This is a genomic window from Cognatundibacterium oligocarboniphilum (assembly GCF_013377855.1).
In the GTDB taxonomy this organism is placed as follows: Bacteria; Pseudomonadota; Gammaproteobacteria; order Burkholderiales; family Burkholderiaceae_D; genus Undibacterium; species Undibacterium oligocarboniphilum.
Genome location: NZ_JABXYJ010000003.1, coordinates 57,672 through 115,342 on the forward strand (window position 1 = coordinate 57,672; position 57,671 = coordinate 115,342).

Below are 57,671 nucleotides of genomic sequence, written 5' to 3' on the forward strand. Positions count from 1 at the left end.
GCCACCGGATAATCACGGTGTGCGCAGCACCTCCACGCTGGTCTCTGAACAGTTTTCCATGCCGGCTGCGATGCAATGGAAAGGGGTCGCCGACCTGATCGCGCACGGTGTCAGCAGTCTGCCTGCCAGCGCCGTAACGACGATGATCATTGCGGCTGTATTTGCCGTTATTTTTGAAATCGCCGGAATAAAGAGCAAAGGCCGCTTCCCGCTCTCATCTGTATCGATCGGCCTCGGCGTGGTTTTGCCGACCGATGCCTGCATCATGATGTGGCTCGGTGCATTCGGATTCTGGCTCATGGAAAAACGCCATCCGGTTCCCGGCAGCAGTGGTAACCGCTTCTGGGTAGACGGATGCGAAGCAATATCCGCCGGTTTGATTGCCGGTTCTGCCCTGATCGGTATCGGCAATGCGATTCTCAATGTGCTGATTTGATTCAGCAGCCCGACAACACCGCACCGTTATTGAGCCCCGTCACCATGCGGGGTTTGTTGTTCTGAATTCATTGAAAGATCAGGAATTCTCTGCATTTGCTGGTTGATGAAAGCATCAAACGCCTGCAACAGGGGCCGGAATTTTTGTTCGTTCTGTTCAATCCGCATCAGTGCATAGGCGCAGGCTTCGAGACTGGAGAGCTGATCAGGCTGATGCGCCCGACGTATCCGGTAATGCGAAGCGGGCATGTGTTCCAGGCTGATACGGGGCAAGCACTGCAGAGCTGGGTTCAGATACAGCATCTTGCGACTTTTTCGCCAGGTAGCGTCGAGCACAACCAGGCGTATGCCGGTGAGTTCCGCAGGCAGCGGACGGGCTGCTGCATCCCACGGCATCAGGTCTGGCGCCTGATTCTGGCTGGTATCCGGATACAGCAATACCGGCTGACGCTGTGAGGGGCAATGTTGCTGATGATGCGGGTGATCACTGCTGTTCGCCCCATACAAAGCCTGCTCCAGCAGATCCGGCGCAAACTGTTCGCCACAGATGATCCGCGAATGATCGAGACATAAATGCAGCAGGCGCACACTCCCCTTGGCATGATGCACTTCCAGCGGATGCTGCAATATCAATACATCAGTCTGGTTCGCAACGCGCTGAATGCAGGCGCAGATACACGCTGCCTGAGCGCGGTCACAACGTTCACAGACAAGCCTCCGGTGATATGCCGGACCAGCATCAGAAGCACGAGCAGTATCGTGCTGATTCATACGAAATCCGGCACAAATAGCATATCGGTCTGTTTCACCTGATTAATCCGGCACCTGCCATAAGTGATCCAATGCGGCAGCCAGTTCCGGATAGCGAAAGGCAAAGCCGCGCGCCAGCGCCTGCGCCGGACGCACGCGTTGCCCGCCCGTCAGCAATAAGGCCCGTTCTCCCAGCATCAGGCGGAGCACTGCCGCGGGCATCTTCAGCCATGCAGTACGGTGCAACTGGTGCGCTAATGCCGCAGTCCATCCGGCGTTCTGAACCGGATTGGGCGCGACCATATTAAACCGGCCAGCGGCACTGGCATCCATCAGCAAGCTATAGAGCAGCGCAATATAATCGTCGATATGAATCCAGCTCATCCACTGTCTGCCATCACCGATTTGCATACCCAACCCCAACTGGAAAGGAAGGCGCATTTTCTGTAATACGCCGCCTGCCGCATCCAGGACTAAGCCTGTCCGCAGCAGACAAAGCCGTATTCCCATTGCTGCTGCCGGTAGTGCAGCGCCCTCCCATTCAACGCACAGCAATGCGCCGAAGTCCTGCCCGGCTGAGGAGGACTCATCCTGCCAGTCATCACCATGGTCGCCGTAGTATCCGATCGCCGAGCCGCTCAGCAAAACAGCGGGTTTGTGATGTGCATCCGCGATACGGCGCAGCAGTGCCGTTGTCAGCCCTATCCGGCTGTTTCGCAATATTTTTTGACGCGAAGCAGTCCAGCGCCGGTCGGCAATCGGCTCACCCGCCAGATTGATCACGGCATCAAACACGGTATCGGCGCGGTATTCGTCGAGCCCACACATCGGTATCACGTCCGCGCCGCAGAGTACCTTCACCACGCTGGAATGCTGTCTGCTCAGCACTGTCAGTGTATGTCCCTGCGCCGTCAGGAAGGCGCATAAGCGGCGGCCAATCAGACCCGTCCCGCCAGTGATCAGAATACGCATCATTTTCCTTTCGCTTTTACGACAAAAACAAGTTCAAGCTGACTGAACTCAGCGCAGCTCTTCGAGTATTTTTAAGCCTTCGTCAAAATTCCAGATACGCCGGATTTCAATCACATCATACTGCGCCGCAATAGCAGGTGGAAACGCCGCATATCTGGCATTAATCCGCACGATATTCCGCACCGCCTGATCCAGATCGGCCCTGCCGCTGGAACGGTGGATGGTGATTTCCTCGACGCTGCCATCGCTGCGGATCGCAACCGTCACCAGCGGATCGCCACGAGCCTTGTCTTTGGAAGTCTGTGAGTAATTCAGATTACCATTGCGCTCTACTTTCTGTTTCCAGCTGTCGACATACATGCGAAGCTGCACATCTTTTTCAGAGCTGCCGAAAACACTGTGACGGCGCGGCTTTTCCTCGGTGCTGTTGCGCGGCAGCGGCGGAGTGCCGCCCAGTAAATCCAGCCCGCGCGCCTGTTCTCTGGCGCGGTTCGCCAGATCACTGCTGTACAGATTGCGTGGCAATAAAGCCAGCGATTTATGATCGTCAGATCCTTCCTGCCCCTGCCCGGCGGTACTTGCGCTACCAGCACTACCGGCAGTACCGGCATCGCGGTTCACAAAGACAGCCCGGCCTTGCTGCGCCGTACCGGAAACTCCGCCCGGTACATTCTGGACAACCTGTCCAGGCTGAGCATCGCTGCTGCCGCGCTGTGTCAATACAGCGGCGGCTTCCTGTTCGTGCTGCTGGATGGCCTGCCGGATGGCACGCTGCCGGGCGACTTCTGCCTGTTGCTGTGCCTGCTCTGCCTGCTGTTGCAGTTGTTCTTGTTCGCGACGACGTGATTCGGCCACACGCTGCTGTTCTGCTTCTTCCTCTCGTTGCTGCGCGAGTTGCCGGTTGGTACGCAATGTCTGCACCCGTTCGCGACGCTGCTGTTCCCGCTCTGCCGATTCCGCCTGCAATTGTTGCTGCAAGCGTGCGTCGTCCAACCGGACCGGATTTGCCGACTGCGCCGCCGCCAGTGCTGTGGCATTGGCGCGCAATGCTTCCTGCATCAGCCGGTGTTGTTCAGCTTCCTGTTCCAGTTGCTGCGTCATGGCCTGCGCCCGCGCTGCATCTGCCACGCGGCGGCGGGCATCGTCATCGATTTCCTGCAAGGTCTGTTTCGCCTCTGCAGATAATCCGGCTTTCTGTGGAGTCAGCTCTTCGGGTCGCACCAGCCGTTCAGTTTCTCTGCGCTGCCGCTGGGCCGCGTCTAGTGCGAACCGGATAACGGGTTCCGCAATCGCCATGGCATCTGCCATCGGTTCCGATACCGGTTTGGCGTCAGCTTCCGGCTCCGGAGTCTGCTGCGCCATGGAAGCACTGACCGGATCGGCAAACTGCCTGGGCGCCAGCGCCGCATCGGCAATTTTTTTAACATCGTCCGGATTCGGCACGGCCACCACAAAGCTGTCATTGAAAATACTGTCCTGCGCGATGATATCCGGCACTGCCGTTGCCTCATGCCTGCGCTGATGGACGAGAGGTTTTACAGAGCCAGCCTTTGATCTGATGCTCGCAACCGGTTGTTTTTTCTTGTGCTGCAGTGGCGCAGAAGGTGCCGGACGGGCGCGGGCTGCCGGAGCAATAAGTTCGATCGCATTGGCAGGAGCGGATATCGTCACAACCGGTCTGACTGGCGGGGACAGCGGCGCTGGTACTGAAACGGACTCATGCAACGGCGTCGACATTGATGCCGGTATTGGCACGGACGACGGCCCGGCGGATGTCGCCGCCAGCTGCGCCGCAGGTGCAGGTGCAGGTGCAGGTGCAGGTGCAGGTGCAGGTGCCAGTGTAATCTGCAGCGCCTGATCAGCTTCGGTGCTGCGCCGTTTGCTCCAGGGTTTTTCGATGCCCGGCAATCCCAGCCCCGGCAGACCAAACTGCAACGACAAAATCAGCCCATGTACCAATAACGAAATCAGCAGGCCGGCAGTCAGACGTTTTTTAATCGCAGGCGGTAATCGGGAGGCGGTAGTCACTGGAAACAAATTCATGCCACTGGCTGAGGTTGAGCAAGGTTGTGGGAGAAATATCCTGCGCTCAATAACAGGCACAGTCGTCACCGGCGTTACTTTACCATTGAGAAGCAAAATTTCCTGCGCATTTTTGTACTTGCTCAGTACTGCTTCAGTGCGCCAAGCCCTGCCCGGATTATGCCGATTTCATCGCAAAAACCCGGCGGATGCCACAAGACCATCCAACCCGGTTTCGATTATGCTGTGATCATGGCGCAGTTCCGGTATTTTCAGCTTTTCCAGTCTTTCCTGTATTTCTCGTATTTCTGAAAAGGACAACATGATGCACGATACGATGTCGATTATTGACTCTCACACCGGCGGTGAACCGACCCGGATAGTGATCTCTGGCGGCCCTGATCTGGGCGATGGCCCGCTTTCGGCACGGCTGACCTTGTTCCGTGAAAAATTTGACCGCTACCGCAGTGCGATTGTCTGCGAACCGCGCGGCTCGGATGTGCTGGTCGGGGCGCTGATCTGCGAACCATCGGACCCTGCTTGTGTTGCCGGCGTCATTTTTTTTAATAATGTTGATTATCTGGGCATGTGCGGTCACGGTATGATCGGACTGGTCACCACACTGGCGCATCAGGGGAAAATCAGTCCCGGCAGGCATCGCATTGAAACGCCGGTCGGCGTGGTCGAGACCGAACTGCATGCCGATCGCTCGGTCACGGTGCATAACGTCCCGGCTTATCGTTACCAGGCAGCGGTCGCTGTTGATGTTCCCGGTATCGGCACCGTCAGCGGCGATATTGCCTGGGGCGGAAACTGGTTTTTCCTGATCAGCGACCACGGACAAAATCTGGCGCTGACACAAGTCGAATCGTTAACGCATTACTGCTGGCAGGTGCGACAGGCATTGGAACTGCAAGGCATCACCGGCGAAAACGGCGCGCTGATCGATCACATCGAACTGTTCGGGCCACCGGTTTCCGGGAAAAATCACAACCGGAATTTTGTACTGTGCCCCGGCAAGGCATACGACCGTTCCCCTTGCGGCACCGGCACCAGCGCCAAACTCGCCTGTCTGGCGGCAGACAACAAGCTGGCGCCAGGTCAGATCTGGCGTCAGGAAAGTATCATCGGCAGCGTATTTGAAGCTTCCTACGAAGCGCATGCCGATGGCCGGCGCATTCTGCCTGCATTGCGCGGCACAGCGCACGTGACGGCGGAAGCCAAATTACTGCTGCATGCTGATGATCCGTTCCGCTGGGGCATCCGTAGCGAATCACTTCAGGCCGACTGACACAGATCGCGGTAATCGCTGGGCGTCATGCCAACCGTCGCTTTAAATACCCGGGAAAAAGCGCTGTGATCCTGATAGCCGCAGGCCAGCGCGATAACAGTGATGCTGTCGCGGCTGTCAGTCAGCAAAGCCGAAGCCGCATCGAGCCTGATTTTGACCATCATCTGTCGCGGCGTTAGAGAAAAGATTTTATGAAAATTCCGCTCCAGCTGCGCGACCGATAATCCGGTCAGCGTCACCAGTTCCGTCATGCTGACAGGGCGGGAAAAATGTTGCCGGATATGCTGCACTGCCACGGCAATACGGGCATAGACCGGATGCTCCTGATCGGGTGCTGCCAGATCGCGGGAAATACCGGTCATGCCGATGATCTGCTGGCTGCGGTCCCGCAAAGGAAATTTCTGCGTCAGACACCAGCCCCGGGAACGATCGGGATACAGATGCAGTTCCAGCTGATCGCGCAGCTCGCGCCTGCCCTGCAACACGATCGCATCCTGCGCCGCATAACTGGCAGCCAGCGCCGCCGGAAACACATCGGCAGCACGGCAACCAAGCAGTTCGGCCTTGCTGCGCCGTCCGCAACGACGTACCAGCGTATGATTGACCACCAGGTAACGGCCATCTTTGTCTTTGACAAAAAAAACGATATCCGGCATCACGTCAAACAGGTTTTCGGCAAAAAACGGGTCATCAAGACTGAAGGCGATTTGCTCTCGGGGCGTCATGGCAAAGCAGGTGGAACCGGATTCCGGCACAAAATTTATCACACTAATATATTAATATGAAAATCAATACCAGAATCCGCCTGAATCGCCTAAAAATACCCTGTAATGCGGTTTTTTCTTACAGTAACGGTGTTTCTTGAACGGCAAAACCGGTAATGATGTCGCTTTAAGATATGAGAGTAGCGAATTTAAAGTTTGTTCCAATCGATTTTAACAAGGTAAAATTCGAAGAAATAGGGATTAGTCTCATATAAATTAAATCAATATCACCAGCATCCGTTTTAAAAGGAACCCCATGTCCGCCATTCCGAATGAGCAAGCACCGCAGGCACCGAAACAACGTGCCGCCAATATTGCTTATGATGCGATAGAAAACATGATCGTGACCCTGCAGCTGAAACCGGGAGCACCGATTATCGAAGCGGAATTGCTGGAAAAAACCGGGCTGGGCCGCACACCGATGCGCGAAGCGCTGATGCGCATGTCCTCCAATGGTCTGATCCGGCCGATGCCGCGCCGCGGACTGGTGGTAAGCCAGATAGAGGCAGCCGAACACCTGCAGTTGATCGAAACCCGGCGGGTACTGGAAAACCTGATCGTCACCAGCGCCGCGCAACGGGCAGATGCAATCCAGAAACAGGAGATCATGCAATCGGCAGAAAAAATGCTGGCGGCCGCAAAGCGGCACGACCTGCATGCGTTCATGGAAGCCGATCAGAGCTTTGACCACACCCTGCATACAGCCTGCGGCAATGCTTCTGCGGTGGCGGCGGTGGTGCCGCTGGTGATTCAGTGCCGCCGTTTCTGGTATGCCTATCAGCATGAAGGTGATATTGAAGAGGGTGCGCGCTGCCATCTGCTGGTCGCCAAGGCGGTCGCGCGCGGTCACGTGGAGCAGGCGCTGAAGTCGTCGAATGGTCTGATGGATTACCTGGAATCATTCACCCGCAAAGCGATCCCCTCTGCGGCATCAGGCAACTGACGTCGCCGAGCGTGGCAGTCGTCTGACATTCGGCAATGCCTCGCTCTCCAGCCAGCGCCTGAAACGCACCATCTGATGCGTGGCGCGCCGGTGCGCAGTGCGGTTTTTCAGCAAGATCATCATTCCCGCCTCGCTGACCGCCCAGATTTGTCCATGCGGCAGATAAGCATACGACGCACCGATCACCCGCAGCTCCTGCTGACCGAGTTCCGGTACCAGCAATGCCTGTAAATCCTGTTCCGGAATCCAGATCTGTTCCTGTTCCAGATAAAAACGCAGGTGATGGCCATCGAAACTGTAATAACAGCCGTTCCACGACTCCAGCACATCGCGCTCCGCACGACGCCGGATCGCAGGAATCAGGCTGATCAATTCTGGACTGAACAAGTGCGCCCATAACCAGGCGCTGACCAGCAGGCTCATCGGCGCTGCGCGCGGATTGAGCGCGGAAAAATAACGCCATGCCATCCATGTCACAGCCGCACAGAACAACAATCGTACAAAGAAACTGATCAGCGCAGACATATCATACTTTCAGGCCCAGTCCGGTGGGCGCTTTTCGATGAATGCCTGCACGCCCTCCTGTGCAGATGCCTCCATCAGGTTACAGGCCATGGTCTGTCCAGCTAGCTGATAGGCGGCTTCGATGCCCATTTCCGCCTGTTTGTAAAACAGCTGCTTGCCGATCCGGATAGCCGCTGCTGGTTTAGCCAGGATAGTTTCGCATAGCGCAGAGATCGTGTCGTCGAGTTGCGCTTCCGGTACGACGCGGTTCACCAACCCGCGCTGCAACGCGGTCTGTGCATCAATGAATTCACCGGTCAGCAGCATTTCCATCGCCTGCTTGCGCGAGAGATTGCGCGACAGGGCAACTGCCGGGGTGGAGCAGAACAGGCCGACATTGACTCCGGAAACGGCAAAGCGGGCATGGTCGGCAGCCACCGCCAGATCGCACATGGCAACCAGCTGGCAACCCGCCGCTGTCGCCAGACCGTGCACCCGTGCGATCACCGGCTGCGGCAATTTCTGGATCGCCAGCATCAGCTTGCTGCACTGGGTAAATAAATTCTGGTAATACTTCATGTCAGGACTGGCCTGCATTTCCTTCAGGTCGTGTCCCGCGCAAAACGCTTTTCCGGCGGCTGCCAGAACCACGACCCGTACCGCGGGATCGGCAGCGATTGCCCTGAACTGTCCGCTGAGTTCTTCCAGCACCTGTTCCGACAACACATTGAAACGCTCGCCGCGATTGAGCGTCAGTGTGGTCACACCGGCCTGGTCACTGCGCAAAACGCAAGGCAATGCAGTATCGCTGCTGCGCATGATTTATTCTTCCCCTTCGTCGGTTTCCATTCCGGACTGCACGCTCTTGCCCTGCCCCAGCAACACCGGCGGCACATAGGTTGCCAGCAGATGTTCCCGGCTGGCCGGCGTTTCCAGACTGATGCGCCCCAATGCGCCGCTGCGGTAATCAATCAGCAAAGTATGCGCCGCTTTTTCAAAATCCCAGTCGCCACCCTTGAGCCGGAAACCACGCTTTTTCGCAATGCCTTCCACTACGGCGACAGCATCCATCTCCGTCAGATCAAAACCGTAACGCGCCGCCAGCGACTGCGGGTAATGCGCGATCAGCCGCTCGGCCAGAAAGACCGCGATTTCCTCTTCGATCAAGGCGTTAATACCGATGGCGTGACTGGCAGCCAGCATCAGGCCATCAGTCGGATGTTCGATCTTGGGCCACAACATGCCGGGTGTATCCGTCAGGATCATATTCTTGCCCAGATACAGCCGCTGCTGGGTCTTGGTCACGGCAGGTTCGTCGCCTACATTGGCAACCCGTTTTTTCAGCAGGGCATTCATCAACGTCGATTTACCGACGTTCGGAATCCCCATGATCATCATACGCAAGGGCTTGGTCGGTACGCCGCGATGCGGTGCGATTTTGAGCGCCAGTGCCGGAATACGCGCCACATCGGCGGGCTTTTTGCAGCTCAGCGCCACTGCGTGGACATTTTTCTGGCTGTTGTAGTAATCGAGCCAGAGCCGGGTCGCGTTCGGATCGGCGAGATCGGTTTTGTTCAGGATTTTGAGGCAAGGACGCTGACGGAAAGTGCGCAACTGCTCAACCATGGGATTGCAACTGGCTTGCGGAATGCGGGCATCCAGCACCTCAATCACCAGATCGGTGTTTTCCATGGTTTCCGCCGCTTTCTTGCGGGCGGCGTTCATGTGGCCGGGGAACCATTGTATGGACATGCTTATTCTTCTTTTTACTTAATCAAAGTGATATTGTACGGAACTCTGCGCAGCGGGGGCAGAAGTTTATCCTTTGCACCTGTTTTTTCAGAAATCAGGGGGATAGACCGTTTTTTGCGTCCGGCGCACCAGATGCATTTGTCCGTTTTTCCTGAGCGCTGCCGGAAAACAGGTGGAGAGCGGCCGGAACCGGTGCCTGCGTGATCCGCCCGCTCTCCGTGGCGGCAGGCTGTATCCTGTTGCGCTCGCAGGTTACTCCAGATCCGCCAGCACCTTAAGGTGCGCCGTGACGCTGCGCGCCAGTGCCGACAGGTTGTAACCGCCTTCGAGACAGCTGACGATACGGCCCTGCGCATAGTCTCTGGCCACCGACATGATCTGCCGGGTCAGCCATGCATAATCCGCTTCCACCAGCCCGAGCTGCCCCATATCGTCTTCGCGGTGCGCATCAAATCCGGCCGAAACAAACAGCATCTGCGGACGGAACGCCTGCAACGCCGGCAGCCACTGCTGCGTCACCAGCTCACGGATCACATCGCCATAGCTGTGCGCAGGCACCGGCACATTCACCATGTTGCCGGCCTTTTGTTCCGTACCTGAATACGGATAATACGGATGCTGGAAAAAGCTGACCATCAGCACACGCTCATCGTTACGGAAAATATCTTCCGTGCCGTTGCCGTGATGGACGTCAAAATCAATAATCGCCACACGCTGCAGACCACGCACCTCCAGCGCATGCTTCGCCGCCACCGCCACATTATTGAACATGCAAAAACCCATCGACTCTTTGCGGGTAGCATGATGCCCCGGCGGGCGGACAGCACAAAACGCATTTTCGATCTCGGCATCAATCACCGCGTCGGTCGCCGCAATCGCCGCTCCGGCAGCCCGCAGGGATGCCTGCCAGGTATGGGCATTAAGTGAAGTATCGGCATCCAGAGGGAAATGCTGGTATTCGGAACGTTCGGTCGGGCAGTTTTCGCGGATGCGGTAAATGGCGTCGGCGGAATGCACGCGCGCCAGATCCGTTTCCTGCGCCAGCGGCGCATCGCGGTGATCCAGCAAGGTGCTGATGCGGCTGGCAATCAACTGGTCCTCAATCGCCTGCAGACGTTCGGGAGACTCGGGATGCCAGGCGCCCATTTCATGACGCTTGCAATCGGCATGGGTGTAATACGCGGTAGTCATGTCTCATATTGATTTTGATTTTCCTCCCAGTGTCACTCTATTTGCAGGCTTTTGCAAATGCGCTTTTTTCACTGGTGCAGGGATTGCAACAATCTGCGGCAATTCCGATTACACTGTGCGCTGCTTCTGACGCGAGGAAAAGATGTTTGTCAATATTCACAAAGTAGCGACACAGGTCAACGAAATCATCATCGGTAAGCAATTGCAGGTCCGGCAGGCCCTGGTCTGCCTGCTGGCAGGCGGCCATCTGCTGATTGAAGACCTGCCCGGTGTCGGTAAGACCACACTGGCGCATGCGCTGGCGATTTCGCTGGGGCTGAAGTTTAACCGCCTGCAGTTCACCAGCGATCTGCTGCCAGCCGATGTGGCTGGCATTTCAATTTTTGACCGGGAAAAAAATCAATTCGTATTCCATCCCGGCCCGGTCTTTGCACAAGTATTGCTGGCCGATGAAATTAACCGCGCCACCCCCAAAACCCAGTCCGCCCTGTTGGAAGCGATGGAGGAAAAACAGGTTTCGGTGGAGGGGCAGACCCGTAATCTGCCGACACCGTTTTTCGTGATTGCGACTCAGAATCCTTCCCATCAGGTGGGCACATTTCCGTTACCGGAATCGCAGCTGGACCGTTTTCTGATGTGTCTGTTGCTGGGCTACCCGGATCCGGCGGCAGAACGCGCCCTGCTCGCAGGCGACGACCGTCGGCAATTGCTGGCCAGACTGCATCCGGTCATGCAGGTAACAGAATTACTGGAAGCACAGCAGGAACTGAAGCAGATTCATGTCTCTGCTTCACTGCTGGATTATGTGCAGGCACTGGCGCAGGCGACCCGCAACGGCGATGTATTCGCCGAAGGGATGAGTCCGCGGGCTTCACTCGCGCTGCTGCAGGCCGCCCGCGCCTGGGCGGCGCTGGAAGGCCGCAATCATGTTTTACCCGAAGATGTGCAGGCAGTGCTGATTCCGGTCGTGGCACACCGGCTGCGGCCGTTAAAGTCGGTCAGCGGCAAAGCCAGCGCCAGCAGTGACTTGTTGCTGCAGCTGATGAAACAAATTCCGGTATAAGAGCAACATCATGTCCTCCGCTTTGCCACCGCTTCAGCCGCCGTCCCCGCACTTGCTGGCGCGCTGGCGTCAACAATGGCGCAAGATGGTTTTTCTGGAAAAAATGCCGGAAAGCGGTGAAGTGCTGCTGACGCAAAGGCGGGTATTCACCTTGCCGAGCAAAGCAGGCTGGATGTTTTTACTGCTGCTCCTGATCCTGTTCATCAGCGCCACCAACTACAACCTGAACCTGGGTTTCGCCCTGACTTTCGTGTTGGCGGCGAGCGCCATCGTGAATGTATTTCTGAGTTTTCGCAATCTGGCTTACCTGCATCTGGCCAGCGGGCCGGTCACATCGGTATTCGCCGGGGAAGAAGCACAATTGACCATTTATCTTATCAATCGCCGCGCCCACCAGCGTTTTGCGATCTGGGCCGGCTGGCAAAACCAGCCTGAGACAGCCAGGGCAGCCGATATCGCGCCCCACAGCCAGACTGCATTGCAACTGCATTTCCATACCAGCCAGCGCGGCTGGCAACAGGTGCCGCGCATAGCGCTGCATACCTGGTTTCCGCTGGGTTTATTGCGTGCCTGGAGCACCTGGCTGCCGGATGCCAGGGCACTGGTTTATCCTGAACCGGAAGCGCTGGCGCCACCATTGCCGATGATCAGCAAGGCAGGTAATGAAGTCAACGAACAGTCAGGCACGGAAGATTTCTCCGGTGTGCGGGCCTATCAGCCCGGCGACCCCTTAAAACATCTGGCATGGAAGCATATCGCCCGCGTTGATCCGGCCGCCGGCGGGCAACTGGTCAGCAAACAGTTTTCCGGCGGGATGGGTTCTGAAGTCATGCTTGATTTCAGCCGTCTGCCGCATCACATGGATCCGGAGCTGAAATTATCGCGGATGACGCGCTGGGTCATCGATGCCGATCTGAGCGGTATTGCTTACGGGTTTCAGCTGGGTACCGATCATCTCGCTCCGTCGCAAGGGCCAGCACACCGGGAAGCCTGCCTGCGCGCACTGGCCCTGTATCAGCTTCCCGACGCATGAACAGACAAAACCGTATGCGCCTGCCACGCTTTTCCTTCCCTGTCCTGAGCCGCGATAAAGCCGATACCCTGCTGCTGCTCGCCGCCTGCATCAGCATCCTGCTACCGCATTTCCAGCATGTCAGCTGGTGGGTGACCGCCAGTTGCACCGCCTTGCTGGGTTGGCGCACCTGGCTGACCCTGCAAGGTCTGCGTCTGCCGCCGTCCTGGGTGCTGCTGCCGGTGTCGGCACTGACCATGCTCGGGGTATATCTGCAATATCATTCTTTCTTCGGACGCGAAGTCGGCGTCACCATGCTGATGCTGCTGCTGACCAGCAAGCTGTTGGAAATGCATGCCAGACGGGATTTATTTGTGGTTCTGTTTCTGAGTTTTTTCCTGATGCTGACCAGTTATTTTTATCAGCAAAACATTGGCAGCGCCTTCCAAAGTCTGACTGGTCTCAGCCTTTTATTGACAGCACAGCTGTCATTTCAATATACAGGTCTTTACCCGTCCCTCTGGCAACGATTCAAACTCAGTCTCAGCATTCTGGGGCTGGCGATTCCGCTGACACTGGCAGCGTTCTTCCTGCTTCCAAGGGTACAGGGGCCGTTGTGGGGTTTGCCGGGAGATGCGCACAGCGGCCGTTCAGGCTTGTCGGAGAGCATGGCGCCGGGCGGCATCAGCGAGATGGTACTGTCTGAAGACATCGTTTTCCGCGTGCAATTCGGCGGTACAATTCCCAACAAATCCCTGCTGTACTGGCGTGGCATCGTGATGGATCAGTTTGACGGCAAAACCTGGACGCATAGTCCCGGTTCGCAACCGCTGACCTATTCACCGGCGAGTTATTCCGGCCCGGCCATCGCACAAACGATTCTGCTCGAACCACAGCGCCAGCGCTGGCTGTTTGCACTGGACCTGCCTGCCAGCCTGCCGCCACCGCAGACCGGTCTGACAGCCAGTCTGAATCCGCAGATGGAATTACGCAACAGCGAGAGCATCAGCCAGCGTTTGCGCTATGAAATCACGTCTTATCCGCAATATCGTTACCAGACTGCCCTGACCGCTGAAGAACGGGAGCAGGCTCTGCAACTGCCTTCAGGATTCAATCCGCGAACCGCCAATTTTGCAAGCACACTGCGTCAGCGTTACGTGGAAGATGCCGATCTGATCAATGCGATCTTGCAATTTTTCCGTCAGCAAGCATTCAGTTACACGCTGGAACCACCATTACTCGGCAGGCAGACGATTGATGATTTTTTGTTTGAAAGCCGTGCCGGGTTCTGCGAGCACTACGCCAGCACCTTTACCAACATCATGCGCTTTGCCGGAATCCCGGCCCGCATCGTCACCGGCTACCAGGGTGGCAATATCAATACTGTGGACGGCTATTTTGAAGTCAGACAGTCCGATGCCCATGCCTGGAGCGAAGTCTGGCTTAAAGAACGGGGCTGGGTACGGGTAGATCCTACCGCCGCAGTCGCGCCCGAACGCGTCATGCAAAACCTGGACCGTGCGATTCCGAAACGCGGTTTCGCAGGATTGATGAACTTCGCCTTGTCCGGTAATTCCTGGAGCCAGAATCTACGTATGCGATGGGATGCGGTAAATAACTCCTGGAACCAGTGGGTACTGAACTACAACCACCAGACACAGCTCAACCTGTTCAAATCATTTGGTCTGAAAGAAGTAGACTGGGCGCAACTCAGTCTGATTTTTTTTATCGCCGGCAGCCTGATTCTGGCGCTGATTGCACTACCTTTAATGTGGCACAGCACGCCTCAGCCGCCATTGGATAGAGTATACTTTTTATTTTGTAAAAAAATGGCAAGAAAACAGCTGCCAAAAATGCCGGAAGAAGGGCCCCTGCACTATCTGCAAAGATTGCGCCAAAAACTTCCTGCCAAAGAATTTCAGGCAACCGAGCAATTCCTGAATCTGTATATGGCTGCCAAATACGGAAAACACGATTTTTCTGAATTCAATCTGATCAGCCGGCTGAAGAAATTATTAGCCGCCTGCCCATAACTATCATTTTTCTTCGTCATTCAGCATGACTGCACCATTCCAGCATTTGAAATCCGCTTCCTCACAGCTTGCCAGACTGACCTGCTCGCTACTTTTAACACTGTTGCTCTTACCCGGCCTGACTATTGCCGCCAGCAGTCAGAAAAAAGCTAAAAAACCCCCTGCACAGGAAACCATGCAAACGGACAATGTGCATTTTGCGCAATGGAAAGAAGTCGCCCTGTTTATCCGGCAAATGGAAGTCCAGCATCAATTCGATACCGGACAACTGGAAACCCTGTTTGAACAGGTGCGCTATGTGGATACAGCACGACAGCTGGTGAAGCCGGCTCCGGCCGGCAAACCCAAAAACTGGAAAGCCTATCGCGCCCGCTTTATCGAACCTTACCGGATCGAAGCAGGTGTCGCGTTCTGGAATCAATATGCCGACACACTGGAGCGCGCGCAGCGGCAGTATGGCGTTCCCCCGGAAATCATTGTCGGTCTGATCGGTGTCGAAACAATTTTCGGCAAGCATACCGGAAAATTCCGCGTCATGGATACACTGACCACGCTGGCCTTTGATTACCCGAACACGCCCAACCGGGAAGCCAGAATGCAGTTTTTCAGGAAAGAGCTGGAGAATATGCTGCTGCTGGCCAGAGACGCCGGTGTTGATCCTCTGTTGTTCAAAGGTTCTTATGCCGGTGCAATCGGCTGGTCACAATTCATGCCTGGCAGTATTCGTCAGTATGCCGTTGATTTTGACAGTGATGGCCGGATTAATCTCACCGATTCTCCAGTTGATGCCATTGGCAGCGTCGCCAACTACTTGGCACAACACGGCTGGAAACAGCAATTACCCGTTGCCTTTCCCGCCACTTTGCTGACAGAAAGCAGCCATCCCCTGCTGGTCGAAGCACTCGGCCGTGGCTTACGCGCCACGTATTCCAGGCAGGACCTGAAAGACGTCATCAGCACCGCCAGTGCCGAAGCGCCGGAAAATATCCTGTACGGGGTGATTGATTTGCAAAACGGCGAAGATGCGCCGGAATACTGGCTGGGCACCGATAATTTCTACGCGATCACCCAATACAATCGCAGTTATTTCTACGCCATGTCTGTTTTTGAACTGGGACGCATCATCAAACTTGCCCGGGAAAAATAAAAACGAGATATAAAACAAAAATTTTTTAACAATATGTTTCGTTTTCACTAATTGATTTCAGGAACTTTTTGCTCAATACTGTTCATGCAAGCAATTGCACACATGCAAATAAAAGAATTAACTCACAACATTCTTTTTTTAAAACAAGTATTGCGATTCATTATGAATTAAACTACAGTGATGTTATCTTATTGATATAAAAGCATTATCAGCATTTGATATGTCAATAGATTTAACAATGTTTTGCTATTTTTCTCGTAAGCAAATTTCATTTTAAAGATACAATATTACCGTTTGATTAATTCTCATTGAAGCAATTAATTCAGCATCAATAGACTAGACAGCGAGGTAATTATGGCCAATCTGACCCAGCTTGAATCAGATGAAATCGACTACGATCCAAATAATCTTTTGGATACTCTGATTAAACAATTGCACCTGAAAAATGACGCAGCGTTGTCCCGTGCGTTGGAAGTTGCTCCACCCGTTATCAGTAAAATCAGGCACCGCCGCTTGCCGGTTGGCGCTTCTCTGCTGATTCGTATGCACGAAATCAGCGATGTCAGCATCAAAGAATTACGTGAATTAATGGGTGACCGTCGCGCGAAATTCCGCATCAGCGACAAACAATTCAAACCCAAAGATGCTGCATAAGTTTTGAACAAATGAACATATGCACGGGAGCCGTTGAAACTACATGGCTCCGGGCAAAATACCGAAACCGTTTATCCAGACAGTTTCGGTATTTTTTTATCCGGATCAACAAACTTTTAGGCTGGAAAGACGCCCGTTGACAGGTAACGGTCTCCCCGGTCACAGACGATAAAAACAATCGTTGCATTCTCGACGGTCTCGGCGACCCGCAGGGCAATCTCACACGCCCCTGCAGCTGAAATACCGCAAAAAATTCCCTCTTCCGCAGCCAGGCGACGCGCCATATGTTCGGCATCGGACTGACTGACCGATTCAGTCCTGTCAATTCTGGCCTTGTCATAAATTTTCGGCATATAAGCTTCCGGCCATTTGCGAATACCCGGAATCTGCGATCCCTCTTCCGGCTGCGCGCCAACAATCTGTATCTGTGGATTTTGCTGCTTCAGATAAGCGGAAACACCCATAATCGTACCGGTCGTCCCCATTGCGGACACGAAATGCGTTACGCGTCCGCTCGTATCTCGCCAGATTTCGGGGCCAGTTCCCTCAAAATGCGCCAAAGGATTATCCGGATTCGCAAACTGATCGAGGATCACACCTTTGCCTTCTTTCTGCATCTGTTCTGCCAGATCGCGGGCGTATTCCATGCCACCAGTTTTCGGTGTCAGAATAATTTTAGCGCCATAAGCAGCCATACTCTGACGACGCTCTATAGTCAGGTTTTCAGGCATCAGCAACAGCATTTTGTATCCCCGCATCGCCGCTGCCATCGCGAGGGCAATTCCGGTATTGCCACTGGTCGCTTCGATCAGGGTATCACCCGGCTTGATCTGCCCGCGTTCTTCGGCACGCTTGATCATGGACAGCGCTGGCCTGTCTTTGACGGAACCGGCAGGATTATTTCCTTCCAGCTTTCCTAAAATGATGTTATTGCGACGTACATTTTCAGCACCGGGGATACGCTGCAATCTTACCAGCGGCGTGTTTCCTATCGTGTCTTCAATGGTCAGGTAAGGCATATCTTTCATAATCACTCATAGTTTCCTGAAACAGAGCACCATTCTAAACGCAGACGCACTGTTTCGCCGTCTCATCTGCAGCCCGGAATCCGGAACCCGGATGCTGTATATGCCGGAAAACTCTGGCGCGCAGAGGGAAAAGCAAGCAATCTGCTCCGGAAATCAGGAAAAACCTTTCTTATATACATTTTGCATAAGCTAATAAAAAAAGCCTCTGACAGGTTCATCAGAGGCTTTTCTTGATACTGGTCAAGGCAAACCAGTTATTCGACGGGGGAACGATTCCCCTGAACCTGCTTATTTCGTTTTGCCTTCTTTCGCGCTGACAGCTGCCTTGGAAGCACTGGTTGCGGCGGCATCAGCCTTCATTGCCTTTTTAGAGGTTTTATCCGCTTTTTCAGCAGCTTTATCTGCAGTTTTTTCTGCTTTAGCAGGAGCTGCTTCTGGCATCGCATCGGCTTTCGCGGCTTTGTCAGCCTTCGCTGCTTTTGCTGGCTTGGCATCAGCCGCTGGTTTTGCTGCCGGAGCACCGGATTTAGCCTGTCCGTTCACGGTCAGTCCGGCTTCCGATAACTTCACAGAGTTTTTGTCACCAATGCCTTTAACGCGGGTCTGAAAATCAGCCCAGTCTTTAAAACTGCCATTTTTTGTACGCTCTTCGATAATCGCCTTCGCTTTAACCGGGCCGATTCCTTTCACGCCATCCAGGGCAGCCTGATCTGCCTTATTCACATCCACATCAGCAAATGCAAAATTCATTGTTGCCATCAAGGCGATCAGGGCGAGCAATAATTTCTTCAACATAGAAAACTCCTTAAATAAGTAATCAGTCATGGTGATGTTTAAGCTTGGTATTACCGAAAGAAGGCTGGTGCCGTTCTGTCATCTTTAACGATACCATACAAAAAAGGTTGACCGAATTTTACTTTTCAGGAAATTTCATGTTCTCCAAATAATTCCACTCTGGAAACAGTTGCCGTACCAAGCTTACCTACCACGATGCCGCCAGCCCGATTAGCAATCGCCACAGCATCCTGCATCGACATGCCGTTTGCCATCATGACCGCCATAGTCGCAATCACCGTGTCCCCTGCGCCGGACACATCGAAAACCTCTCTTGCCATCGCAGGCACATGCGTCACATCCGCTTCGGTGAAGAGCGTCATGCCCTCTTCTGAACGGGTCAGCAGCAAGCCCTGCAACCCCAGTTCGCGACGCAGATTCTGGGCTTTTTCTGTCAACATATCTTCCCCAGACCATTCGCCGATGATCTGACGCAATTCAGCCTTGTTCGGTGTCAATAGCGTGGCACCAGCATAACGGCTGAAATCACTCCCTTTCGGATCCACCAGCACCGGTTTTCCTGCAGCCAGCGCGGCTTGTATCATCATGCAGACATTTGTGAGCCCCCCCTTGGCATAGTCCGACAAAACCACCAGATCAGAAGCGCTGAGCAATGCGTTAAAACGATTGAGTTTATCGCGCAGGATATGCTCGGTCGGCCGCTCTTCAAAGTCGATACGGATCAGTTGCTGTTGTCGGCCGATGACACGGAGTTTAATGATGGTTGAAATCTGCCGGTCCCGGCTCAGATAACTGTCGATGCCGGATTTTTTCAACAACTGCTCAATGGTTTCACCTGCTTCATCGTCACCGATCACGCCCATCAGACCTGCACTGACGCCAAGAGCGACCGCATTCAACGCCACATTCGCGGCACCTCCCAGGCGCTCTTCGCGACGCTCAACGCGCACAATCGGGACAGGTGCTTCCGGCGAAATCCGGTTAACTTCGCCAAACCAGTAACGATCCAGCATCACATCACCAGCAATCAGGATGCGTTTTTTCAACGGTTGATTCACTGCATGACCCCGATTCTTGTTATTGATGTGTCAGAACCGAGCGGCCAATACCGTGATATTCGATTCCCAGTTCATTCATCACTGTCGGATCAAACAGATTGCGGCCATCAAAAATCACAGGCTGCTTCAGGCGTGCCTTAAGCTGATCAAAATCAGGACTACGGAATGCTTTCCACTCCGTCACAATCGCGAGTGCGTCGGCCTGATCCAGCGCATCCATCGGACTGGAAGCGTAACGGATTGCGTCGAGCAATTCCGGTGCATCGTAAAAATCGAGTTCAAACACCCTTCTTGCCTCGGCCATGGATACCGGATCGTAAACAGCAACGGTTGCGCCGCTGCGCAGCAATTCACCCAGTAACACACGGGAAGAGGCGGCGCGCATATCATCTGTATTCGGCTTGAATGCGAGTCCCCAGATAGCAAAATGTTTACCGACCAGTTTGTTATCAAAACGCTTCAGAATTTTATTTCCAAGAATCTGCTTTTGCCGCGCATTCACGGCTTCAACCGCATTCAGAATCAGTAAATTCAGCCCGTAATCCTGTGCGGTGCGCTCCAGTGCCTGTACATCTTTGGGAAAACAGGAGCCACCGTAACCGCAGCCGGCATATAAAAAACTGTGTCCGATGCGTGGGTCAGAGCCAATCCCATGGCGCACAGCCTCGATATCGGCACCGACATGATCGGCCAGATTCGCCAGCTCATTCATGAAGGAAATACGGGTTGCCAGCATGGCATTGGCGGCATATTTGGTGAATTCAGCTGAACGCACATCCATCCAGAAAGTCCGTTCATGATTCCGGTTAAAAGGCGCATAGAGTTTTTTCATCATGCTGCGTGCTTTATCGCCCTGCGCAGAAGAATCGCAGCCGATTACGATACGATCCGGACGCATGAAATCTTCTACTGCGGCGCCTTCTTTCAGAAATTCCGGATTCGAAACTACCGAAAAATCCGCATGACTCTGACGTGCTGTCAGTTCCTCGCGCAATGCCGCACTGACACGGTCTGCAGTACCGACCGGAACCGTCGATTTATCGACGACGACTTTAAAACCTGTCATGTATTGGCCAATATTGCGCGCTGCTGCCAGCACATATTTGAGATCGGCAGAACCATCCTCATCCGGTGGCGTGCCGACGGCAATAAACTGAACATCGCCATGCGCCACACTGGCCTCAATATCTGTGGAAAAACGTATCCGGCCGGCGGCACGATTCCGCGCAACAATTTCTTCCAGACCAGGTTCATGAATCGGGATACCGCCATTATTCAGAATATCAATCTTGCTCTTGTCCACATCCAGGCAAAATACGTCGTTTCCCAGCTCAGCCAGACAGGCCCCCGTCACGAGTCCCACATAACCGGTACCAATAATAGTAATTTTCATTTTGCGATCACAATCTTAAAAAATCCATCATGCCGGAGCGGTAGAAAACATATCCTTACGCCATCCGGCATCATCAGTTAATTCATCACATTCAATTCTTCAGTACGGCGCGGCGGATAAGTTTCCCAGCGGCTGCAGCCGGGGCAATGCCAGTAAAACTGACGTGCCTTGAAGCCGCAATGCGAACACTGGTAGCGCGCCAGTTTCTGCGCATAGCCATGTACCAGATTTTTGACCATGCCGAGTTCTGGCCGGACTTCCGGTGGTGCCGTCATTAAGCGTGCATCCAGCAATTTATCCAGACCCAGCAATGTCGGCGTGCGGCGTAATTCGTCACTGACCAACTGATTCGCGGCATCCACCCCATCCAGTTCGACCATCGCCTTGAATACGACTTCCAGCAGATCAATCGAAGGCGCTTCTTCCAGATAAGTCTTCAGCAGATTAAGTCCTTCCTGTGGCCGTTCCAGCTTGCGGTAACCATCCATCAGGCGTTGTGCCACCAGCGCCACATGCGGCACGCTTTGCTGCTCCACGCGACGCCAGGTCGTGACCGCCTTTTCGGTATCGCCGGCAGACTGATAGACATCGCCAGTGAGAATCACAGCTCGGACACTATGCCGGTCTGTCGCCAGTGCTTTATCCAGCATCGTCAAGGCCTGTTCGGTATTGGAGCGAACCAGTTCGTCCTGCGCAATCTCGCAATAAAACTGCGCAATTTCTTTTTGACGCCCGCCGGCACCTGCTTCTTGCAGCGCGTAGGCGGCATCAATCGCACGAGCCCACTCTTTTTCTCGCTGATATATTTCTAGCAAAGCACGTCTTGCCTGCGCTTCATGCGGATCTGAAATCAATTGATGGAAAGTTTCCTCTGCCCGATCCAGTAATCCGGCTTTCAGATAGTCCTGCCCCAGTTCAAACATCGCCTGGGTTTTCTGGTCAGCAGGTAAATCAGGGCGCGACAGCAGATTCTGATGCACCCGGATCGCACGTTCGGTTTCACCTCGGCGGCGAAACAGGTTGCCCAGTGCAAAATGCAATTCAACAGCTTCCGGGTCGAGCCTGACAATATCAATGAAGGCATCAATCGCCTTGTCAGGTTGCTCATTCAGCAGAAAATTCAATCCTTTGAAGTAACCGCGCGGCAAACTTCTGGATTCCGCGAGAAGTTGCCGGATATCAATCCGCGCAGCCATCCAGCCCAGTGTAAAAAACAGGGGAATCCCCAGCAGCCACCAAATTTCAAATTCCATTTTTTCTTATATTCTTTCGCAACCCAACTCTGGGCATGGCACTGACAACAGAGTTTTATTCTTATCACCCGAACTGGTCCGGCAGATACCGGTCCGGTTCATCAACATAGCGCATTATTGCTGAATGTTATCAGGCTGTGGCGCCTGTGTCCCCGCTTGCTGCACTGCATCTCTTTCTTTCTGGATTTCTGCCAGTGTTTTCTTATGCCGGGATAAATCCCGGCGATGCCTGAAAATCATGGGCACCATCGCCAATGCGCCCAACACTGCGCCACCGACAAAAAATGCCAGCAGCATAATCACCAGCGGGGCAGATTGCTGGTAACCGAAGAAATACTGCAAAGTCACGATCTGATCATTTTTCAGGGCAAAGCCAAAAAAGATAATGAACAATATTGCGGCAATCAGTCTGGAGAGGTATTTCATGAGGCATCCTTATCGTGTAACAGCGCATACGCGGCTAACTTAGCATTAAGTCACGCTTCCGGCAAACGATACATTGTACTGAAAAAAAACGGCATACCGGGAAAACCGGTATGCCGTTTTATGGTGCGTCAACCACAAGGCGCAATGCCTCGTCTAATCATCGTGTATAGGCTGCCCTACCATCGCATCCACCCGTTCCCGCAATTCTTTGCCCGGCTTAAAATGCGGCACCCTTTTTTCAGGCACCATCACTTTATCCCCGGATTTAGGATTGCGGCCAATACGTGGCGGACGACTGTTGAGAGCAAAACTGCCAAAACCGCGAATTTCAATGCGCTGCCCTGTTGCCAGGGCATCCGACATCGCATCCAGAATGGTTTTGACAGCGATATCCACATCTTTAGCAACCAGTTGTGGATAGCGCTCCGCCAGACGAGCTATCAGCTCCGACTTCGTCATATTTTATAAAACCTGATGACTAAGATTGAGCTTAGTTTTTGTTGTCGAGCTTCGCCTTCAACAATGCGCCCAGGCTGGTTGTGCCGGATGCAGCGTTAGCGTCGGTAGACATTTTTTGCATGGCTTCCTGTGTGTCAGCAGAATCTTTTGCCTTGACAGACAACTGGATAGAACGTGCCTTGCGGTCAATATTCAATACCAGTGCTTCAACGCTATCGCCGACTTTCAGGTGAGTACCGGCATCTTCCACGCGATCGCGGGAGATTTCGGATGCGCGCAGATAGCCTTCAACGTCGTCAGCCAGCTGGATCACTGCGCCTTTTGGCTCAACAGATTTCACTGTACCTGTAACCACTGCACCTTTGTCGTTCATTGCGCAGTAGTTGTTGAATGGGTCGCCTTCCAGTTGCTTAACGCCCAGGGAAACGCGCTCACGCTCAACGTCGATTGCCAGAACAACGGCTTCCAGTTCGTCACCTTTCTTGAACTTGCGAACTGCTTCTTCGCCTGTTTCGTTCCAGGACAGGTCAGACAAATGAACCAGACCGTCGATGTTACCGGACAAGCCAATGAATACGCCGAAGTCAGTGATCGATTTGATCGCGCCACGTACTTTGTCGCCTTTCTTGTGATTGATCGCGAAATCATCCCAAGGATTAGCTTTACATTGTTTCATGCCCAGGCTGATACGACGACGTTCTTCGTCGATTTCCAGAACCATAACTTCAACTTCGTCGCCCAATTGAACAACTTTGTTTGGAGCAACGTTTTTGTTTGTCCAGTCCATTTCGGAAACGTGAACCAGACCTTCGATACCTTGTTCTACTTCAACGAACGCACCGTAGTCGGTCAGGTTAGTCACTTTACCGAACAGACGTGTGTTCGCTGGGTAACGACGGGACAAGCCTGTCCATGGATCGTCGCCCAATTGTTTTACGCCCAGGGACACGCGGTTTTTCTCTTGGTCGAACTTCAATACTTTTGCAGTGATTTCCTGACCAACTGTCAACACCTCGGAAGGGTGACGTACACGGCGCCATGCCAGGTCGGTGATGTGCAACAAGCCATCGATGCCGCCCAGATCAACGAACGCGCCGTAGTCAGTGATGTTTTTAACAACGCCAGTAACCACTGTGCCTTCTTTCAGGGTTTCCATCAGTTTTTGACGCTCTTCGCCCATAGACGCTTCAACCACAGCGCGGCGGGACAGCACAACGTTGTTACGTTTGCGATCCAGCTTGATCACTTTGAATTCCATGGTTTTGCCTTCGTAAGGAGTGGTATCCTTCACTGGGCGTGTATCAACCAAAGAACCTGGCAGGAAAGCGCGGATGCCGTTCGTCAGAACAGTCAGACCACCTTTAACTTTACCATTAACTGTACCGGTAACGATTTCGCCAGATTCCAGCGCTTTTTCCAAAGCAAGCCAGGAAGCCAGACGTTTCGCTTTGTCACGGGACAAAATTGTGTCGCCAAAGCCGTTTTCCAGCGAATCAATCGCTACGGAAACGAAATCGCCGATATTCACTTCCAGGTCGCCCTGGTCGTTTTTGAATTCTTCAACAGGGATGAAGGCTTCAGACTTCAAGCCTGCGTTCACGATCACGAAGTTGTGGTCGATACGAACGACTTCAGCAGAAATCACTTCACCGGAACGCATATCCTGACGTGACAGGGACTCTTCGAACAAAGCTGCGAAGCTGTCTGCACCGGTTGCGAAATCTTGGGACATGAATACAGTAGACATAATATTTACGAGTTAGCCGGAACGGTGCAAAGGCGCCATTTACCGGGTTAGGTTGAACAACCCCCTGAATAAACTTGCTTTACTCAAGGGACTTACCTGCACAAAAAACCACACTTTAAGATTGAAACAAGCAATCACGAAGGAATTTCAGGCTTTCTGTACATTTGCATACCATTCCAGTACTTGCTGCACCGCCTGATCTGCGGCCATGTCAGAAGTATCCAGAATCTGTGCATCTGGCGCAGGTTTGAGGGGAGCGGTTGCGCGGGCACTGTCCCTTGCATCGCGTTCCATCAAATCTTTTACCAAGTCTTTCATATTAGCAGGAATTCCCTTTTCAATCAATTGCTTATATCGACGCTGCGCCCTGGCCTCGGCGCTGGCAGTCAGAAATATTTTTAAATTGGCATCAGGAAAGATTACGGTACCCATATCGCGCCCGTCCGCCACCAGTCCGGGCGGCTGGCGGAATGAGACTTGCAGGTCCGTCAGTGCCTGGCGCACGGCGGGCAACACCGCGATGCGCGAGGCCGCCACACCGATCGCTTCCGCGCGTACGGCGTCCGTCACATCTTGCCCATCCAACAATACATGACCATGCTGAAAACGGCAGGGCAAAGTTCTTGCCAGGGCAACAATGGCAGGTTCGTCCTCCAGATCGGCTTGTCGCCAGATCGCCAACAAGGCGGTCAGTCGGTACAGCGCCCCGGAATCCAGATACTGAAAACCTAACTGTTTTGCTACACGGTGCGCCACGGTTCCCTTACCTGACGCGGTGGGTCCATCAATCGTAATTACTGCAGGATTTGAGTTCATTTCAGGGAGTATCCTTAAAATCGTGGCTCTCGCCCACATAAACAAAGGTCTTCTCAATATACTCAGAGGGAGTATTAAAACAGTTCCTGATGATTAATCTGAGCAAATACCTCAAAATAATCCGGAAAGGTTTTCGCAACACATTGCGGATCATTAATCCGCATCACCGCACCACGCCGCGCTTTACCATCCAGACTGGCGAGCGAAAAGCACATCGCCATACGGTGATCATCATACGTGGCAATGCTGGCAGGCAGCATCTGCGCCGGTGGTGTGACGACCATGTAATCCGCACCCTCCTCTACCGTTGCCCCGACTTTACGCAATTCGGTTGCCATCGCCGATAAACGATCGGTTTCCTTCACACGCCAGCTGGCAATATTGCGTAACGTAGTCGGGCCATTGGCATATAAGGCAGCAACGGCAATTGTCATGGCCGCATCCGGAATATGATTGAAATCCATATCAATGGCTTGTAACGTACCGCCGGAACGGGCTTCGATCCAGTTATCGCCACGGGTGATGATCGCACCCATTTTTTCCAACGCTTCGGCAAAACGGACGTCACCCTGAATGCTGTCACGACCGACACCTTCCACCCGCACTGGTCCGCCTGCAATCGCACCGGCCGCCAGGAAATACGACGCCGACGAAGCATCGCCTTCGACATGCATCACGCCCGGTGACACATAATGCTGACCAGCCTTGATGGTAAATGTCTGCCAGCCATCGCGCTCTACGACAACACCGAAGCGCGCCATCAGGTTCAGCGTGATTTCTATATAGGGCTTGGAAATCAGCTCACCAATCACTTGAATACGAACATCATGTACGGTCGCCATCAATGGTGCTGCCATCAGCAAGGCAGTCAGGAACTGGCTGGACACATTACCCTTGACCTGCAATTCCTGCGCATGCAAATGACCGCGATGGATATGTAAAGGCGGATATCCGGGATTGCCGGTGTAGTCGATCTGTGCACCCGCCACATTCAGCGCATCCACCAGATCGCCAATCGGACGCTCATGCATACGAGATACGCCATGCACCGTGTAATCGCCGCCGAGCACCGCCAGCGCGGCAACCAGCGGACGAATCGCCGTACCAGCATTACCCATAAACAAATCAGCATGCTGGTGCGGAAAATGACCTTTCACTCCATGCACCCGATAATTTTGCGTATCGCCCTCCTGCTCCCAGTGCACGCCGAGTTTTTGCAGGGCATTCAGCATCACCAGCGTATCGTCAGAAGCCAGCAGATCCTTGATTTCAGTCACGCCTTCCGATAAGGCAGCCAACAGCAGAGTGCGGTTTGAGATACTTTTGGAACCGGGCAACCGCACCGTTCCCTGCACCTGCATGACCGGTTGCAGATCAAGGTAATGCGGATAATGTTTGCTGTGTTTTGTCATGGTCATCTGATCTTGAATGGAACGCGGAGACTGGTGTTAAGTCTGCTGTTACGTATTAGGGCTGATGCTAAGTTTGATATTGAGTCTGATTTAAATCCGGTAGCGTGAGCGCCGCTGAATCACAAGTAAAGTCTGATACTGCATTCATCCGATCGAAAACGCCAGATGGAACGGGACGCAACGGCACGGCATAATATTCAGTCTCCTCCTTCGCGCTGTTGTTTTTCCGCGGCTTCAATCGCGCTGATCCAGTTATGACGGGCTTTTTGCGCGTTCGCATAAATTCCTTCAATGCCCGCCGCATCGGCAGTTAACAGGCATTCGCGCAGCACCTGCAATCTTGCCGTGTAAGAATCCAACTCCTGCAGCATCGCTTGCCGGTTCGCCAGCGTGATATCGCGCCACATTTCGGGCGACGATCCGGCAATCCGCGTAAAGTCTCGAAAACCACTGGCTGCATACTGAAACAACAAATCCGCATGCGGTTTACGAGCGATATCATCCACTAATGCATAGGCCAGTAAATGCGGCAAATGACTGACTGCCGCAAAGACAGCATCGTGCCGCTCAGGCTGCAGATAATGAATGATGGCGCCACATTGCTCCCACACCTGGGCAACGCGCGCGACATCTGCATCACTGTTTTCCGGCAATCGGGTAATCACTGCTTTTTTACCGACGTACAAGTCGGATAACGCCGCATCAGGACCATTCAGCTCGCGTCCGGCAATCGGGTGTGCCGGGACAAACTGCGCAAGCTTGACACCGAGTGCAGCGCGTGCCGCCAGCACTACATCCGACTTGGTACTACCCGCATCTGTCACTACGGTTCCTGGTTGCAAATGCGGCGCTATTGCACTAAGAATCGCTTGTGTTTGTGCGACCGGCGCGGCAATCAGCACCAGATCGACATCTTTGACTGCGATTTCTGCAGACGTTGCAATACTATCGATAATACCAAGCTGCAAGGCTCGCTCTAATGACGCGTAACTACGCCCCACACCGACAATATGACCGACAGCACCAGCCTTTTTCAATGCCAGTGCAAACGAACCACCGATCAGACCAACGCCAAAAATCGCAATACGCTTAACAACATTCGACACGTTCGGCATCACAGTCTCACAACGTGCAGGGATAAGAACCCAGGACTTTGAAGAAAGCCGCCTTCGCATCGAGTTCCGCCATCGCCGCCGCTACCTTGGCATCCATCACATGGCCTTCAACATCGACGTAAAAATAGTATTCCCAGTTACCTGTTCGTGCTGGGCGTGATTCAAATCGAGTCATCGAAACGCCATGTTTGGATAAGGGGGCCAGCAAATCGTACACCGCACCGGCCTTGTTCGGCGTCGCCAGCACGATCGACGTCTGGTCTTTGCCGCTCGGCGTGGTGTGCAGACGACCAATCACCGCAAAGCGTGTGCGGTTATGCGGATCATCCTGAATGTGCGCGCTGACGATGCCGAGATTGTATTGCGTACCGGCGATTTCACTGGCAATCGCAGCAACCGTGTAATCACCACTTGCCATGCGTGCAGCTTCGGCATTGGATGCCACCGCCTGACGTTCAATGTGCGGGAAATGCTGGTTCAGCCACGCCTGACATTGCGCCAGCGCCTGTGAATGGGCGCAAATACGGCTCACGCCTTCCATATTGCCGGACTTGCTCATCAGACTATGCTGCACCGGAATCGCCAGCTCGCCGCTGATCGCCAGACTGGTTTGCAGCAATAAATCGAGTGTACGATTGATCGCGCCTTCGGACGAATTTTCAATCGGCACGACGCCAAAATCTGCCGTACCCGCTTCAGTTGCACGGAAAACTTCGTCTATCGAAACGCAAGGCAAAGCCTGAATCGCATGACCGAACTGCTTGTACACCGCCTGTTCGCTGAAGGTACCGACCGGACCTAAAAATGCCACCACCACACGCCGTTCCAGTGCGCGACAGGCGGACATAATTTCGCGGAAAATCAGCTGAATATCTTCATTCAGTAAAGGGCCAGGATTGCGCTCAGCCACGCCGCGCAATACCTGCGCCTCGCGCTCAGGACGAAATACCGGCGCGTTGGTCTCTGCTTTCACATGACCGACTTCTTCGGCGACGCGAGCGCGCTGGTTCAGCAAATCGAGAATCTGGGCATCGATCGCATCAATCTTAATGCGCAGGGGGAGTAATTTATTGTCGCTCATACTTTACCTAAAAACCGTGTTTGTTTGGATAGCGCAAGGCCTTGCAAAAAGAGCGATATGCGTCGCTGTAAATTGCAATGCCTGGGCCATAGACTGCTGTATGCTTACTGCCAGGCTTGTGATCCGGCCCGTCAGCGCCACGGTTTCCAGGTGATGGTGTTGTGCCATGCTCAGAAAGGGCTGACGGAAAAGCAAGCAGAAATCAGGAATGCTGGCGGGCAAATTCCTGCATAAAACTGACCAACGCCTGTACGCCTTCCATTGGCATGGCGTTATAAATCGAAGCACGCATACCGCCAACCGATTTATGTCCTTTTAACTGCAACAGGCCGTTGGCTTTGGCTTCTGCCAGAAAAACCGTATTCAGACTTTCGTCTTTCAGGAAAAACGGCACATTCATCCGCGAACGGCTATTTTTCTCTACCCGATTTTCATAGAAATCCGTAGAGTCAAGATAATCGTAAAGCAACTTTGCCTTGGCAATGTTTTTTTGCTCCATCGCGGCGACACCGCCCTGACGCTTCAGCCATTGGAACACCAGACCGGCGATATAAATCGCATACGTCGGTGGCGTGTTGTACATAGAACCGTTATCGGCAATGATTTTCCAGTCAAAGGCGGACGGGCAGACCGGCAAACTGTGGCCTAGCAAATCCTCTCGCACAATCGCAATCGTCAGGCCGGCAGGTCCGATATTTTTCTGTGCGCCACCAAAGATGACATCGTATTTCGACACATCAATCTGACGCGACAGAATATGAGAAGACATATCCACCACCAGCGGCGCACCGTTTGTATCCGCCGCGATCTCGGGCGCAAACTGAAATTCAACGCCATCAATGGTTTCATTGGTACAGATATGCACATACGCCGCATCCGGCGTGAGATTCCACTCAGCACGCGGTGGAATCGTGGTAAATCCGCTGGCAGCAGCAGACGCAGCGACATGCACTTTGCCATATTTCTGCGCTTCCTTGATCGACTTCCCACTCCACGAGCCGGTGTGAATGAAATCAATGGTCGCTTCAGGGCGTTTGCCCATCAGATTCATCGGTACAATGGCATTTTCACCCAGACCGCCGCCTTGCAAAAACAGGATTTGATAATTAGCCGGCACTGCCAGCAAATCACGCAAATCTTTTTGCGCAGCGTCCATGATGGACATGAATTCGGCACCGCGATGGCTCATTTCCATCACGGACATGCCGCTGCCATGCCAATCCAGCATTTCAGCAGCGGCCTGTTGCAATACCTCTTTTGGCAACACCGCCGGACCTGCGGAAAAATTATAAATCGTCGTCATGACTTCACTCCGTAACACCGGCTTCCGGTGTACTGGTATCGGCATCTTCAGCAGTTTCAGTGTTATCGGGATCGGCATCGGTTTCGACAATGCGCTGCAAGCCGGACAGCTTGGTGCCATCTTCCACAGCGATCAGCGTCACGCCTTGCGTTGCGCGACCCATTTCGCGAATCTCAGAAACACGGGTGCGGATCAGTACGCCGCCGGTAGTAATCAGCATGATTTCGTCGCTGGTTTCCACCAGTGTCGCAGCGACAACCTTGCCATTGCGCTCGGAAGTCTGGATTGCAATCATGCCCTTGGTACCACGACCATGGCGGGTATATTCAGTGATCGGCGTTCGTTTGCCGAAGCCGTTTTCAGTAGCGGTCAAGACAGACTGTTGTTCATTTTCTGCCACCAGCAAGGCGATGACCTGCTGACCTTCATCCAGGTTCATGCCGCGCACACCACGGGCAGTACGCCCCATAGGACGCACATCGTTTTCGTCAAAACGCACGGCTTTACCGGCGTCAGAGAACAGCATCACGTCGTGCTGCCCATCGGTCAGCGCAGCGCCGATCAGGAAATCGCCCTCATCCAGATCGACCGCAATGATGCCGGCTTTGCGTGGATTACTGAAATCGGTCAACGGTGTTTTCTTGACGGTACCGAGGCTGGTTGCCATGAACACGTAATGGTCTTCAGGGAAGCTGCGATTGTCGCCTGATAAAGGCAGGATCACGGTGATTTTTTCGCCGTCCTGCAGCGGGAACATATTGACAATCGGTTTGCCGCGCGAGGTACGGGAACCTTGCGGTACTTCCCAGACTTTCAGCCAATACAGGCGTCCACGATTGCTGAAACAGAGGATGTAATCATGTGTATTGGCGACGAATAATTGCTCAATCCAGTCATCATCTTTGGTTGCCGTGGCCTGCTTGCCGCGACCACCGCGCTTTTGCGCCCGGTATTCGGACAAAGGCTGAGATTTCATATAGCCGGTGTGCGACAAGGTCACCACCATATCCTGCGGCGTGATCAGGTCTTCGGTTTCCAGGTCGGTCGCATTATGCGAAATCTCGGAACGACGCACGTCTTTGTTGCCTTCACCGTATTCATTACGTGCCAGCGTCAACTCATCCGTGATGATCACGGTAACACGTTCAGGTTTAGCCAGAATATCAAGCAGATCAGCGATTTCCGCCATCACGTCTTTATACTCATTGACAATCTTGTCCTGCTCCAGACCAGTCAGGCGCTGCAAACGCATTTGCAGAATTTCCTGCGCCTGATCATCGGACAATTTATACATGCCGTCGGCCTGAATGCCGTAATGCTTAGGCAGATTTTCAGGACGGAAGGCTTCGATACCGCCGGGATTATCAGCCGCAGTACGCGTCAGCATTTCACGCACCATCGAACTGTCCCACGCACGGGTCATCAACTCCTGTTTCGCAATCGGCGGTGTTGGTGCGGCCTTGATGATCGCGATGAAATCATCGATATTCGCCAGTGCAACCGCCAGACCTTCGAGCACGTGACCACGCTCACGCGCCTTGCGCAATTCGAACACGGTGCGGCGTGTGACCACTTCCCGGCGATGCGACAGGAAGCAGGACAGCATTTCCTTCAGGTTCAGCAGTTTTGGCTGACCATTGACCAATGCCACCATGTTCATACCGAAGGTATCTTGCAATTGTGTTTGCTTGTACAGATTGTTCAGCACGACATCCGGTACTTCGCCGCGCTTGAGTTCAATCACGACCCGCATGCCGGATTTGTCGGACTCATCGCGGATGTCGGAAATACCGTCAAGCTTTTTGTCCCGCACCAGCTCCGCAATCCGTTCCAGCAAGGATTTCTTATTAACCTGGTACGGCAGCTCATCAATGATCAGCGCGGTACGGTTGTCTTTACCAAATTCTTCAAAGTGCGTTTTCGCACGCATCACGACACGACCACGACCAGTGCGATAGCCGTCGCGCACGCCGGATACGCCGTAAATGATGCCGCCGGTCGGGAAATCCGGTGCGGGAATCAGTTCAATCAGCTCATCGACCGAGCAATCCTGATTGCGCAGCAAATGCAGCGCGCCGTTAATGATTTCAGTAATATTATGCGGTGGAATATTGGTCGCCATTCCCACCGCGATACCAGACGCACCGTTGATCAGCAGATTCGGAATCCGGGTGGGCAGGACGGAAGGTTCTTTTTCCTTACCATCATAGTTGGGAACAAAATCAACAGTTTCTTTTTCGATATCGGCCAGAATTTCATTTGCAATTTTGTCGAGACGGCACTCGGTGTAACGCATCGCCGCCGCGTTATCACCATCAATCGAACCAAAGTTACCCTGCCCATCGACCAGCGTATAACGCAGCGAGAAATCCTGCGCCATGCGCACCAGCGTATCGTAAATCGAGGCATCACCATGCGGGTGATATTTACCCATGACTTCACCGACCACGCGCGCGCATTTGACGAATGGCCGGTTATACACGTTGTTCATTTCGTGCATGGCAAACAAAACACGACGATGCACAGGCTTCAGTCCATCACGCACGTCCGGCAAGGCACGCCCGACGATGACGCTCATCGCGTAATCGAGGTAGCTCTTGCGCATTTCTTCTTCAAGGGAAATCGGGAGTGTTTCTTTGGCGAATTGATCCATTGGCAGGCTGGCAAATTAAAGCTTGGTTGAATGATGACGCGACCATAACCGGACTCAGGGAGAAACTCTTCCAATCCTGGATAAGCGGGCGCTACCGGAAGCGGCTGGCAGAGTCCCTCTGTTTTCATCCTGAGCCCCGGAATGTTTCGGGCGTTTAACGTTTGATTCTAACATGCCGCGATGTGCTTCAGCGCCATTCCTGGCAAAACACTGTACAGAATGCAACCTTCGGACAGCATTGCTAAATATCTGCCTGACTGTCGTCAAGATGACAACCGGCAGGCAATGCCCGTGATTTAATCAACAGACACAACAACTTCACGACAACAACAAAGGGAGATTCATCATGAAAAAACTGATCTTATCCATTTCAGCCGTCTTTCTGGCAGGCAGTGCGTGGGCACAGAGCGACATTTCCCTCAGCCGGCAAGATGGTGCCTATGCACAGGACAGCAGAACAACCGCAGTCCGGAGCAGCAGCGGTCTGTGCTGGCACACAGGCAGCTGGACAACACAGGCTGCCGTGGCCGGCTGCGACGGCCCGCTGACGCCACCTGTCAATTCCCCCGAAAAACCTGCGGTTGTCATACCAGCCCCAGTCACTGCACCGGTGGTCGCGGCCAGCGCATCAGCCCCAAAGCGTTGCGATTTCAGTATTACCCTGCAAAATGACGAGAGCTTTGATTTCAACCAGTACGCACTGAAAACAGCCGCAAAACAGCGCATTGACAAAGATCTCATCGGCAAGATCGCTCAGTGCGCAAAGCTCGATATCATCATCGTGACCGGCCATACGGATCTGATCGGAAATCAGCAATACAACCAGAAACTATCTGAAAAAAGAGCTGATGCTGTTGCCAGCTATCTCACCAGCCGGGGAGTCAAGGCCATGATCGACACCATGGGCATGGGAAAAACACAACAGATTAAAGCGTGTGACGAACATCTTCCGACAAAACAATTACAAGCATGCCTGGCACCGAACCGGCGCGTTGTCATTGAAGTTAAAGGGCTGCAAAAATAACAGCTACACAAAAGACTCAAACTGGTATGAGATATGATTAAGCTGCTTTAAATGCTTTTCTTTTAAGAAAAATCTACAATTCCGTTGCCGCCACACGACATTATTGGAGAACAGAGTATTGAGTAAATTGGCAATGCATCTGGCACAATTGTGATTTATGGCACAATGTTGATTTATAGCAGTTCACTGTTTGACGAAATAGTAATGTCATCAACCACGTGGTATCATCTGGTTTTATGCAGTCATTTGCGCAGTTTATCTGCGGTAATTCAATCTCAGTCGAGAGGATAATATGAAAAATTTAGTTAAACTCGTTATCGCAGCGTCCGCAGTGGCATCCTTTTCCGCTTCTGCACAACAAGACATCAAGGCAAGCACACCTACCAGCGGTTACGTACAAGACGGCCGTGGCGTGATTGCACGTGATCCATTCGGTCTGTGCTGGCGTACAGGTTACTGGACACCTGCTGACGCAGTGGCCGGTTGCGATGCTCCCCTGGTCAAAGAAGCTGCACCAGCTCCTGCGCCAGCTCCTGCACCAGTTGCAGCTCCGGCCCCAGTTAAGCCAGCAGCTCCTGTAGCACCGACTTCCGAAAAAGTGACTTTCGCTGCCAGCGCACTGTTCGACTTCGACAAGTCTGTTCTGAAGCCAGAAGGCAAAGCACAACTGGATGACATGGCATCCAAGCTCAAAGCAATCAATCTGGAAGTTGTTATTGCTGTTGGTCATACTGACTCTGTCGGTACAGATACTTACAACCAAAAACTGTCTGTACGCCGTGCAGAAGCAGTTAAAGCATATCTGGTCAGCAAAGGCATCGATGCTAACCGTGTTTACACTGAAGGCAAGGGCAAAAAACAACCAGTTGCTGATAACAAAACTTCCGAAGGCCGTGCTAAAAACCGCCGCGTTGAAATCGAAGTGGTTGGTACACGCAACGTTGCTAAGTAATCAGATCTGATTGCTTACACAAACCCCGCTGCGGCGGGGTTTCTTGTTTTTAGGTCATGCTTTGACACCGGCTAATGCCTCCGGCCAGTCCTTCGCCTACAATACGGTTTTACTCTTTTGCGTTCTACGCACTCTCCGATTAAATACATCATGTCCACATTGAATGCAGATCCGGCAGAAATCCAGAAATTCAGCGAACTGGCTCACCGCTGGTGGGATCCCAGCTCAGAATTCCGTCCCTTGCACGAAATTAATCCCCTACGACTTGAGTGGATCAATCAGCGCATCCCGTTGCATGGCAAAAGGGTGATCGATGTCGGCTGTGGCGGTGGTATTCTGGCTGAGTCTATGGCAAAAAAAGGCGCTACGGTAACCGGTATTGATTTATCGGAGAAAGCATTAAAAGTCGCTGATCTGCACAGCCTCGAATCAGGCGTGAATATCCGCTATCAAAAAATTTCCGCGGAAGAAATGGCGCAAGCGGAACCTGCCCAGTTTGATGTCGTCACTTGCATGGAAATGCTGGAGCACGTTCCCGATCCGGCCTCCGTGATCCGTGCCTGCGCGCAGATGGTCAAACCTGGCGGAAGCGTCTTTTTCTCAACACTCAACAGAAATCTGAAGTCTTACCTGTTCGCGGTTATCGGAGCAGAATACTTGCTGCAGTTATTACCAAAAGGAACACATGACTACGCCAAATTCATCACTCCGGCCGAACTATCTCAGGACGTGCGTAATGCCGGCCTGGAATTGCAGACGATGAAAGGATTGAGCTATAACCCGCTCACCAAAATTTACTCACTGAACAACGACACCAGTGTGAACTATATGATTGCCTGCCAGCGCCCCGGCTGATTATTGTCCACATTACTTTCTGTTTTTATGTATATCCCACAAGCAATCTTATTCGATCTGGACGGCACACTGGCAGATACCGCACCAGATCTGGCTGCAGCAATCAATGCTATGCGCAGCAAAAGAAATCTTCCTGCGGTCAACTATCACAGCCTGCGGCCATTTGCCTCTGCCGGAGCAAGAGGATTGCTCGGCGCCGGTTTTAATATCAGCCAGGAAGATGAAACTTACGAGCCAATGCGGATTGAATTTTTAAATCAGTACGAATCTGCGCTCGCAATCCATAGTCGTCTGTTCGATCATGTCCGGACGCTGCTCAGAGGGCTGGACGATCTGGGCATCAGCTGGGGCATTGTGACCAACAAAGCCATGCGCTTCACCAATCCGCTGATCCCATTGCTCGATTTACAAGAAGCGCGCTGCGTCGTATCCGGCGACACCACGCCGCATGCGAAACCACATCCGGCACCGCTGCTGGAAGCAGCAAGAAGATTAGGGGTACGGTCAGAATACTGCTGGTACATCGGCGATGACTTGCGCGACATACAGGCAGCAGAAGCGGCCGGTATGACCAGCGTTGCGGCGGCCTGGGGCTATTGTGGAGCAACCGAACCCAAACACTGGAAAGCCGATGCCATCATCGACAGCCCACTGGAATTGCTGGAACTGGTCCGAGCCAAACATTTACAGGCAGTAGGCTCTTGAAACTTTCGCTCCGATCCACACATAGGATATACTAACGAAACCTTGGGGTCGACCTGGTTTCGACAGGGGTTGCAAAGCAGCGCAGGGCATACCGAGGCCAGACTACCTCGTAAATACAATCTGAACTATATAACTGCAAACGATAACTCGTACGCATTAGCCGCTTAATACCGGTTAACCTTACACCACCTCTTCCCTAGGGTGGGCTGGCAACAGCAGTAAGGACATTCATAGGGAATCGTCCTGAACCGGGTTACTTGGCGCAGGATTAAACTTAAGGTAACTCGTCCTGCCGCAGCGTGTGCGTCCGCGTCGTCAGGATTAAATCAAATGGCAGCACTAAGTATGTAGAACTGTCTGTAGAGTGCTTCTGGACGCGGGTTCGATTCCCGCCGACTCCACCAATATTTGAAGGCCAACCACTCTCGGTTGGCCTTTTTTCTTGCGGGTTCCCGCGTGGTCGCGGGGGTTCGTGCGGATTCCTGCGGACTGCACCAACTGGCCATCCGGCCCATTCAGGGCCACATTCGGCTCTCTCCTGGCCATTCTTCTCTCCGCCCCCACATCCCGCCAAAGGGCCGAAGTCCGCAAAGACCGGCGCATACGCCGTTATGAATCAATGGGTTACGCGCGGACGATTCAAGCGGTTTGATTGCGTCATTGGTCGGGCCAAAGGGAATGGCTAGGCATTGTTATCGTTCTTCGATATCGAAATGCGATAATATGACAATCCACACCCAACGGAGCCGTCATGAAACCGCTCATTCACGCACCGATCCCTCCACTGACCAATCAGCGATACAACCTTGGTCGCAAGCCATGACGACGATACGCCAAGCAACTCCGCTAGCCGCCGAGAGCCGCGATCAGAAGGAAAGCGTATGGGGCGTGTTTCTGGTGTTCCTGCGACTGGGCCTGACCTCCTTTGGCGGACCGATTGCACACCTCAGCTACTTCCGCGATGAGTTCGTCAATCGGCGCCGCTGGCTGAGCGAACGTAGCTATGCCGACCTGGTCGCCCTTTGCCAATTTCTGCCGGGGCCAGCCAGCAGCCAGGTCGGCATGGCCTTGGGCCTCTCGCGTCACGGTTACAGCGGAGCTTTCGCCGCATGGGCCGGGTTCACCCTGCCTTCGGCGATTGCCCTGATCCTCTTCGCTCTCGGTCTTTCAAGCCATGCCACCACGATCCCTGTGGGCGCGTTGCATGGCCTCAAGGTGGTGGCGGTCGCCGTGGTTGCGCAGGCGGTGTGGGGGATGGCAAAAAACCTATGCACGGACACAGCTCGGGTCACGATCATGGCGGTTGCAGCCTGCATCGCCCTGCTTGTGCCGTCTGCTTTTGGGCAGGTCGGCGTCATCGCTGCTGCTGGCGTCGCGGGACTTCTCCTGTTCAAGCCGGAACCGGCCAAAGACCATGAGCCGCTGCCCGTCACCGTCAGGCACCGTGCCGGTGTGCTATGGCTGACGTTGTTCTTCGGCCTGCTAGTCGGCCTGCCCATGCTGACCGCGCTGCTGCCTTACCAAGTCATCGCAGACGTAAGCGCGTTCTTCCGTTCGGGGGCGCTGGTCTTTGGTGGCGGCCACGTCGTGCTGCCCCTGCTGCAAGCTGCTGTCGTGCCTCCGGGCTGGGTCAGCAATGACGCCTTCCTCGCGGGCTACGGCGTAGCGCAGGCCGTGCCCGGTCCGCTGTTCACCTTCGCGGCCTTCTTGGGAGCTTCGATGAACGTCGCCCCTTCGGGGTGGATCGGCGGCATGGTTTGCCTGTTGGCGATCTTCGCGCCGTCCTTCCTGTTGGTAACGGGGGCCTTGCCATTCTGGGAGCGGCTGCGCCGCAACGTGCGCACGCAAGCAGCACTGATGGGCGTCAACGCAGCAGTGGTCGGTCTGTTGTTGGCCGCGCTCTATCACCCGGTATGGACAAGCGCCATCCATGCGCCGCGAGACTTCTGCATCGCGGTCATCGCTTTCGTCGCCCTGATGTTCTGGAAGCTGCCGCCTTGGCTCGTCGTGGTTGGCTGCGGTGTGGCAGGTTGGCTGGTAAGCCTCGTTTGATCGTCGAGCGATGACCGACAAAGATCTCTATGGTGGGCTGATCCGCCTACACATCCTGCATCACGCAGGCGAAGGCCCAGTGTTCGGACTGGGCATCATCGAAGAACTGCGCCACCACGGCTATGAATTGAGCGCCGGAACGCTATACCCCATGTTGCACGGCATGGAAAAGAAGGGCTATCTCACCTCTCGTCATGAGCGCACAGGTCGGCGAGACCGACGGATATATGAAATCACTGTCCAAGGGCGGGTCGCCTTGGCCGCCGCAAAGACTAAGGTGCGTGAGCTTTTTGGGGAACTGATCGAGGGCAAATGACGGCCTCACGTGTAGTGCAGACGAGTCCTGACATTTCATGCATTCGCCCTCTGAAAACGACAGGAGACCGCCAGTAACTACTTGAGTCTGGCGTGCTGCTCATCCCAAAGTGCGGGCGGATCGACCACCAAATCGAACAGCGTGACGTGGTTCGGCATCGCGTCGTCGAGGATGGCGCCAGCGTGGTCAGGTTGACCATTCGGCTGATGTAGCTGTTGTCGACTCCTTCGGCGGCGATCTCCTTGAGGGACACCACCCATCCACATACCCTTACGCTTGCTGGCGGCGATCTTGTCGCGAATGCGTTCGCCGGTGTGGGCTCACCGCTTTTCCGTCATTACGCCTTTGCTATATATCTACTTGGCGCACAACTTATCGCCCAGCTTTGTTTCAACTTTGAAGCTACCCGTTTTGTGGTGAAATGGGCGAAACTTGCGAACGCCGTGATTCTGCTGCCAGGTATATGCGTTATCAACGGATAACATCTATCAGCAAAACCATTTTTTTGTGAAACTGGAAGAAACCGGTGGAACCGGAAAAATGCCTGTTGCGATGAATGAGATGGCAAGCGAAGCGCTGACGCAGCATATAAATGAATTTTATATTTTCCCTGAATGGGGATTTATGATGCCTTTTTGCATTCCTCACCGGAAATCAGTTTGCATATGCAGTTGATTTTAATGCGTTCACAAAAAATCCTGACAGGACAAACTTTAAACGCGTTAACGTCCTCTATTGGAATCAGAAAGATACTGAAAAATACCGGGTGCAATTGACTACACTAGGCGCATTGAATACGGAAATCAAAACTTATCTGAGAAAAGACGGACAACCCGCATTCTATTTGCTCTCAGCCACCTTGCCTTGAAGTTGATACGGTGCCGGCTCGCTATAAACGAACAGCTACAAGAAGGAGAGGTGGTGCGCGAATAAACTGTCCGGAAAAATCCCGGAACAGTTCATCAATATCGGAGGCGTTATTCAGTATCAGTAAGGTGATGTGCCAGTCTCACTGATCGAAAAGGCTTTATGCTGCAGCCAAAGGTTGACCGGCATTTGCCTGCAGATAATCCAGAAATCCTTTGGCAACCGGCGACAGCCGTTTTCCCTGCAAATGCACCGCAAACCAGTTTTCCTGCAATGGAAAATCCAGTACATCCAGTATCGCCAGTGCATGATTTTTCAGGTTTGTATTGAGCGCATGACGGGATAACACGCTCAATCCCATATCACCGGCCACTGCTTGTTTGATAGCTTCGTTACTACCCAGCTCCATCCGGACCTGAGGTAAAAAATCACGGCTGGCAAAATACCAGTCACAGGCAAGCCGGGTGCCGGAGCCTGTTTCGCGCAGGATAAATCGCTCCCCGCAGAGTTTTTCCAGTCGCAATCCCTGTTGCCCGGCAAAGGGATGTGTCTGCGATGCGATCATGACCAGCGGATTGGGCATCAAAGTGTGCCTCACGATATCCATGTCGTCCGGCGGTATCGACATAATGCAGAAATCATCACGATTTTCTCTCAGGCGTTGCAAAATTACTTCACGATTCTGTACCTCCAGTGCGATATCCACTTCAGGATACGTCTTACTGAAAGCAGCCAGCAGACAAGGCATGAAATATTTGGCGGTACCGACAACGGCGATGCTCAGATGCCCGCAGGTCAGTCCCTTCATTCCGGCAATACACTGCTCATAGGCACGCCATTCATCTTCCATCACCTTTGCTGTTCTGGCCAACTCATCCCCGGCAGAAGTCAGGTACAAACGCTTTCCGATCACTTCATACAACGGCAAACCCACTTCGTCGCTGAGTTCGCGCATTTGCATGGATACCGTTGGCTGTGTCACCTGAAAATGACGCGCAACACCGCTGATACTGCGCTGATTTGCCAGTTCAAGGAATAAGCGTAATTGTCGGAAGGTTACATTCATAAATCGGCCTGAGATGGCATGGGTGGCATGATGCCAATGAGACTGCTGACGATCGTTCAACGGCAGGTATCCGTCAGAATTACACTCCGGCAATTACATGGGAATCCCCTTCCTGATGCCAGCACATTGTCGCCGCTCAGTACATCTGTGACCTTGACATCCCTCAAATGAAGCCTAGCTAATTCGGCAACCGTTCACAAAATTAAGCGGACAGCATCAACCGTGCATAAGTCTTTGCAATCTGTGCTCAGGAAGAAACCTCATTTACAATCATGCCCATTTCAATCAGATCAAGACGCCTCATGCCTCTCGCAGACAGCCATCAACGTGCGCTCAGGAAGATTCAACCCTTCATCCTGTTGCTGAGCGGTTTTCTGCTAACGGGTGATGCCATCCTGGTGAGCATATCGGAGCCTGTCAGTTTCGGCGTTCTTTTTCCAGCGGCGCTGGGAATTGCGCTCGGCTATTGCGGCTGGCGCTGGCATACCTTGCAACAATGGCGCCGGCGCAGCGTCACCCATGCCCGGCTATGGTTATGGGGCTGGACGCTGTTCATGCTCTGGTTACTGAGTCTGGCGGTATTTTCCTGTGTCATACCATACCGTGAAGAAACTCTGGCGGTCGCATCACAACCGGCGCCTGTGGCAATCATCATTCTCGGTGCCGGTCCCAAGGACTGCACACCGTCCGCGGTATTAACAGAAAGGCTGAACAAAGGATTGCAGGCAGCGCATATCTTTCCGGCAGCCGCAATCGTGGTCAGTGGTGGCAAGCTGCGGCATCATAACTGCACAGAAGCACAGATTATGAGCGACTATCTGCGCACAAAAGGTGTGGCGCCATCACGGATTCTGACGGAAGACCGCAGTACCAGCACCTATGAAAATTTCAAATTCAGCCTGCCGGTTTTATCTCAGCACAGAATTTCCCCTGAGTCTGTCATGCTCATTGTCAGCAGTGATTTTCACGTATTACGCGCCAGCTACATTGCCCATCGGGCAGGTTTCCCGAATACCCGGCTGGCTGGCGCAGAAACACCGCTGCTAGTCCGTTACAATGCCCGATTAAGAGAATATTTTGCCTTTATCAGCGGATTCATCTTGCGGGAATATTAAAATTTTCATCTTTCGGTAGTCATCAGATATTCGTTTTTCTTTGGCACATCAGTTAATCTGCCCGCACAGAAAATTTTCTTTATGACGACGATCATCGAACAGCATCAGAGACTGAAATCATGACAACCCAAGGTTTCCATCCGCTTTCCGCCATCGTGCACTGGGTGATGTTTGTGCTCATTGCCGTCGGACTGGCCACCATTGAAATTCGTAGCGATATCCCGAAAGGTGATCTGCTGCGCGACACGCTGAGAAACTGGCATATGCTGGCAGGACAGCTGGTGTTTTATGTTTGTTGGTCAGGATTGCTGCCAGAATCCGTTATCCGGCTCCACCGGCCTTGCCTGCGCCACGCTGGCAGACAGGCAGTGCCCATCTGGTGCACGGCGTGCTGTATCTGCTGATGCTGGCCATTCCTGTAACCGGGGTGCTGTTTTATCAGGCCGGAGGACGGGAGGTCAGTTTCTTCGGAATGGTGTTACCCACCTTGATTGCCCCTAATCCGGATCTGAAACAAAACATCAGAGAATTTCATGAATTGATGGGCAATGCCGTCTATGTCGTAGTCGGCATCCATATTCTGGGAGTGCTATATCACCAGTTCATACAGAAGGACGGCACACTGCTGCGCATGCTGCCCTGGAAAAAATAATTTCCGCTCACACTGGCAGCCCGACGTCTGCTGTCGGTAGCCAGGCTGACGACTTACTGCATTGTCGGCCTGGTTTTGTGAAATACCAGCGGGCTATACGGCACAGAAGAAGGCGGCGGTGATTGCAGGATATGCTTTTTCATCGCGCCGATGATGTGCATCTCACACGGCTTGCAATCAAATTTCAGCGTATAGGTCTCGCTGCCACTGACCAGTGTCATCGGATCAGCCCTGACCTGCCCCTGCACACCTTTCACTCCTTTTGCCTGTTTCGGGCACAGGTTGAATGAAAAACGCAGGCAATGCTTGGTGATCATCAGGGGCACTTCACCGGCTTCCTCATGCGCCTCGTAAGCCGCTGCGATCAGCTGCACACCATGTTTGTGATAAAACGCCCGCGCCTTGCTGTTGTACACATTTGCCAGATAACTCAGCGTGGTTTCCGGATAAGGAACCGGCGGTTCGACGGCTGGTGTGCGGGCCGGACGCTGCCAGGCAGCAATGCGAGCCGCCTCGTGCGCTGTTACGGCATCCCGACGCAATGCATTGATCACCGATGCCGGAACAAACCATGCCTGTTTCAGTTGCAATGTGATCTGTTCAGCGCGGAACATGGTGCCGCCCAGTTTCGCCAGACTGTCATGTAGAGCAGCCCCGGCTTTCTCTGCCTGCTGCGCCGCTTCCAGCGGAAGATCCATGCTGACCTGAGACTGCACGCCGTCTTCATCCATCAGCGACAAGCGCAAACCTTGTTCGGTATCCGTCAGCGTCATCCAGAGCGGAATTCTGCGCTCGGCGGATTTTTTGGTCAGCGCCTGCTCCCAACGCTGATCACGGTTACGATTAAGCGGCATACCGGGTTTCAGGCCGGGCAAATCCGTGATTTTTTCATTCGGCACGATCCGCCAGATTTCGCCATGCTCGTTGCTGCCGGTACGCTCAGCCGTGTTCGCCTGAATCCCGATGACTTCCCGTTTGTGCATGTAATTCAGACCATCGCCGTTTGCCATTGCTTCCGTGGTTTCCAGCTCCAGCCAGTTGGTGCCGATCCGGCTGATATAGCCGAGATGCAGTCCTACATACTTCGGCGAATCAAACGCACCGATATTGTCGAGCCGCCCATTGGCAAAATAATCGGTATGACCGCGATGAAAATTTTTATCCACGTCCGGGTTGAAGGCAATCTGACTTTGCCCGCTGGAAGCTCGGGTGAATTCAGGGCGCTTTTCCAGAATCTCATCCAGCAACAGGCGGTAATGGGCCGTGATATTTTTGACATAGCCCATGTCTTTATAACGTCCCTCAATTTTCAAGGACTGCACACCGGCATCCAGCAAAGCCTCCAGATTACGACTCTGATCATTATCTTTCATTGACAGCAAATGCTTTTCGTAAGCGACCACCCGGCCTTCGTCATCAGTCAGCGTATAAGGCAAGCGGCAAGCCTGGGAACAATCACCGCGATTGGCACTGCGCCCGTTGTCGGCATGAGAAATGTAGCACTGACCGGAGAAGGCCACGCACAGAGCACCGTGTACAAAATACTCCAGTGGAGTGCGGACTTCCGCCTTGATCGCACGGATCTGCTCGATGGTCAGCTCACGCGCCAGCACCAGTTGAGAAAATCCGACGCCATCCAGAAAGCGTGCTTTTTCGATAGTGCGGATATCGCATTGCGTGCTGGCATGTAGCTGAATCGGTGGAATATCCAGCTCCAGAATTCCCATGTCCTGCACAATCAGCGCATCCACCCCGGCCTCGTACAGCTGGCTAATCTGGCGCCGCGCCGGCTCCAGTTCGGATTCATGCAGAATCGTGTTCATCGTCACAAAAATCCTGGCGTGATACCGGTGCGCAAACTGCACCAGCTCCGCAATCTCGCTGATTTCATTGCTCGCGTTATGCCGCGCGCCAAATGAGGGCCCACCGATGTAGACGGCATCTGCGCCATGTAGGATCGCTTCCTTACCAATGGCGATATTCTTGGCGGGAGAGAGTAATTCAATTTGGCGAGGCAACAGGCTCATGGCAACGACCGTGAAAAGCGAGAAAGGACGAAATTATAACGAAATCAAAGGCTTATGTCATAAAAAAGCTTTTTTCAAAAGAGGTTTCCCTGTGAAAAAATATCTCGTTTTAGCCTAAAGAATCATACCCGGATAGCATCCTAAAGACCTTACCTAAAGTGAATACAGTACGCCATATCACCATCGGTATACATGGCAGTCAGATCGCTGTAAATTCTGTATTGTATGAAATACTGTTACGAGCATACTGTCAGGCATCACTGTGACACGCCCGGCCAGCGGCTGCTCTGATGATGTGCTGCTTTCATCCATTTCAATCCGTCTCTGGCATTGTGCTGAAAATGATATGTCCATGTTAAAAATTGCCTTACGTCTCTTCTGCCTGGTTGTATCCTCTGCTGCGTTGGCACAGACCCCGGACACCTCTTTGCCAGCGTCAGCCCAGCGTATACTCGATCAGGCAGGCATCCCCGCAAGCGCGGTCAGCATCGTCGCATTGTCTGCCAATACGAATAAAGCCGTGCTGTCAGTTAATCCGGAAGCCGGCTTCAGTCCTGCCTCCACCATGAAACTGCTGACCAGTCTGGTAGCGCTGGAAGAACTGGGGCCAGCCTTCCGCTGGAAAACGCAACTACTCACTGACAGCCCGGTCAGAAAAGATGTGCTGAATGGCGACCTCTATCTGCGTGGCGGCGGCGACCCTGATCTGAACTGGGAAAAATTCAGCGTCATGCTGCGGGCATTGCGTAATCAGGGAATACGAAAAATCCGCGGCAATCTGATCCTGGACCGCAGCTATTTCCAGCCTTCCCGCCCCGACCTCGGCGCACCGGCATTCGATGAATTTCCCGATGCCTATTACAACGTGGTTCCGGATCCGCTGCTGATCAACAGCAATCTCAGCAGTATCGGTATCGAATCCACCGGCCAGAAAATCGAGGCTCACCTGCTGACACCACTCGATAAAATTTCTTTCTCCAATCATCTGCATTTTAATGACAAGTCTTGCGCAGAATGGGAAAGCGAGTGGAAAATCCCGCAAATCAGTATCCAGCGGCGGAATCAGATTGACATCCTGCTGCGCGGCGGTTTTCCCCGTTACTGTAAAATCACCGCACACCTGAATCTGCTCGATCGCAATCAATACATTGCCCATCTGTTTCGCCGTCTGTGGCAGGAAATGGGCGGCAGCTGGCAAGGACAGGTGCAGGACGGTACAGCACCGGAAGATGCGATTGTCCTATATGAGCACCAGTCTGCCACGCTGGCGGAAACCCTGCGCACCGTCAATAAGCAATCAGACAACGGTATGGCACGTATGCTGTATCTGACACTGGGGGCGGAATCGCCTCAAAAAACAGAAGATCATCTGCAGGCTGCAAGTTTGCGGATACGCCGCTGGCTGCAGCAGCATCAGATCAATGACAGCGGACTGGTGCTGGAGAACGGGTCCGGCCTGTCCCGTACAGAAAAAATCAGCGCGAGCCAGATGGCCGCCGTGTTACAGGCTGGAATGCGCAGTAACTGGAATGCCGAATTTCTGAGCAGCCTGCCGATTGCCGCACTTGATGGCACCATGCGCAAGCGCCTGAAAGGAAGCGCCGCAGAGCAACGCGCGCGCATCAAAACAGGTTCGCTGCGCGACACTGCAGCCATCGCCGGTTATGTCAGGGACAATCAGGATCAATCCTGGGTGATCGTCGCCATGATCAACAGCGAGTTTGCCTCCAAAGCCAGACCGGCGCTGGACGAAATCCTGAACTGGATTGCCGCGGGCCGCCCCTGACCGTACTTCTGCCTGTCTGCGGCAATTCACCGTCAAACGCGGATACCGGTAAAAGTCAAACGGATTACTGCTTGAAATAGACCACCTGCGTGGTCGTCGCCAGCAGATTTCCGGATGGTGTCCAGATTTCTGCCGATTGATCAAAATAATTATTGTAAAACCGGCTGGCGCGGGCGTACCCCAGCAATTCCTGCACACCGTGTGCTGCCAGCATTACGCTATCGGCATGAAAATAAATCGTCATCGACACCGTTCCGGCCGGCACATGCTCCCGACGGCGGACAAACACGCGCGGGAAAAATGCATCGCAGATCGCCGTCAGTGAACAAAAATCCAGCGCACGGCGCGGTTCATCGCGTATCCATTGCATACTGACAGAATCACCGGACGGCGGCTGTTCGGGCGCCATGAATCCTGGCATGCCGCGTATCACCTGAATGTCGTAACGCTGTACCCACGCCGGTAGCCGGTGCACCGGCATGGCTGCTGTCTGGTTCGCGGGCTGATCCTGCAGCAAAGGAAAACTGGCTTCCGTGGCAGACCATGTTTCACGCCGGGTAGCAAACAGAGCTGTTGCCAGCGTCACGGTCTCACCCTGCTGTTGCATTTCTATCGACCAGTGCTGTGTGGAACGGTTGGTTCGGACGGCCCTGGCAATAATCTGAAATTCACCATCCGCGACCGGCGCAGCAAAGTTCACGGTCAGCGACAAAGGCTCGCCGATCCGCTGTGGATGCTGCATCACAGCCTGCAACAACACCGCTGCAGTAATGCCGCCAAATGGTCCGACCATATTGCCGTAAGCTGCCGAAGTGCCGCCATAAAACAGATCGGGTTGTATGTCGTCGCGGCGCAGCTGTATCGCTTCGTCAAACGGGTGTGCCGCTGCAGGCAAGAGGGCTTCCGATGAATTCATCGCTGTCATAGTTCAGAATCAGGTTGTCAGTTCAGTGTATCGACCATGTGTATCGATTAAGTGTCGGCTCAGTATGTCCGTGTATTGCTGGCTACTACTGGCTGTTTCAGCAAGCTGCAGCAAACAGGCTGAGTGTATCTGCATCAGCCAATTTTTGCAGAAAGCCGCTCCATATCCCGCGAACGTCATAGCGGGATATGGAGCGGGATACATTCAGCATGCAAGAACCGCAGGAATGGGCGAATGGACTGGCTCAGGCTATTTTGCAATGAATCAGCGCGTCCTCGTCCACACTGTAAATGGCGCACAGACGATGATAGCCATCAGCGATGACCACTTTGCCATTGGCCGTATCACGGCACAATAGCAGTGGTGACAAAGGTGTCTGGTTCTTGATTTTTTTGCGGTCTTTTTCTACATGCGAATTACTGACGCCGAGCAAAGATAATTGCGAGGCGCGGAAAATATCTTTTGCCTTGAACTGGCTGAGACCCGTTGCCCGCAACTGACTGACCAGTCTGGCGGTAGTCGCATCATCGTAAATCAGGTTCAGGTAGGAAGCAGCAGCCGGATAGTCATGCTCTTCGACGTCGGCCAACCATTTGATGCCTGTTTTGTTTTCCATATCGATACACCTTTCAAATTGACGCATGCCGATACCATACCGGCATTGCGATTGCTCAACTCTCTGAAAAAATCTCTCCGCTGCGGATTCAGAGAAATCCGCGCACCGGAAAATCCGGCGTGCGCTGTATCCAGTTCAGCGGCGAATAGGCGGTACTGCCATCCGTCACATGCAGCGTATAAGCATGGCGCGACACCGGTGAACGGTTAGGTGCGCTGTAATGCGGCAACAAACCGTGGAAGCACACCAGACTGCCCGCCCGCACTTCCAGCGGAACGGCGCTGCGATCATCCGGCCAGGGCAGATCAGATAATTTTTCTACTCTGATCTGATCCCCATCTCGGACAAAGCGCTCCCGCATCGGCGTGTGGTGCCCGCCGGGTTCCGCCCACAGACAGCCATTGTCGAGCGTCGCATCCTCCAGCGCAAACCAGAAGGTAGTAACGCTGACCGGATTCGTATCGAAATAGGTGGCGTCCTGATGCCAGCGTACTTCGCCACCGATGCCGGGCTGCTTGAAGATATACATCGACTGCCAGATCTGCGGCTGTTTCAGACCGATATCCGTCGCAACCTGCGCCAGTGCGGGGCCGCGGGAAAATTCACTGAATACCGGGTCCAGATCATGCATTGCATGGCCGATCTTGTTGATGGAAAGCGCTTTTTCCTGTCGCAGCACTCCGTCGGCACCAAATGCTTCTTCCTCGAAAAAACAGCTGACTCTATTAGCAGAGTCGAGAAAATAATGGTCGACCTGTTTTTCCTGTTCCCTGGTAGTGAAAATAGTGCGGGATGCCTCGAGATCAAATGCATCGACAATCTGCGCCGCACGTATGCGCAGTGCGGTGATTTCTGCGGCGGTTTTAAAATTAGGCAGAATCAGGTAACCCACTTCCTGAAACTGCTGCAGCTGTTGGTCGGTCAGCATACAGACTCCGGTCATTGTCAGGGGTAACCGGCATGCACACAACTACGGTGCATCCGGGGTGCATAAATGGAAAGTATGCCATGTAATTCCCGCCTGCACCGGTTTGTCTGCCGGATATCATTCACGATGATGTTCATCAGCAATAACCTTGGCTTATATCCCTGTGATAAAAAATCAATCGCCCTGCACTGGTATTTTTCCTTAAGATAAACCTGACTTGTTGGTGTCATCAGGTCATCCTCAGACATCCCTCAAGATGAATGGGATTTTTGACAGGGCGCGCAAGCGCCCTTTTTTTTTCGCCACTCAGTGTCACCGCGTTTATGGCGAAAAACCCTGACAGCGGAAATACTGGCTCGTCTCGCCCGAATACAGTAGCATCTGGACTCTTTTGTTTTAAAGATGACGCCAGCCGCATGTTTCCGTTTTTCCGCCTGACTGCTCTGTTCCACCGTTTCCGACACAACATCCGTGCTGGCGGCAAACTCGCCTTACTCTGTGCCGTACTGCTTGCAGCCTGTACGGTAACGCCTGAACCCGCACAGCGCCAGACGGTAACGGTTACCAGTCATACGTCGCAAACACCGCCCCGCCCCGGCCAGCAGCTACCGCCGGTGCCACGCGAATTCCGTGCGGTCTGGGTATCCACGGTCGCCAATATCGACTGGCCAAGCCGGCGCGACCTCAGCAGCGAACAGCAAAAGGCCGAGATCATCAGCATCCTCAATCATGCCGCGCAGATGAATCTGAATGCCATCGTGCTGCAAGTCCGACCTGCTGCCGATGCAATCTATCCATCCGCCATTGAACCGTGGTCGGAATTTCTGACCGGTGAACAGGGAAAGCCGCCGTCGCCTTATTATGATCCGCTGCAATTCTGGGTCGAGCAGGCCCATGAGCGCGGCCTGGAGCTTCACGCCTGGTTCAACCCTTACCGGGCCCGCACACCGCAGGCTAAAACAGCGGCCGCTAAAAATCATATCAGCCGAACCTGGCCGGAAGCCGTGAAACAATATGGTGACCTGCAATGGATGGACCCCGGTGAACCGGCTGCGATGCAGCAAACGCTGGACGTGATCCGTGATGTGGTGAAACGTTACGACATCGACGGCGTGCATATCGACGACTACTTTTATCCTTATCCCATCAAGGCAGCGAACGGTGCGGATCTGGATTTTCCTGACGATGCGGCATGGCTGCGCTACCTGCAAAGCGGTGGCAATCTGAACCGGGCCGACTGGCGTCGCGAGAACGTGAACCGGCTGGTCAGCGCCATCAATCAGCAAGTGCACCAGGAAAAAAGCTGGATCAAATTCGGTATCAGTCCGTTTGGCATCGGCCGCCCGGATCGCCTGCCCGCCGGCATCAGCGGCTTCAGCCAGTATGACAAACTGTATGCAGATGTAGAGCTGTGGCTGAGTCAGGGCTGGCTCGACTATCTGGCGCCGCAACTGTACTGGCCGATCCAGCAAAGCGCGCAGGCATTCAAAGTACTGCACAGTTACTGGATTGCGCAAAACACGCAGCAGCGCTATATCTGGCCCGGCCTGTACACCAGCCGTATCGACCACAGCGACAAATCCTGGCCCGCCGAGGAAATCCTGAATCAGGTTGATGCAGTGCGCGAACAAAACGGCAGCGGGCATCTGCATTTCAGCATGATCAGCCTGCAGCAAAACCGCAAAGACATCCGCCAGCGGCTGGCCGCCGAAAAATATACCATGCCCGCAGTCATTCCGGCGACGCCCTGGCTGGATGGCAGCACCCTGCCCACCATGCCGCAACTCGAACTGGATGGCGATCAGCAATCAGTCACCGTCAAACCCGGCAGCGATGTCGCAGCAGTGCGTCTGCTGGCGATCTGGAAACGTACTGACCAGCAGTGGCTATTCTCCGTACAGTCCGCATCAAAAACAGGTATCTCCCTGACCGGCACGCCCCAGACCGGTGCGATTCGTGAAATTGCCGTCATCGCCATCGGCCGCAATGGCATGGAAAGTCAGACAGCAAGACTTTCCTTTCCCTGATCCGATGCGGCATGATGCGCCGCACTGTGTGGTTTTTTTGATTGTCCGGACGCCTGTTCCGGCAATCAAAACGCAGGCATCTCTTCTGCTCCCGCCGCGGACAACACCGTCACCACAGCAGCTGACGACAACGTGTAACAAACCATATCTTTAAGTTATTATCTGAGTAAAAATTTTCATTTGTCACCTGACAACTGGAAACCCTAGTCTCAATCTGGAAGTGCATATTGTTATAACTATTTAATGCGATTGCAGCCTGTCCGGACTGGTGTAAAAAAATCCTATAACAAATCCCGCCAGCACAGCCGCTCCCGCGGGAGATAACGTATGACATGAGGAGAACACAGTGAAATTGAAAACGATTGCCCATTGCATTGCCATCATCGGTCTGGCCAACGGGGCCGCAGCCTGGGCTCAGGAAAAAGCCAGTGACGGCGCCGCCGCGCAGCGGGTAGAAATTACCGGCAGCAGCATCAAACGCATCGCTGCCGAAGGCGCACTGCCGGTCGAGGTGATTACCCGCAAGCAGCTCGAAGCTGCCGGCATCGTGACCGCGGAACAGTTGATCTCTACTCTCAATATCAACGGCAACGGTTCGGACAATCTCGCCAGTAATGCCGACGTTACATCCGGTGCGCAGCGTGGTAATAATGGTGCCACCTCGGCCAATCTGCGTGGTCAGGGCTCGGACAGCACACTGGTGTTGCTGAATGGCCGCCGCATCGCCACCCACGGCATGAAAGGCTCAGCAGTCGATTTGAACTCGGTCCCGATGGCAGCAGTCGAGCGCGTGGAAGTGCTGAAGGACGGCGCCTCCGCAATCTACGGTACGGATGCGATCGGTGGTGTGATCAATTTCATCCTGCGCAAAAATTACACCGGGCTGGAAGCCCAGGCATTCACCGATCTGACCCAGCAAAGCGGCGGTGATATTCACCGCGTGTCCGTGGTTGGCGGCTTCGGTAATCTGGACAGCGATGGCTATAATGTGCTGCTGACCGGCACCCACAGCGAAAACCAGGCGCTGCGCGGCAATCAGCGCTCGTTTGTGAACACCTTCCAGCCAGACCGCGGCCTGTCGGTCGACACGCGCGGCACACCGTTTGCCACGGTATTTGCCACTTCGCTGGCCAATACCATCATGAGCAACAAGAGCAATACCGGCCCGGTTTATCCCGGCACCACGCAGGCCATGAATGCCGTCAACGTGCTGAACCTGCCGGGCGGCGCGGGCTGCGGATCAGTGGACGGCATGGCCGCTTATGACTATAAAATCTGGGATGTCGCCTCTTCTAAATATGCCTGCGCCTGGGACACCGGCCGGGCTGCCGTTTTGCAGCAACCTGTCACAAACGATAATTTTGTTTCACGGGCGACCTTCAAAATTGGCGAACACCAGCTGTTTGCCGAACTGGTCGGCTCCCGTGTGGAAGTCGCCAAGAGCTTCTCACCAAATCAGGTTTCCCCCGGCTTGAACTTCCCGGCTTCGTCCTTCTATCCCAAAACCGGTGCCGCCTATGACTCAGTATTCAATGCCATTGCCGCCGTATTCCCCAACATCAAATCTAATTATGGATTACCGATTGCCTACCGCTGGCGCTGCATGGAATGCGGCAACCGGGAAATCTCCACCAAAACTGATGCGGCACGCCTGCAACTCGGCGCAGATGGTCAGATCGACAAATGGGATTACCGCGTCGGCCTGTCACGTGCTTACAGCGAATCGCAATCCACGCTGGGCAATGGCTATCACTACACCGTGGCACTGGCGAACGCACTCGGCAGCGGCATCATCAATCCTTTCCTGATGCCAGGACAAAAACAAAGTCAGGCAGCAATGGACCTGATCGCCAGCACCTCTGCCAAAGGCGTTGTGCTATACGGCGGAAAAACCACGCTGACGCAGGCTGATGCCGCAGTATCCGGTGAGATTTTCAAATTGCCGGCAGGTGCCGTGATGGCTGCGATCGGTACCGATCTGCGTAAGGAAGAATATTCCTTTAACGGCGATGCCCGTGCCGCCAGTGCGCGTCCGGCCATCCTGAATGCACCGTTCGATGATGCCAATGCGCTGCCATCCGTCAGCCGCGATATTCGCGCCCTGTACGCCGAGTTCCTGGTTCCGCTCACCAAATCACTGGAAGTCACGCTTGCGGGCAGACAGGATCATTACAGCGGCTTTGGCAACACCTTCAATCCGAAAGTGGCTTTCCGTTTCACACCGGTAGAACAGCTGCTGTTCCGCGGTTCTTACAATACCGGCTTTCGTGCGCCATCGTTCAACCAGCTGTTTAACGGCGTCACCGAATCACCTTATTCCGGCAAGGATCTGGTTGATCCCGCGACCTGCCCGAGCCTGAAAGCAGACAGCACCAAACCCGGCTGCGGTGTCATCACACCAAATACCCTGACCGGCGGCAAACCGAATCTGGGACCGGAAACGGCCAAGCAGGGCAGCATCGGTGTGGTCTGGGCGCCCAACCGCAGCTTCAGCGCCAATATGGACTTGTGGGAAATCCATAAGGAAAACACCATCACCTCGCTTGACCTGACGACCCTGCTGCAAAACTACAACTTGTTCCAGGCACAGTTCATCCGTGATGCCAGCGGCGCCATCGTGCAGATTGACCAGCGCTGGGTGAATGCAGGCTCCAGCATCACACGGGGCATTGAAGTGGGTGCCAACGCCAATGGCGCTATCTGGAACGGAAAATGGACCGCAGCGATAGACGGCTCTTATCTGCTGGAGAAAAAATCACGCCCGAACGCCAATACCCCTTATGGCGCCAGCGAAGTCGGCCGTTTCATTTTCACCGGCGATCTCGGCCTGCGCTGGAAACACACTGCCTATGTCACGTACTCAGAAGGCAGCTGGACGACGATGTTCTCGCAGATTTACCGATCCGGCTACAAGGATCAGGTACTGCCGGGTGTGGCAAACGGCCTGGTCACACCATCCAATTACAATCCGGATGTCAAACCATATTCGGTCTTCAATCTGAGCGTATCTTACAGCGGCATTAAAAACATGACGCTGATCGGCGGTATTAAAAACCTGCTGAACACCGATCCGCCATTTGCCATCACTTACGACAGCAATACCGGAGCCGGCAGCTCGTGGGAACCACGGGTCGCCGACCCGCGTGGCCGCTCATTCACGCTGATGGCGAATTACAAGTTCATGTAACTCTTTCAACGCCATCCAGGATGTATTGAAAACAGCGCGGCAAGGAGAAATCCTTGCCGTTTTTTTATAATTTTTTCCTCCACATCGCATCATCACCGCACAGGCAACGTGGAAGTCCGCTGTCAACATAGCGAAAAGACACGATCCCGTCATGATCGCTTGCTAAACTCACGATGTCGTCTATTTGCACCAATTATATTTGTCCAAATAGATATGCTACACTAGCAGGATAGGAGGATTTGCATGCCAAGAAAAGCTGTCGCGCAAAAAAAACCGTCGGCCAATCTGTTGTCAGAGCAGGAAAATGCACAGAGTGCAGCGCCGGATTTGCGTCTGGAAACGCTCAAAAAAATCCGGATTATGATTCGAGCAGCACAACAGCATTCGCTCTGGATAGAAAAGCAGTGCGGCATCAATGGTGCCCAGCTGTGGATTATCCAGGAATTGCAGGAAGCAGCCGGTTTGCGGGTGGGTGAAATTGCGAAACGTTTGTCCATCCACCAGACGACCACCAGCAATCTGCTCGATGGACTGGTGAAAAAAGGGTATGTAAATAAAGAGCGCGATCCGGAAGATCAGCGGGTAGTGAAAGTGCATCTGACCAGTCAGGGAAAATCTCTGCTGAAACGTGCGCCGCAACCAGCCAGAGGACTGCTGCCGGAAGCCATGCGGAAAATGAGTGACGACAGCATCGTCAGCCTGCATGCGGGATTGCAGGAAATACTCGACAGCATGGATGCGCTGGATGAAGGATTCGCCCTGTTGCCACTACCCTTCACGATGTAGGGCAGCAGCAAGGTGTCAAGGTTTGCAGTAAAAAGTCACGACTGATTTGAGGGAATTCAGCCGTGACCTGTTCTGATAACGGTCAGAAATTGTTATTCCCCAAAACCAGATCCCAAAAGAGGAAATTTCCATGCGCTCTATTTATCAGGTATCCACCATCAGCCTCGCAGCATTATTCATGGCAGCCTGCAGCTCGCCAGTGAAAGTCGCTGAACAGCCCGCAGCTCCAGTTGCCACCGTGGCAAAACCAGCACCGGACACACGTGCCGTTGCTCCCGTCACCGCACCAGTTGTCGATCCGCTGGATGATCCGAAAAACATCCTGTCCAAGCGCAGCGTTTATTTCGACTTCGATAAATACAATGTGAAGCCTGAATTCAATGCGCTGGTCGAAGCACACGGCAAATACGTCAGCAGCAGCAAAACCAAAAAAGTTATGATCCAGGGTAATACGGATGAACGCGGCGGCAGCGAATACAATCTGGCGCTCGGTCAGAAGCGCGCTGAAGCAGTGCGTAAAGCAATGGTAATCTCCGGTGCGGCAGATGCCCAGCTGGAATCCGTCTCTTACGGTAAAGAAAAGCCAAAAGCAGCTGGTCATGATGAAGCGGCATGGGCAGAAAACCGCCGTGCAGATATCGTCTACGTCGCCAAGTAATTTTGGAAACCCCATCGCGGCGCGCGTCGCCGCGATGGGCAAGGTTACTACTCCATCACCGGCCAACCGGCCACCAGCCCATTTTCAATGCGCAAAATGGCGCATGAAAATACTCATTGCACAGACACAGACTGCGCTTCCGGATTCAATGCCGTGATCGCATGGTGAATGGCATTTTTCTCCAGCATTGGCAAAGGTAATGCCACAAAATTGCTGACACAGCCCATGATTTGCCGGAACACGTGATGAAAAGCGGCACGCTTTACTTCATCACTACCCTCTGCCAACGCCGGATCAGCAAATCCCCAGTGCGCCGTCAATGGATGGCCTGGCCAGACCGGGCAAATTTCTCCCGCAGCATCGTCGCAGACCGTGATAATAAAATCCATCTCCGGCACATCCGTTGCTGCAAATTCATTCCAGCTTTTGCTACGCAGATTCTGCAAGGGATAAGATGTCTCCCGAATCTGCTCAAGCGCCAGCGGATGCACCACGCCAGTCGGAAAACTGCCTGCAGAAAATCCGCGGAACCGGCCATGCCCCATGGTATTCAGCAGCGCCTCTGCCATAATACTGCGCGCTGAATTGCCGGTGCACAAAAACAATACGTTATAGACTTTGTCGCTCATTGCGTTCTCTTTTTTTGATTGATTTTTTACTCTGATCAGCATCCGGTTTTTGCGCATCAGGAGCAAACGGTCTTTGCAGAATCAGATTCTGCCCAACATGATAAGGCTGACTGTTTCTGATATTAGAAATAATTTACGTACTTGTCACGTAATGATTGCGTGAAGCAGCACAGAGATTCGCTACAGCGATGGTGATCGCAGCCGCTGCGACCGGTTTTTAATGCGCGTTTTCAGCGAGCATCTGTTCCAGCCCGGCTTCACCGATCAAGACAGCTGTTCCGGGACCGATCCGGTCGAACAGGGTAATAATGTCTGCCGAACGCATACGGATACAACCGTAGCTGGCCGGAGTGCCAAGCAGGCTTTCCTGCGGTGTGCCGTGGATATAGATGAAGCGTGCATACGCATTCTGGTTACGCTCTTCGGTACCGCGCAACCACAAAATCCGGGTCACCACCGGATCGCGGCCCGGCGCATCAATCCCCACAATTTCACCGGTCGGGATACGGTCTTTGAATACGGTTCCGGCGGGCGTATCACCACCGATTTTTTCCGCCACCTCCATCCTGCCGCCGGGTGTCATATAACTATCCGGCATATCACCGATCCCGCGCTGTGCCGTCGAAACAGGATAAAGTGCGACAATCTTCCCGTCTTCCAGTAATGCCATCTGCTGTTCCGGCACGGAAATCAGTAACCGGTGGCGCTGGTCGCGCAACATCTCACCAGTCGGCAACTGGCATGCAGACAGGAAAACCGCCATCAGCAGCAACGGAAAGCAACGGGGACACCGCATGGAATATTCTCCGGATCAGAAGATGGTGACGATACAGCATAACGAAGCGTGATTGCGATGGCTAATGTTGATTTCCCGGTGTTGCATTACCTGCGGTTATGACTGCGTGATCAGCTTTCATTGGTTGACTACCGATCGCAACGTTAAGGTAAAAGGGTTTGACGGAGAAAGACACCATGCTGAATACGGAAACCCCCAGCAGCCTGCATACGGCACTGGACACCTACCCGACCGCAACGCTGACGGCGGTGCTGATCGACGATCAGTATCATGCGGTACGGGCAGTCCGTGCAGTCGCTGCCCGGATTGCACAGGCCGTCGATGCGGCATTGCCACGGATACAGGCCGGTGGACGGCTGATTTATGCCGGTGCCGGCACATCAGGCAGGCTCGGCGTATTGGATGGTGTGGAACTGCTGCCAACCTTTTCCTGGCCCAATGAACGCGCCATCGGCCTGTTAGCCGGCGGGCAGCAGGCAATGTTCATCGCTATCGAGGGTGCCGAAGACAATACGGAACAGGGTGCCGCAGATATCGCTCATCTGCAGCCGCAAGCGGACGATGTGGTGCTGCTGATTGCCGCATCCGGCACGACGCCATACGTTCTCGGTGCACTGCATGCTGCACGCG

The 57,671-nt window shown here is 53.6% G+C and carries 53 protein-coding genes and 1 other RNA gene (2 of these 54 cut by a window edge); 25 read left to right on the top strand and 29 right to left on the bottom strand.

The window, feature by feature from the left end; genetic code table 11:
- Nucleotides 1-436, top strand: the 3' portion of a protein-coding gene (locus HV832_RS05585; protein ID WP_176802587.1) for an OPT family oligopeptide transporter. It extends 1,547 nt beyond the left edge of the window; the window shows 436 of its 1,983 coding nt (coding positions 1,548-1,983); its start codon lies beyond the left edge, outside the window; the stop codon is at nt 434-436.
- A 26-nt stretch (nt 437-462) separates the two neighbouring features.
- Here the strand turns inward: HV832_RS05585 and HV832_RS05590 are convergent, their stop codons facing one another.
- The 3 genes from HV832_RS05590 to HV832_RS05600 are packed head-to-tail and all read right to left on the bottom strand — an operon-like array spanning nt 463 to nt 4,200.
- On the bottom strand, nt 463-1,206 hold the full coding sequence (locus tag HV832_RS05590) for a tRNA-uridine aminocarboxypropyltransferase (protein ID WP_176802588.1): 744 nt from the start codon (nt 1,204-1,206) through the stop codon (nt 463-465).
- 42 nt (nt 1,207-1,248) lie between these two features.
- Nucleotides 1,249-2,160 (bottom strand): TIGR01777 family oxidoreductase, encoded by a 912-nt coding sequence (locus HV832_RS05595; RefSeq protein WP_223827201.1) that lies wholly within the window; start codon nt 2,158-2,160, stop codon nt 1,249-1,251.
- A gap of 45 nt (nt 2,161-2,205) precedes the next feature.
- Nucleotides 2,206-4,200: a TonB family protein gene (locus tag HV832_RS05600; protein ID WP_176802589.1), complete on the bottom strand. Its 1,995-nt coding sequence runs from the start codon at nt 4,198-4,200 to the stop codon at nt 2,206-2,208.
- 304 nt (nt 4,201-4,504) lie between these two features.
- Here HV832_RS05600 and HV832_RS05605 point away from each other — a divergent pair, with 304 nt between their 5' ends.
- Nucleotides 4,505-5,470 carry a 4-hydroxyproline epimerase gene (locus HV832_RS05605; protein ID WP_280525082.1) on the top strand — a complete coding sequence of 322 codons (966 nt, stop codon included), beginning with the start codon at nt 4,505-4,507 and terminating at the stop codon, nt 5,468-5,470.
- On the opposite strand, the gene HV832_RS05610 is transcribed toward HV832_RS05605, so the two are convergent.
- Complete coding sequence (locus HV832_RS05610; protein WP_176802590.1) at nt 5,458-6,195, bottom strand: AraC family transcriptional regulator; 738 nt, start codon at nt 6,193-6,195, stop codon at nt 5,458-5,460. The two genes, HV832_RS05605 and HV832_RS05610, sit on opposite strands and share 13 nt — an antisense overlap.
- Nucleotides 6,196-6,490: 295 nt before the next feature.
- Here HV832_RS05610 and HV832_RS05615 point away from each other — a divergent pair, with 295 nt between their 5' ends.
- Complete coding sequence (locus HV832_RS05615; RefSeq protein ID WP_176802591.1) at nt 6,491-7,177, top strand: GntR family transcriptional regulator; 687 nt, start codon at nt 6,491-6,493, stop codon at nt 7,175-7,177.
- On the opposite strand, the gene HV832_RS05620 is transcribed toward HV832_RS05615, so the two are convergent.
- The 4 genes from HV832_RS05620 to HV832_RS05635 all read right to left on the bottom strand — a co-directional run bounded on the left by HV832_RS05620 (nt 7,166) and on the right by HV832_RS05635 (nt 10,624).
- A complete protein-coding gene (locus HV832_RS05620) occupies nt 7,166-7,702 on the bottom strand; it encodes a BRO-N domain-containing protein (protein ID WP_176802592.1) in 537 nt (178 codons plus the stop codon). The genes HV832_RS05615 and HV832_RS05620 overlap by 12 nt on opposite strands.
- Before the next feature lie 9 nt (nt 7,703-7,711).
- A complete protein-coding gene (locus HV832_RS05625) occupies nt 7,712-8,500 on the bottom strand; it encodes an enoyl-CoA hydratase (protein ID WP_176802593.1) in 789 nt (262 codons plus the stop codon).
- A gap of 3 nt (nt 8,501-8,503) precedes the next feature.
- Nucleotides 8,504-9,433, bottom strand: a complete 930-nt coding sequence (ylqF, locus tag HV832_RS05630) for a ribosome biogenesis GTPase YlqF (RefSeq protein ID WP_176802594.1) — start codon at nt 9,431-9,433, stop codon at nt 8,504-8,506.
- A 252-nt stretch (nt 9,434-9,685) separates the two neighbouring features.
- Nucleotides 9,686-10,624 (bottom strand): histone deacetylase family protein, encoded by a 939-nt coding sequence (locus tag HV832_RS05635; protein ID WP_176802595.1) that lies wholly within the window; start codon nt 10,622-10,624, stop codon nt 9,686-9,688.
- A gap of 142 nt (nt 10,625-10,766) precedes the next feature.
- Between HV832_RS05635 and HV832_RS05640 the strand changes: the two genes are divergently transcribed.
- From HV832_RS05640 to HV832_RS05660, 5 genes are all read left to right on the top strand, one after another.
- On the top strand, nt 10,767-11,687 hold the full coding sequence (locus HV832_RS05640) for an AAA family ATPase (RefSeq protein WP_176802596.1): 921 nt from the start codon (nt 10,767-10,769) through the stop codon (nt 11,685-11,687).
- Nucleotides 11,688-11,697: 10 nt separating this feature from the next.
- The gene (locus tag HV832_RS05645) at nt 11,698-12,720 is read left to right on the top strand and encodes a DUF58 domain-containing protein (protein ID WP_223827202.1); all 1,023 of its coding nucleotides are present in this window, start codon (nt 11,698-11,700) and stop codon (nt 12,718-12,720) included.
- Nucleotides 12,717-14,732, top strand: a complete 2,016-nt coding sequence (locus tag HV832_RS05650) for a transglutaminase TgpA family protein (RefSeq protein ID WP_176802597.1) — start codon at nt 12,717-12,719, stop codon at nt 14,730-14,732. Before HV832_RS05645 ends, HV832_RS05650 begins: the two co-directional genes overlap by 4 nt.
- 25 nt (nt 14,733-14,757) lie before the next feature.
- A complete protein-coding gene (mltB, locus tag HV832_RS05655; protein ID WP_176802598.1) occupies nt 14,758-15,879 on the top strand; it encodes a lytic murein transglycosylase B in 1,122 nt (373 codons plus the stop codon).
- Nucleotides 15,880-16,233: 354 nt separating this feature from the next.
- Complete coding sequence (locus HV832_RS05660; protein ID WP_110257001.1) at nt 16,234-16,533, top strand: hypothetical protein; 300 nt, start codon at nt 16,234-16,236, stop codon at nt 16,531-16,533.
- 116 nt (nt 16,534-16,649) lie between these two features.
- Here the strand turns inward: HV832_RS05660 and cysM are convergent, their stop codons facing one another.
- From cysM to gyrA, 14 genes are all read right to left on the bottom strand, one after another.
- Complete coding sequence (gene cysM / locus HV832_RS05665) at nt 16,650-17,552, bottom strand: cysteine synthase CysM (protein WP_176802902.1); 903 nt, start codon at nt 17,550-17,552, stop codon at nt 16,650-16,652.
- A 297-nt stretch (nt 17,553-17,849) separates the two neighbouring features.
- Nucleotides 17,850-18,356, bottom strand: coding sequence for a ComEA family DNA-binding protein (locus HV832_RS05670; protein WP_176802599.1), 507 nt, complete (start codon nt 18,354-18,356; stop codon nt 17,850-17,852).
- A 125-nt stretch (nt 18,357-18,481) separates the two neighbouring features.
- The gene (gene rfaE1, locus HV832_RS05675; RefSeq protein WP_317889303.1) at nt 18,482-19,414 is read right to left on the bottom strand and encodes a D-glycero-beta-D-manno-heptose-7-phosphate kinase; all 933 of its coding nucleotides are present in this window, start codon (nt 19,412-19,414) and stop codon (nt 18,482-18,484) included.
- Nucleotides 19,415-19,433: 19 nt separating this feature from the next.
- Complete coding sequence (locus tag HV832_RS05680; RefSeq protein WP_176802600.1) at nt 19,434-20,807, bottom strand: UDP-glucose dehydrogenase family protein; 1,374 nt, start codon at nt 20,805-20,807, stop codon at nt 19,434-19,436.
- 77 nt (nt 20,808-20,884) lie between these two features.
- On the bottom strand, nt 20,885-22,060 hold the full coding sequence (lapB, locus tag HV832_RS05685; RefSeq protein WP_176802601.1) for a lipopolysaccharide assembly protein LapB: 1,176 nt from the start codon (nt 22,058-22,060) through the stop codon (nt 20,885-20,887).
- Between the two features lie 114 nt (nt 22,061-22,174).
- Nucleotides 22,175-22,486: a LapA family protein gene (locus HV832_RS05690; RefSeq protein ID WP_176802602.1), complete on the bottom strand. Its 312-nt coding sequence runs from the start codon at nt 22,484-22,486 to the stop codon at nt 22,175-22,177.
- 153 nt (nt 22,487-22,639) lie between these two features.
- The gene (locus tag HV832_RS05695) at nt 22,640-22,945 is read right to left on the bottom strand and encodes an integration host factor subunit beta (protein ID WP_110256992.1); all 306 of its coding nucleotides are present in this window, start codon (nt 22,943-22,945) and stop codon (nt 22,640-22,642) included.
- Between the two features lie 31 nt (nt 22,946-22,976).
- Nucleotides 22,977-24,677 carry a 30S ribosomal protein S1 gene (gene rpsA, locus HV832_RS05700; protein WP_176802603.1) on the bottom strand — a complete coding sequence of 567 codons (1,701 nt, stop codon included), beginning with the start codon at nt 24,675-24,677 and terminating at the stop codon, nt 22,977-22,979.
- Nucleotides 24,678-24,839: 162 nt separating this feature from the next.
- Entirely contained in the window at nt 24,840-25,508 is a 669-nt protein-coding gene (gene cmk / locus HV832_RS05705) for a (d)CMP kinase (protein WP_176802604.1), read from the bottom strand.
- A 74-nt stretch (nt 25,509-25,582) separates the two neighbouring features.
- Nucleotides 25,583-26,920, bottom strand: coding sequence for a 3-phosphoshikimate 1-carboxyvinyltransferase (gene aroA, locus HV832_RS05710; RefSeq protein ID WP_176802605.1), 1,338 nt, complete (start codon nt 26,918-26,920; stop codon nt 25,583-25,585).
- Between the two features lie 197 nt (nt 26,921-27,117).
- The gene (locus HV832_RS05715) at nt 27,118-28,035 is read right to left on the bottom strand and encodes a prephenate dehydrogenase (RefSeq protein ID WP_176802606.1); all 918 of its coding nucleotides are present in this window, start codon (nt 28,033-28,035) and stop codon (nt 27,118-27,120) included.
- Between the two features lie 7 nt (nt 28,036-28,042).
- Nucleotides 28,043-29,116, bottom strand: coding sequence for a prephenate dehydratase (gene pheA, locus HV832_RS05720; protein WP_176802607.1), 1,074 nt, complete (start codon nt 29,114-29,116; stop codon nt 28,043-28,045).
- A 202-nt stretch (nt 29,117-29,318) separates the two neighbouring features.
- Nucleotides 29,319-30,419 (bottom strand): 3-phosphoserine/phosphohydroxythreonine transaminase, encoded by a 1,101-nt coding sequence (serC, locus tag HV832_RS05725; protein ID WP_176802608.1) that lies wholly within the window; start codon nt 30,417-30,419, stop codon nt 29,319-29,321.
- Nucleotides 30,420-30,423: 4 nt separating this feature from the next.
- Complete coding sequence (gene gyrA, locus HV832_RS05730) at nt 30,424-33,072, bottom strand: DNA gyrase subunit A (RefSeq protein WP_176802609.1); 2,649 nt, start codon at nt 33,070-33,072, stop codon at nt 30,424-30,426.
- A 346-nt stretch (nt 33,073-33,418) separates the two neighbouring features.
- Here gyrA and HV832_RS05735 point away from each other — a divergent pair, with 346 nt between their 5' ends.
- From HV832_RS05735 to HV832_RS05775, 9 genes are all read left to right on the top strand, one after another.
- Entirely contained in the window at nt 33,419-34,096 is a 678-nt protein-coding gene (locus HV832_RS05735; protein ID WP_176802610.1) for an OmpA family protein, read from the top strand.
- A gap of 292 nt (nt 34,097-34,388) precedes the next feature.
- Complete coding sequence (ompA, locus tag HV832_RS05740) at nt 34,389-35,048, top strand: outer membrane protein OmpA (RefSeq protein WP_176802611.1); 660 nt, start codon at nt 34,389-34,391, stop codon at nt 35,046-35,048.
- A gap of 150 nt (nt 35,049-35,198) precedes the next feature.
- Nucleotides 35,199-35,903 (top strand): bifunctional 2-polyprenyl-6-hydroxyphenol methylase/3-demethylubiquinol 3-O-methyltransferase UbiG, encoded by a 705-nt coding sequence (ubiG, locus tag HV832_RS05745; protein ID WP_176802612.1) that lies wholly within the window; start codon nt 35,199-35,201, stop codon nt 35,901-35,903.
- 27 nt (nt 35,904-35,930) lie between these two features.
- The gene (locus tag HV832_RS05750; RefSeq protein ID WP_176802613.1) at nt 35,931-36,608 is read left to right on the top strand and encodes an HAD family hydrolase; all 678 of its coding nucleotides are present in this window, start codon (nt 35,931-35,933) and stop codon (nt 36,606-36,608) included.
- Between the two features lie 44 nt (nt 36,609-36,652).
- Nucleotides 36,653-37,012, top strand: a transfer-messenger RNA (tmRNA) gene (ssrA, locus tag HV832_RS05755).
- Between the two features lie 415 nt (nt 37,013-37,427).
- Nucleotides 37,428-38,660, top strand: coding sequence for a chromate efflux transporter (gene chrA, locus HV832_RS05760; RefSeq protein WP_176802904.1), 1,233 nt, complete (start codon nt 37,428-37,430; stop codon nt 38,658-38,660).
- Nucleotides 38,661-38,670: 10 nt separating this feature from the next.
- The gene (locus HV832_RS05765) at nt 38,671-38,976 is read left to right on the top strand and encodes a PadR family transcriptional regulator (protein WP_176802614.1); all 306 of its coding nucleotides are present in this window, start codon (nt 38,671-38,673) and stop codon (nt 38,974-38,976) included.
- A gap of 215 nt (nt 38,977-39,191) precedes the next feature.
- On the top strand, nt 39,192-39,458 hold the full coding sequence (locus tag HV832_RS05770) for a hypothetical protein (RefSeq protein ID WP_176802615.1): 267 nt from the start codon (nt 39,192-39,194) through the stop codon (nt 39,456-39,458).
- 25 nt (nt 39,459-39,483) lie between these two features.
- Nucleotides 39,484-39,651 carry a hypothetical protein gene (locus HV832_RS05775; protein WP_176802616.1) on the top strand — a complete coding sequence of 56 codons (168 nt, stop codon included), beginning with the start codon at nt 39,484-39,486 and terminating at the stop codon, nt 39,649-39,651.
- 352 nt (nt 39,652-40,003) lie between these two features.
- On the opposite strand, the gene HV832_RS05780 is transcribed toward HV832_RS05775, so the two are convergent.
- Entirely contained in the window at nt 40,004-40,909 is a 906-nt protein-coding gene (locus tag HV832_RS05780) for a LysR family transcriptional regulator (protein ID WP_176802617.1), read from the bottom strand.
- A gap of 302 nt (nt 40,910-41,211) precedes the next feature.
- Here HV832_RS05780 and HV832_RS05785 point away from each other — a divergent pair, with 302 nt between their 5' ends.
- Nucleotides 41,212-42,024, top strand: coding sequence for a YdcF family protein (locus HV832_RS05785; protein WP_176802618.1), 813 nt, complete (start codon nt 41,212-41,214; stop codon nt 42,022-42,024).
- Nucleotides 42,025-42,316: 292 nt separating this feature from the next.
- On the top strand, nt 42,317-42,676 hold the full coding sequence (locus tag HV832_RS05790) for a cytochrome b (protein ID WP_223827203.1): 360 nt from the start codon (nt 42,317-42,319) through the stop codon (nt 42,674-42,676).
- A 53-nt stretch (nt 42,677-42,729) separates the two neighbouring features.
- Here HV832_RS05790 and HV832_RS05795 read toward each other — a convergent pair whose 3' ends face one another.
- Nucleotides 42,730-44,703: a peptidase U32 family protein gene (locus HV832_RS05795; RefSeq protein WP_176802619.1), complete on the bottom strand. Its 1,974-nt coding sequence runs from the start codon at nt 44,701-44,703 to the stop codon at nt 42,730-42,732.
- A gap of 346 nt (nt 44,704-45,049) precedes the next feature.
- Here HV832_RS05795 and dacB point away from each other — a divergent pair, with 346 nt between their 5' ends.
- Complete coding sequence (gene dacB / locus HV832_RS05800; protein WP_176802620.1) at nt 45,050-46,489, top strand: D-alanyl-D-alanine carboxypeptidase/D-alanyl-D-alanine endopeptidase; 1,440 nt, start codon at nt 45,050-45,052, stop codon at nt 46,487-46,489.
- Between the two features lie 64 nt (nt 46,490-46,553).
- Here the strand turns inward: dacB and HV832_RS05805 are convergent, their stop codons facing one another.
- The 3 genes from HV832_RS05805 to HV832_RS05815 form a co-directional block, all read right to left on the bottom strand.
- Nucleotides 46,554-47,414 (bottom strand): acyl-CoA thioesterase, encoded by an 861-nt coding sequence (locus HV832_RS05805; protein ID WP_223827204.1) that lies wholly within the window; start codon nt 47,412-47,414, stop codon nt 46,554-46,556.
- Nucleotides 47,415-47,658: 244 nt separating this feature from the next.
- Nucleotides 47,659-48,030 (bottom strand): hypothetical protein, encoded by a 372-nt coding sequence (locus tag HV832_RS05810; RefSeq protein WP_176802621.1) that lies wholly within the window; start codon nt 48,028-48,030, stop codon nt 47,659-47,661.
- Between the two features lie 88 nt (nt 48,031-48,118).
- The gene (locus HV832_RS05815; protein WP_176802622.1) at nt 48,119-48,958 is read right to left on the bottom strand and encodes a phytanoyl-CoA dioxygenase family protein; all 840 of its coding nucleotides are present in this window, start codon (nt 48,956-48,958) and stop codon (nt 48,119-48,121) included.
- Between the two features lie 416 nt (nt 48,959-49,374).
- On the opposite strand from HV832_RS05815, the gene HV832_RS05820 reads away from it, so the two are divergent.
- From HV832_RS05820 to pal, 4 genes are all read left to right on the top strand, one after another.
- Nucleotides 49,375-50,985, top strand: a complete 1,611-nt coding sequence (locus tag HV832_RS05820; RefSeq protein WP_176802623.1) for a glycoside hydrolase family 10-like protein — start codon at nt 49,375-49,377, stop codon at nt 50,983-50,985.
- 346 nt (nt 50,986-51,331) lie between these two features.
- A complete protein-coding gene (locus HV832_RS05825; protein WP_176802624.1) occupies nt 51,332-54,172 on the top strand; it encodes a TonB-dependent receptor domain-containing protein in 2,841 nt (946 codons plus the stop codon).
- 243 nt (nt 54,173-54,415) lie between these two features.
- Complete coding sequence (locus HV832_RS05830) at nt 54,416-54,958, top strand: MarR family winged helix-turn-helix transcriptional regulator (RefSeq protein WP_176802625.1); 543 nt, start codon at nt 54,416-54,418, stop codon at nt 54,956-54,958.
- Nucleotides 54,959-55,088: 130 nt separating this feature from the next.
- Complete coding sequence (gene pal, locus HV832_RS05835) at nt 55,089-55,616, top strand: peptidoglycan-associated lipoprotein Pal (protein ID WP_176802626.1); 528 nt, start codon at nt 55,089-55,091, stop codon at nt 55,614-55,616.
- Between the two features lie 113 nt (nt 55,617-55,729).
- Here the strand turns inward: pal and HV832_RS05840 are convergent, their stop codons facing one another.
- Nucleotides 55,730-56,245: an arsenate reductase ArsC gene (locus tag HV832_RS05840; protein ID WP_176802627.1), complete on the bottom strand. Its 516-nt coding sequence runs from the start codon at nt 56,243-56,245 to the stop codon at nt 55,730-55,732.
- A 217-nt stretch (nt 56,246-56,462) separates the two neighbouring features.
- The gene (locus tag HV832_RS05845; RefSeq protein ID WP_223827205.1) at nt 56,463-57,041 is read right to left on the bottom strand and encodes a L,D-transpeptidase; all 579 of its coding nucleotides are present in this window, start codon (nt 57,039-57,041) and stop codon (nt 56,463-56,465) included.
- A 176-nt stretch (nt 57,042-57,217) separates the two neighbouring features.
- On the opposite strand from HV832_RS05845, the gene HV832_RS05850 reads away from it, so the two are divergent.
- Nucleotides 57,218-57,671: the 5' portion of an N-acetylmuramic acid 6-phosphate etherase gene (locus HV832_RS05850; protein WP_176802628.1), read on the top strand. The gene runs 482 nt beyond the window's last position; only the first 454 of its 936 coding nucleotides appear in the window; the start codon lies at nt 57,218-57,220; its stop codon lies off the right edge, out of view.

What these genes read in the sequence shown, in the direction of transcription:
- HV832_RS05590 (WP_176802588.1), bottom strand. Translation starts at nt 1,206, where the DNA reads ATGAATCAGCACGATACTGCTCGTGCTTCTGATGCTGGTCCGGCATAT.
- HV832_RS05595 (WP_223827201.1), bottom strand. Translation starts at nt 2,160, where the DNA reads ATGATGCGTATTCTGATCACTGGCGGGACGGGTCTGATTGGCCGCCGC.
- HV832_RS05600 (WP_176802589.1), bottom strand. Translation starts at nt 4,200, where the DNA reads ATGAATTTGTTTCCAGTGACTACCGCCTCCCGATTACCGCCTGCGATT.
- HV832_RS05605 (WP_280525082.1), top strand. Translation starts at nt 4,505, where the DNA reads ATGCACGATACGATGTCGATTATTGACTCTCACACCGGCGGTGAACCG.
- HV832_RS05610 (WP_176802590.1), bottom strand. Translation starts at nt 6,195, where the DNA reads ATGACGCCCCGAGAGCAAATCGCCTTCAGTCTTGATGACCCGTTTTTT.
- HV832_RS05615 (WP_176802591.1), top strand. Translation starts at nt 6,491, where the DNA reads ATGTCCGCCATTCCGAATGAGCAAGCACCGCAGGCACCGAAACAACGT.
- HV832_RS05620 (WP_176802592.1), bottom strand. Translation starts at nt 7,702, where the DNA reads ATGTCTGCGCTGATCAGTTTCTTTGTACGATTGTTGTTCTGTGCGGCT.
- HV832_RS05625 (WP_176802593.1), bottom strand. Translation starts at nt 8,500, where the DNA reads ATGCGCAGCAGCGATACTGCATTGCCTTGCGTTTTGCGCAGTGACCAG.
- ylqF (WP_176802594.1), bottom strand. Translation starts at nt 9,433, where the DNA reads ATGTCCATACAATGGTTCCCCGGCCACATGAACGCCGCCCGCAAGAAA.
- HV832_RS05635 (WP_176802595.1), bottom strand. Translation starts at nt 10,624, where the DNA reads ATGACTACCGCGTATTACACCCATGCCGATTGCAAGCGTCATGAAATG.
- HV832_RS05640 (WP_176802596.1), top strand. Translation starts at nt 10,767, where the DNA reads ATGTTTGTCAATATTCACAAAGTAGCGACACAGGTCAACGAAATCATC.
- HV832_RS05645 (WP_223827202.1), top strand. Translation starts at nt 11,698, where the DNA reads ATGTCCTCCGCTTTGCCACCGCTTCAGCCGCCGTCCCCGCACTTGCTG.
- HV832_RS05650 (WP_176802597.1), top strand. Translation starts at nt 12,717, where the DNA reads ATGAACAGACAAAACCGTATGCGCCTGCCACGCTTTTCCTTCCCTGTC.
- mltB (WP_176802598.1), top strand. Translation starts at nt 14,758, where the DNA reads ATGACTGCACCATTCCAGCATTTGAAATCCGCTTCCTCACAGCTTGCC.
- HV832_RS05660 (WP_110257001.1), top strand. Translation starts at nt 16,234, where the DNA reads ATGGCCAATCTGACCCAGCTTGAATCAGATGAAATCGACTACGATCCA.
- cysM (WP_176802902.1), bottom strand. Translation starts at nt 17,552, where the DNA reads ATGCCTTACCTGACCATTGAAGACACGATAGGAAACACGCCGCTGGTA.
- HV832_RS05670 (WP_176802599.1), bottom strand. Translation starts at nt 18,356, where the DNA reads ATGTTGAAGAAATTATTGCTCGCCCTGATCGCCTTGATGGCAACAATG.
- HV832_RS05680 (WP_176802600.1), bottom strand. Translation starts at nt 20,807, where the DNA reads ATGAAAATTACTATTATTGGTACCGGTTATGTGGGACTCGTGACGGGG.
- lapB (WP_176802601.1), bottom strand. Translation starts at nt 22,060, where the DNA reads ATGGAATTTGAAATTTGGTGGCTGCTGGGGATTCCCCTGTTTTTTACA.
- HV832_RS05690 (WP_176802602.1), bottom strand. Translation starts at nt 22,486, where the DNA reads ATGAAATACCTCTCCAGACTGATTGCCGCAATATTGTTCATTATCTTT.
- HV832_RS05695 (WP_110256992.1), bottom strand. Translation starts at nt 22,945, where the DNA reads ATGACGAAGTCGGAGCTGATAGCTCGTCTGGCGGAGCGCTATCCACAA.
- rpsA (WP_176802603.1), bottom strand. Translation starts at nt 24,677, where the DNA reads ATGTCCCAAGATTTCGCAACCGGTGCAGACAGCTTCGCAGCTTTGTTC.
- cmk (WP_176802604.1), bottom strand. Translation starts at nt 25,508, where the DNA reads ATGAACTCAAATCCTGCAGTAATTACGATTGATGGACCCACCGCGTCA.
- aroA (WP_176802605.1), bottom strand. Translation starts at nt 26,920, where the DNA reads ATGACAAAACACAGCAAACATTATCCGCATTACCTTGATCTGCAACCG.
- HV832_RS05715 (WP_176802606.1), bottom strand. Translation starts at nt 28,035, where the DNA reads ATGCCGAACGTGTCGAATGTTGTTAAGCGTATTGCGATTTTTGGCGTT.
- pheA (WP_176802607.1), bottom strand. Translation starts at nt 29,116, where the DNA reads ATGAGCGACAATAAATTACTCCCCCTGCGCATTAAGATTGATGCGATC.
- serC (WP_176802608.1), bottom strand. Translation starts at nt 30,419, where the DNA reads ATGACGACGATTTATAATTTTTCCGCAGGTCCGGCGGTGTTGCCAAAA.
- gyrA (WP_176802609.1), bottom strand. Translation starts at nt 33,072, where the DNA reads ATGGATCAATTCGCCAAAGAAACACTCCCGATTTCCCTTGAAGAAGAA.
- HV832_RS05735 (WP_176802610.1), top strand. Translation starts at nt 33,419, where the DNA reads ATGAAAAAACTGATCTTATCCATTTCAGCCGTCTTTCTGGCAGGCAGT.
- ompA (WP_176802611.1), top strand. Translation starts at nt 34,389, where the DNA reads ATGAAAAATTTAGTTAAACTCGTTATCGCAGCGTCCGCAGTGGCATCC.
- ubiG (WP_176802612.1), top strand. Translation starts at nt 35,199, where the DNA reads ATGTCCACATTGAATGCAGATCCGGCAGAAATCCAGAAATTCAGCGAA.
- HV832_RS05750 (WP_176802613.1), top strand. Translation starts at nt 35,931, where the DNA reads ATGTATATCCCACAAGCAATCTTATTCGATCTGGACGGCACACTGGCA.
- chrA (WP_176802904.1), top strand. Translation starts at nt 37,428, where the DNA reads ATGACGACGATACGCCAAGCAACTCCGCTAGCCGCCGAGAGCCGCGAT.
- HV832_RS05765 (WP_176802614.1), top strand. Translation starts at nt 38,671, where the DNA reads ATGACCGACAAAGATCTCTATGGTGGGCTGATCCGCCTACACATCCTG.
- HV832_RS05780 (WP_176802617.1), bottom strand. Translation starts at nt 40,909, where the DNA reads ATGAATGTAACCTTCCGACAATTACGCTTATTCCTTGAACTGGCAAAT.
- HV832_RS05785 (WP_176802618.1), top strand. Translation starts at nt 41,212, where the DNA reads ATGCCTCTCGCAGACAGCCATCAACGTGCGCTCAGGAAGATTCAACCC.
- HV832_RS05795 (WP_176802619.1), bottom strand. Translation starts at nt 44,703, where the DNA reads ATGAGCCTGTTGCCTCGCCAAATTGAATTACTCTCTCCCGCCAAGAAT.
- dacB (WP_176802620.1), top strand. Translation starts at nt 45,050, where the DNA reads ATGTCCATGTTAAAAATTGCCTTACGTCTCTTCTGCCTGGTTGTATCC.
- HV832_RS05805 (WP_223827204.1), bottom strand. Translation starts at nt 47,414, where the DNA reads ATGACAGCGATGAATTCATCGGAAGCCCTCTTGCCTGCAGCGGCACAC.
- HV832_RS05810 (WP_176802621.1), bottom strand. Translation starts at nt 48,030, where the DNA reads ATGGAAAACAAAACAGGCATCAAATGGTTGGCCGACGTCGAAGAGCAT.
- HV832_RS05815 (WP_176802622.1), bottom strand. Translation starts at nt 48,958, where the DNA reads ATGCTGACCGACCAACAGCTGCAGCAGTTTCAGGAAGTGGGTTACCTG.
- HV832_RS05820 (WP_176802623.1), top strand. Translation starts at nt 49,375, where the DNA reads ATGTTTCCGTTTTTCCGCCTGACTGCTCTGTTCCACCGTTTCCGACAC.
- HV832_RS05830 (WP_176802625.1), top strand. Translation starts at nt 54,416, where the DNA reads ATGCCAAGAAAAGCTGTCGCGCAAAAAAAACCGTCGGCCAATCTGTTG.
- pal (WP_176802626.1), top strand. Translation starts at nt 55,089, where the DNA reads ATGCGCTCTATTTATCAGGTATCCACCATCAGCCTCGCAGCATTATTC.
- HV832_RS05840 (WP_176802627.1), bottom strand. Translation starts at nt 56,245, where the DNA reads ATGAGCGACAAAGTCTATAACGTATTGTTTTTGTGCACCGGCAATTCA.
- HV832_RS05845 (WP_223827205.1), bottom strand. Translation starts at nt 57,041, where the DNA reads ATGCGGTGTCCCCGTTGCTTTCCGTTGCTGCTGATGGCGGTTTTCCTG.